Source organism: Thermoactinomyces sp. CICC 10523, assembly GCF_016055105.1.
GTDB classification, from domain to species: Bacteria; Bacillota; Bacilli; order Thermoactinomycetales; family Thermoactinomycetaceae; genus Thermoactinomyces_A; species Thermoactinomyces_A daqus.
Genome location: NZ_JAECVX010000001.1, coordinates 288,358 through 346,028, shown reverse-complemented (window position 1 = coordinate 346,028; position 57,671 = coordinate 288,358). Strand labels below are relative to the sequence as shown.

The following is a 57,671-nucleotide window of genomic DNA, read 5'->3' as shown; positions in this document are numbered from 1 at the left end:
CATAGAAGGGATTTTGTCTCTTTTAAAGTGCGTGACTGGCCGCACTTTCTTTTTCTTTGGGAGTGGTTTACAACATGACCGGTTTTAAGAGAGTGGCAGGGGTAACGGGGGCTATGCTCGCCATGGTTTTGTTTGTGTCGGCTTGTGCCAAGAAGGAGAGTTCCCTGCCGAAAGACCGCGGACCATCTGAAGTTTCGCGGAAGTCTTCGCAAGAGGCGGGTCAGATGGCAGAGGAAAGCTGGCAAAATCAAGCGAAGGGATTTCCGCCGCCCGAACATCAGGTAAGTGAGGCGCAACCGGCCGTCGCCAAACCCGAGGAGGCGATGACCAAAGATCAGATGGCGGAATTGGATCGGATCAAAGAAAAGACCATGGTTTTTAAAGGCCCGAAATTCAAAAAACAGATTGCCCTGACTTTTGATGACGGACCGGATCGGGAATTTACACCGCAAATCTTGAAGATTCTTAAACAGAAGCAGGTTCCGGCCACATTTTTTGTCGTCGGGAATATGGTGAAGAAATATCCGGATATGTTGAGGGAAATCGATCGCGACGGGCACACGATCGGGAATCATTCTTTTAATCATCCTCAATTGACGAAGTTAAAACACCCGGAAACCGACAGGCAAATCGGCCAAACCAATCAGTTGATTTATCAAACGATCCATAAATCGCCATTATTGTTGCGCCCGCCTTACGGAGCCATTAATGATCAGCTGGAACAGCACTTCGGGCAGAAAAACTTTAAAATTATCCAGTGGAGTGTTGATACGCGCGATTGGGCCGGACAGTCTCCGGAGCAAATCATGGCCACCGTGAAACGGGAAGCGGACCCTGGCGGAATCATCCTGCAGCATTGCGCCGGGGGCAAGCAGCTGCAATCCACGGTTCAGGTGCTTCCCGGTTTGATCGATTACTTTCGGGGGCAGGGATATGAATTTGTGACAGTGGACAAATTGTTGAATATCCCTGCTTATGAAGAGTATACGAACAAGGTGAGTCAATGAGAACGACAAGTGAACATAAGAGAAATGGTTTGGTTCGCCAAAAGAGCGCCTGCCATTTCGAAGCGAATGATCGGAACATACCGGGCAGATGCGGACGGCAGGAGAGTGATCTTCTGCCGTCCGCTTTTTTTCCGTCAAAGCGCGTTGCTGGCCGGCTTTTGATCTGCCAAGGTTCTTAAGTCGGCCAGTGGTGGCCGGTCGAAATCAATAAACGATCGGGTCCGATCTTCAGTCCGGCCGATGCTTTGCCCGGCTTTATTCCATTTCATCCCCCGGCGCTCCCTGTTTTATGGTATAATCGTCCGAAGAGAATGAGTGTTCGCTTCAGGAGAGGGGAGAAACATGCGTATAATGGGGATCGACCCGGGGATTGCCATCGTCGGCTTCGGTATTCTCGATCAGAAGGGAAATCAGTTAAAACCGGTCGAATACGGAAGCATTCAAACAGAGGCGGGTTTAAGCACTGCCACACGGCTGAAGCAGATTTACGACGCCTGTACGAAGTTGTTTGCGGAGCATCGTCCTGACGTGGTGGCCATTGAAAAGCTGTTTTTTAACCGGAATGTCACCACCGCTTTTACAGTCGGCCAGGCGCGCGGGGTGATGATGCTGGCCGCGGAAGAAGCGAACATCCCGATTACCGAGTACACGCCGCTTCAGGTGAAAATGGCTGTCGTTGGCTACGGCCAGGCCGAGAAAAAGCAAGTGCAGGAAATGGTGAAGGTGCTGCTTGGACTTCCAAGAGTGCCGAAACCGGATGATGTGGCGGATGCATTGGCCATTGCCATCTGCGAAGCCCATTCGTCGTCTGTTATACATAAATGGAGCAAATGGGGAGCGAAACGATGATTGAGTTTGTCAAAGGAACGGTCGAATACCGGGAATCGGATTATGTCGCTATCAACGTGAACGGCCTGGGTTATCAGGTGTTTGTGCCCAACCCTTTCCGGTTTGAGGAAGGGGAGGAGGTTTATTTGTCGACGCATTTTGTCGTGCGTGAAGATGCCCAGTTGCTGTACGGTTTTCCAACGCGAAGCGAGCGGGATTTGTTCCGGCTGTTGCTGGAAGTGTCAGGCGTGGGCCCCAAGGCTGCGCTGGCGATGTTATCGGGGATGACACCGAAACAATTGATCAGCGCCATTCAACTGGAGGATCTTAAAACATTGACGAAGCTGCCCGGTGTCGGCAAAAAAACGGCGCAACGCCTGATATTGGACCTGAAGGATAAACTGAAAAAGCTGGCATGGGGGTATTCCGAAAGCACACTGCCCCTGCAAGAAAACAGTGAACCACCAAGTGACTTCAGCGCCCGTCTCGATGTGATTGCCGCCTTGTTGGCTCTCGGCTATAATGAGGAAGAAGCGGATTGGGCAGCGCAAGAAGCAGAAAAATCAGCGGAGTCAAGCCTGAGCACCGAAGAGTGGATTAAAAAAGCACTGCAGTTGATGATGAAAAAATGAGGAGGGTGAGACATGGAGGAACGGATCATCTCCGCGAAGATGACGGGTGAAGATGAGATGGTCGAATACAGCCTGCGCCCTCGTTATTTCAGCGAATACATAGGACAGTCCCGGGTGAAGGAAAATTTGAAGATCTATATTGAAGCAGCGAAAATGCGCGGGGAAGCCCTCGATCATGTGCTTTTATACGGCCCGCCCGGACTGGGGAAGACCACGTTGTCCAATATTATCGCCAATGAATTGGGCGTGTCCATTCGCATCACCTCGGGGCCCGCAATTGAACGGCCGGGGGATTTGGCGGCGATCCTGACCAATTTGGGTCCCCATGATCTGTTGTTTATCGATGAAATCCACCGGTTAAACCGGTCCGTGGAGGAAGTGTTATATGCGGCCATGGAGGATTTTGCCCTGGATATCATGATCGGCAAGGGACCGAGTGCACGCTCCGTCCGTCTGGATTTGCCGCCGTTTACGCTCGTCGGGGCGACCACGCGCGCCGGTTCGCTATCTTCTCCGTTGCGAGACCGGTTTGGAGTCGTCGCCCGATTGGAATACTATACGATAGATGAGCTGACGCTGATTGTGGAACGGGCAGCAGATCTGTTACAAGTAAAGATCATGGAAGACGGAGCGGTGGAAATCGCTTCCCGGGCCAGGGGGACACCGCGCATTGCCAACCGGCTGCTCAAGCGGGTGCGCGATTTTGTGCAGGTGGCCGGTGACGGAGTCATTACCGGTGACAGCGCCCGTGATGCTCTTGACCGGATTCAGGTTGACCGGATGGGGCTTGACCATGTGGACCATCGCCTGTTGATGTCCATCATTGAAAAGTTTCGCGGCGGCCCTGTCGGTCTGGATACGTTGGCGGCGACCATCGGAGAAGAAGCGCACACGATTGAAGATGTATACGAGCCTTATCTGATGCAGATCGGCTTTTTGCAGCGAACGCCGCGCGGGCGGATGGTAACAGAGCGTTGCCTGAAGCATTTTGGAATGGAGTGGCCAAAATGAATTCGGTGGCAAAAATGTTGATGCTGGCCGGCGTTATTTTGTTTTTGCTCGGTCTTCTCTGGCAGACCGGAGGCAAATTTTTTCCGTTGGGCCGCTTGCCAGGCGATATTGTGATTGAAAAGGAAAATGTGAAATTTTACTTTCCGATTGTCACTTGTATCGTCATCAGTGTGATCTTAACGTTGATCAGCTATTTTTTTCGCCTGTTTCGCTAAGCAAACGGGCGATTTCTTTTTGAGGCTCGGAAGGATGGGGATTTGACATGGATGTATCAATGTATGACTTTAAACTGCCGAAAGAAATGATTGCCCAAAAGCCTGCTCCCGAACGCACCGGCTCCCGCCTGATGGTAGTCAACCGGGCGACGGGAACATGGACGCATGCCCGTTTTCCCGATATCATCAACTATTTGCATCCTGGCGATGTTTTGGTGTTAAACGACAGCCGGGTGCGTCCCTCCCGCCTGATCGGGGAAAAAGAGGAGACCGGAGCCAAAATCGAATTGCTTCTTTTAAAACCGTTGGGGAATGACCGGTGGGAAGCATTGGTTCGGCCGAGCAAACGGGTGAAAGAAGGGACCCGGATCCGTTTTGGAAACGGCCGGTTGCAGGCCATCGCCGAAGAACAGACGGAAGTGGCAGGCGGCCGCATTTTCCGGTTGCAATATGAGGCGGAAGATGTGGAAAAATTGTTTGAGGAATTGGGGCAAATGCCGTTGCCTCCCTATATCCACGAGCAGTTGGATGACCCGGAACGCTACCAAACGGTGTTTTCAAAAGTGGTCGGTTCAGCCGCCGCGCCGACAGCCGGGCTTCATTTTACCGAAAGCTTGTTGGATGAAATTCGTGCCATGGGGGTCAAGGTGGTCTTTATCACCCTGCACGTCGGCCTGGGAACATTCCGCCCGGTTACGGTGGAGCGCATCGAGGATCACCACATGCACGCCGAGTATTATGAGATCAGCGAGGAAGCAGCCGGGGTGATCCGGGAAGCGAAGCAGCGGGGAAACAAAGTGGTGGCGGTCGGAACCACTTCCGTCCGCACGCTCGAAACGGTGGCGCGACGATTTGACGGAGAAGTGCGTGCTGACAGCGGCTGGACGGATATTTTTATTTATCCGGGATTTACATACAAAGTTGTGGATGCGCTGTTGACCAACTTTCACCTGCCCCAGTCCACTTTGTTGATGCTTGTCAGCGCTTTTGCTTCACGCGAACTGATTCTGGCCGCTTACGAGGAGGCCGTGAAGGAGCGTTATCGTTTCTTCAGTTTTGGGGATGCCATGTTGATCATTTAGCCTGCATTCCGGGTTGAAGCAATTTTTAAAGAAGCGAACTTGTTATTTGGGATCAGTCTTTTCTATAATGGGTAGCAGGAGAATGTGAATTAAGTTAGAATGGGATTTGTAACAGGAGGAAGCATCTTGGCCGTTCGATATGAATTAATCAAAGAATGTAAGCAGTCCGGTGCCCGGCTGGGACGTTTACATACTCCGCACGGGGTGATTGATACCCCGATTTTTATGCCGGTGGGAACGTTGGCGACGGTGAAGACAATGAGCCCGGAAGAATTGAAAGAGATGGGAGCGGGCATTATTTTGAGCAATACCTATCATCTCTTTTTGCGGCCGGGGCACGAGATCGTGAAAGAAGCAGGCGGGCTGCACTCGTTTATGAACTGGGATCGTGCCATTTTGACCGACAGCGGCGGTTTCCAAGTGTTCAGCCTGAGCAAATTGCGCGATATCACCGAAGAAGGCGTCACGTTCCGATCACACTTAAACGGCGAGAAACTGTTTATCGGGCCGGAAAAAGCAATGGAGATTCAAAATGCATTGGGTGCCGATATCATTATGGCATTTGACGAGTGTCCGCCTTATCCGGCCGACAGGGAGTACGTGAAAGCTTCGACCGAGCGGACTTACCGCTGGTTGAAACGCTGCATCAAGGCCCATCGCCGACCGGAGGAGCAAGCGCTGTTCGGGATCATCCAAGGGGGAATGCATCAGGATTTGCGCGAAGAGAGCGCACAGCAGCTGGCCGAACTCGATTTGCCCGGTTACGCGGTCGGTGGCCTTAGCGTAGGGGAGTCCAAGGAATTAATGTATGAAGTGCTGTCTTATACCACGCCGCTCATGCCAAAGGATAAACCGCGTTACCTGATGGGAGTCGGTTCTCCTGACGCGCTGATTCAGGGAGCTGTTTATGGAATTGACATGTTCGACTGCGTTTTGCCAACGCGAATTGCCCGCAACGGGACGGCGATGACCAGTCAGGGACGAGTCGTTGTGCGCAATGCCAAATATGCTCGCGATTTTACCCCGCTTGATCCCGAATGCGATTGCTATACCTGCCGCAACTACTCGCGCGCGTATCTACGGCATTTGATTAAAGCGGATGAGACGTTTGGACTGAGGCTTACCACCTATCACAACTTGTATTTCCTCCTGAGGCTGATGGAGAAAGTGCGACAGGCCATCAGGGAAGACCGGCTTCTCGATTTCCGTGATTCGTTTATGATGAAATATTATGGTTCACTCACTCCGGAGAGAGCCTTTTGATTCCAGCAAATGATTTGATGGAAGGAGTTTTGTAAATGAATATGCTCACTCAATTGGCCCCGCTCGTTTTGTTTCTGCTCATTTTCTATTTCCTGATCATCCGTCCCAACAACCGCCAGCGAAAAGCGAAGATGGAAATGCTGAACAATTTGCGCAAAGGGGACAAGGTGATCACGGCAGGCGGCATTCACGGCACCGTCGTGGATCTGAACGAAGAGAAAGTCACATTGAAAGTGAGCGACAATACACGCATTACCTTTGAACGTCACGCGATCGACCGTGTCACCAATGTCGAGGAGAAGCAGGAAACAAAGAAAGCGGAGGCAAAACCGCAAGAAGTGAAAGAAAGTTAAGCGTGAAAGAAAAAGCTCCGGCCCAAAACTGGGTCAGGAGCTTTTGCTGTTATTTACCCCCAAAATTCCCCCGAGCGAACTGAGGCCGATTGCGAAGGCGCTGAACATAAAAGGATGAAACGTTGTCAGGGAATCAAAGGCGAGAAATCCGATCAACAAAAGGATGGCTACATAGATGATGCCTTGGGCAGCGCCATAGTACAGCCCTCTTTTTCCCGACTTTTTGCCGGCGACAAAACCTCCGGCAAATAAGGCCAGCCCGTTTAATATGTAAGAGAGTATGGGGATGTCAGCGGATTCGAGCGAAGAGTAGCGCAAAAAGATGGCGACGATAAAGGAACCGATAAAGATGATGCCCCAAATGAACAATTGTCCGATAATCCACGGGGATTGCCACCCTTTTTTGGCGGAATCGAACCAGGCTTCTTTCATACAAGTTCACCTGCCGTCACTGTGGGTCCGGCCCTTTTGTGCCGAGAATTCCACGCAGCAGGCTGCACCTCCTTTTCCGCGAAAAGATCTTCCGCACTGGTACATGTTATGAAGGCTTGGATTAAAATATCACCTTTTGCGTCATTCATAAAACGGTTTTCGTTGGTGAAACCTATGGGGGAAAGGAGGTGCCGGGGTGATTGGTTCTATATTGCTGAGAACGGTTTTTATCTATCTGTTTCTTCTCATTATCATGCGTTTAATGGGGAAACGGGAAATCGGAAAATTAACCATTATCGATTTGATTGTTTCCTTCATGATTGCCGATATTTCAGCCATGGCGATTGAGCGATCCCATGAACCGCTGATCAATGGCATGATTGCCATCGTCACCTTGGCCGCTTTGCAAATCGTTCTTTCCTATTTGTCGCTCAAGAGCAGGAAAGTGAGACAGCTCGTTGACGGGAAGCCGCTCGTCCTGGTGAAAAACGGGAAAATCCTGGATGCCGAGATGGCCAAAGCCCGTTATAACATTGATGATTTGTTATTGCAGTTGCGTGAAAAGAATATCGCGGATGTTTCAGATGTAGAGTTTGCAATATTGGAAACTACAGGAAGATTAAGCGTTTTCCCCCGGGAGGAAAAGCGGCCGGTGATGAAGGAAGATGTTCTTCCGTTACTGCGGCCGTTTCAAATGCCGATCACATTGATTTTGGACGGAAAAGTGCAGGAACAGGGGCTCAGACAGATCGGGAAAACGCGGTTTTGGCTGAAAAACGAGATTCAAAAACAAGGGTACAGGGATTTTAAAGAAATCTATTATGCCAGCATCAACTATGAAGGGAAATTATTCATTGATGGAAAAGATAATCAAACCAGATAAAAAACGGGCGGTCATGAAAAACCGGCCCGTTTTGCTTATTGTGGCAGCAGGAACGCCATCCATTTTCCGATGACGGGAATCCGAAGCACATCTTCTTTGCGAATGAGGGATAAAAAGATTAAGCAGCAGAGGTAAACTCCCATGCTCATAGCCATGATGAGCAAAGTGCTTGAAAGCAAGGACATTTGCTTGGTTAATGCCATTCCCTGATAGGCGGCGAAACCCGTCACCACGACGGCCAGAATGAGTTTTCCGTACTCTTTGACGCGGATGCTGAAAGGGATGAGCCGGACGATATCAATAAAATGAAGAGAAGTCACAATCACGATGCCGCAGTTGATCGCCAGTGCCACTCCGTCGATCCCGAGTTCAGGTCTGGAAGCCAGCAATAAGATGAGAACGGTTTTGATCAAGGCCCCGATAATCGAGTTTCGCATGGGTAAGTTCGCCCGGTCCAATCCTTGCAGAACGGAGGCGAACGGGCCTTGCAAGGCGTGAATGATGGTAAAGGGGGCCATGATTTGAATCAGACGGGCGACATCGGCTTGACGAAAGAGTAAAACAGATAAGGGTTCGGCCAAGAGAAACAAGAGAAGGGCGCAGGGAGCCGTCACAATTAAGGAGAGCCGGATCGCCTGTTGCAGCCGGTGTTCCACCAGACGTTGATTGTTTTGCGCCTCTGCTTCACTGATCGCCGGAACGAGTGAAACGGACAAGGCATAAGTGATAAACGCCGGAAAAAAGGTAATCGGAATGGCCATTCCTTCCAGTTGTCCATAGAGAGCAGTCGCCGTGGCGGTTACATATCCGGCCAAAGCCAAACTCTGGGAGACGACAATCGGCTCAATGGCATAAGAAAACGAACCAACCAGGCGGCTGGCCGTGACGGGAATGGCCAAGCGCAAGAGAGCGCGAACAGTCCGGCCAAAAGCACTGAGATAAGAGCCCTTTTTCCCGCGTGTGCTGACCGAAGGCTGTCTGGAAAAGATCAGGCGCAACCGGGGGCGCGTCGGATCTTTCTTAAACGAGTAAAGAAGATAAACCATACCGGTAAACTCTCCGATCACCATCCCGATCATCGCACCGGCTGCGGCGAATTCGATTCCGTAGGGAAGCAGATATTTTGCCAGCAGGAGCACAGTGAAAATCCGAACCGATTGCTCCACGATGGTGGAAAAAGCATAAGGGCTCATATTTTGCCTGCCCTGAAAATACCCGCGAAATATGGACGAGACGGCGATGATCGGGATAATCGGCGCGATGCCCAGGAGCGCATAGATGGCCCGCTCATCCGTGAGCAATGTTTTGGCGATCCATGGGGCGCCCAGCAGGACAGAAGCGGTGATCACGGTACTGGTGATGATCACAATAAAGACCGATACGATTAAAATGGAGCGAATCCGTTCTTCTTCCCCTTTGGCTTCCGCTTCGGAAACCAGTTTAGAAATGGCCACGGGCAATCCTGCGGTGGTGACGACGATGGTAAAGACCAGAATCGGAAAGGCCATTTGAAACAGTCCCATTCCTTCGTCACCGATGATCCGGGAAAGAGCGATCCGGTAGACGAACCCGAGAACTTTGGTTATCAGACCTGCTCCGACGAGAATGAGTGTACCGCGTAGGAAACCCTTGTTCACCCTTCTGGCCCCTCCTTCACAAAAGGTTACTAAAATCTATGACTTGTCCGGGCCGCTCATACCTAAAAAATCAGGTAGAATGGAAAGTAGGATTTTTAATAGTCCAAAACGAAAACGATGTAAGAAAGAGAAGTCATAACAGGTGAGGAGGAACGCTATGGCCAAATATGGTGCACTAAAACCGGTAAGCCACCAAAAAACCCACTCGGTCGAGCTTCTGAGCGAAAAGGAACTGATGAGATGTATTGAAGATCTTTGTAACATCAAAGCGGAAGAGTTTCGAATGTACGGGTATGAAAATGTGACGGGTGAGCAAATCTGGGCCTGTGTGTCGGAAAACTACCGCAGGGGTTGGCCGCGCTTAAACCGTTTGGTTAACGATATCATGTCATTGAAAGCAAATCGGTTTATGAACTGGTTAATGCTCTCCGTATATAAAGACTGATCCGACTTGAATAAAGCGGCGCCCTATGGTTCGTTAGGGGAGCCGCTTCTTTTGATTTGAAATGGAATTAAGTCATCTCGGTCTTCTAAATTGACATTGCCCAGGCTAGAAAGGATAATTAGAATTATGGTGTTTTACATAAAGGAGGAGCTTTAAATGAGTGTGCGAAAGGGAAAATTGACCATTTTCATCCTCCTAGTGGTTGCGATTCTCGCTCTGGTCGCAACAACCACTAGCTACATATGGAACCATATTACCAAAGGGCTGGATCTGCAAGGCGGGTTTGAGGTGCTTTATCAAACTGAACAGAAAAACCCGGGCACGGAAGCGCTTAAAGATACTGCCGCTGCGCTTAACAATCGGGTAAACGTCCTGGGTGTGTCCGAGCCGGATATCACGGTTGAACCTCCGAACCGGATTCGGGTGCAACTGGCCGGGGTGAAAGACCAGGCCAAAGCGCGGGAGCTTCTGGGCAGACAAGCCAAACTGACATTCCGTTCTCCCGATGGGAAAGTGCTCTTGTCCGGCACCGATATCAAGCCGGGCAGCGCCAAATTGGAGTATGACCAGGCGGGTGCCCCCGTCGTCTCCATTCGATTCAAAAATCCGAGCAAGTTTGAGAATGTGACGCGCACTTACCTTGGGCAACCGGTCGGGATCTATCTGGATGACCAGAAGATCAGCGATCCGGTCGTGCAACAGGTGATCACCGCCGGAGAAGCGCAGATTACCGGCCAGAAGACGGTGAAAGAGGCGCAAACACTGGCCGACCTTTTGAATGCCGGTGCGATTCCGCTCAAACTGAAGGAAATTTCCAGTTATGCGGTCGACGCCAGTCTGGGTGCCGATTCGCTGAAGCAGAGTTTAATTGCCGGATTGTTGGCTGTGCTGGCGATCTTCATCTTCGTAATCGGTTTTTACCGTTTACCGGGGTTCATCGCGGTTATTACGCTCATCGCTTACAGCTACCTCGTTCTGCTGGCATTCATGCTGCTCCATGTTACATTGACACTGCCGGGAATTGCCGCGTTTATCCTGGGAATCGGGATGGCCGTCGATGCCAACATCATCATGAATGAACGGATTCGCGAAGAACTCCGTGCGGGCAAGAGCATCGCGGCTTCGGTTCGCTCCGGATCAAAGCGTTCGTTCCTCACCATTTTCGACTCCAACATCACGACGGTGATTGCCGGCGCCGTTTTGTTTATCTACGGTACGGCAGGGGTCAAAGGTTTTTCCGTTTCGCTCATCACCGGCATTGTGGTCAGCTTTATCACGGCCGTTGCCTTGTCCCGGATCTTGATTAACCTGCTCGTCCGTTCCAATGTGCTGAAAAGCCCGGGCCTGTTCAGGGTAAGAGAGGATGAGATCAGTGACCTATAAGTTGGATATCGTGAAACACCGGAACAAGTATTTCATCGTTACGATTGCGATCGTGCTGGTGTCGGTGCTATCTCTTCTCGTGCAAGGGTTAAACCTCGGGGTTGATTTTAAGAGCGGTACGCGGATTGATATTACCATCGCACCAAATGTCAGTTTGGAAAAATCGCGGACCGTTCTTGAAGATTTAGGGTATCAAAAGCCCAATATCCGCGTGGGCGGACCGCAAAAAGAGATTTTGATCTTCCGCACGGATAAGGTTTTGTCACCGGATGAAGTGAAAAAAATCCGCGATAATTTCAGTAAGGCCTTTAACAAAAATGTCAGCGTCCAGGAGCAAAAAGTCGATCCGATCATCGGATTGGAGACGGCCCGCAATGCGATGATTGCCGTTTTGATCGCTGCGGTTTGCATCATCATTTATGTTTCTTTACGATTTGAATATCGCTTTGCCGTGGCGGCCGTATTGTCCCTGTTATACGATGCACTCTTTATCATTGGGATGTTTTCACTGTTCCGCATCGAAGTGGATCTCGTCTTCGTGGCGGCCGTGTTGACCATCGTCGGTTATTCGATTAACGATACCATCGTAATTTTCGACCGTATCCGCGAAAACATGGATTTACACAAACCCAAAACGTGGGACGAGCTGGCGGAAGTGGTCAATACCAGTATCAATCAGACACTGGTGCGCTCGATCAACACCGTTTTGACTGTCGTCTTCGCCGCATTTGCACTCTGGCTCCTCGGTGGGGAAAGCATCAGCAATTTCTCGCTCGCTCTCTTGTTTGGATTGATCTCCGGCGCTTATTCTTCGATTTTTGTCGCTAGCCCGATCTGGATCGTGTGGAAATGGCATTCGCTGCAAAAGCAGAAACAGAAGCGTTTGGCAACCGAATAAAAATGTCAGGCCGTGGGAAACCACGGTTTTTTTTGTGATGGGAGAAAACTTCTTTGTGCTATAATTGAGTACGCAAAGTGAGGTGAACGGAACCGTGCTGTATGCAAAGGGGCGTTGGAAGGCAGAACAGGTGGATGATGCCCTGGCTGATAAAATGGCCCGTGATTGCCAAATTCATCCCCTGCTGGCCCGGATTTTGCTTCGACGGGGAATCCGGGATCATGATCAGGCAAAACGATTTTTGCAGCCCCGGCTGGAAGATTTGCACGATCCTTTTGCTCTTGACGGGATGAAAACCGCAGTGGAGGAAATCAGGCATGCGCTGGAACGGAAACAAAAAATTTTGATCTATGGTGATTATGATGCCGACGGAGTGAGCAGCACCAGTTTGATGATGCATGTTTTTCGAAAACTGGGGGCCAATGTCGATTATTATATTCCCAATCGCTTTCGAGAAGGATATGGATTAAACAAAGAAGCGTTACAATCGGCTAAAGAACAGGGGTTTGAACTGGTGGTTTCGGTGGATACGGGCATCAGTGCCGTTGAAGAGGCAGATTATGCCAAAGAACTCGGCCTTGGTTTAATCATTACCGATCATCATGAACCGCCGGAAATATTGCCGGATGCCCTGGCCGTGATCAATCCCAAAAAACCGGGATGTTCCTACCCGTTTAAAATGCTGGCCGGTGTCGGTGTTGCTTTTAAACTGGCTACTGCTTTGCTGAACCGGGTACCGGTGGAATGGCTCGATCTTGTCGCCCTGGGGACAATTGCCGATCTCGTCCCGCTGATCGAAGAAAATCGCATCCTTGCTTATCATGGTTTGCGGAAAATGAATGAAGAGACATCGGTGGGCCTTCGCGCTTTAATCGAAGCGGCAGATATCGGGCGCGAAGTGACAGCCGGGCATGTCGGATTTGCTCTGGGCCCGCGTATCAATGCCAGCGGCCGGCTGGATTCGGCGGATACAGCCGTTCGTTTGCTCATTTCCGGGGATGTGCGGGAAGCGGAAAGCCTGGCAAGGGAATTGGATGCGATGAACCGGGAGCGGCAACAGCTGGTGGAAGAGATGACGCTCGAAGCGATCAGCGAAGTCGAAAAAAATCCGGAACGCCATCGCCATGTGATTGTGGTTGCGAAACCGGGCTGGAATGTGGGCGTTGTGGGAATCGTGGCCTCCCGTTTGGTGGAGAAATATTACCGGCCGGTGCTCGTGCTGGGCATCGATGAGGAAAAGCAGACGGCAAAGGGCTCCGCGCGCAGCATCAAAGGTTTTCACCTGTTTCAGGCCCTGAGCGCTTGCCGGGATTTGCTGCCCCATTTTGGCGGACATGAGATGGCGGCCGGGATGACCTTGGCCGTTAAAGATTTGGATTTGCTTCACGAGCGGCTGTCGGAGCTGGCACAGGAATGGCTGACTCCGGAAGATTACATCCCGCTTTTGCACGCTGAGGGAGAGCTTGAACTGGAGCGGATCGAGCCGGCCCTGATCGAACAGATGGAAGCATTGGCTCCCTATGGAGTGGGAAATCCCACACCGCTGTTTATTCTCAAAGATGCTCCTGTCGCCCGGGTTCAATTGATGGGGAAAGATAAAGAACATATGAAGATTTATTTGCAAACGGACGGGGGAACCGTGGAAGCGGTCGGTTTTCGGATTGGTGAGGCAGCCAGGGAAATCGCACCCTTGTCCCGGATTCGCCTGCTCGGAGAATTGCAGATGAATGAATGGAACGGACAACGTTCGCCCCAATTTATTATCCGGGATTTAATGATTCCCCATTTGCAGGTTTTTGACTGGCGCAGCAACCGTCGCGATTGGGAAAGGCTGAAGGGATTGGATCATGACGGTGTCTGTTATGTTTGTTCCGGTATGATCAAACAGCCCTTGCTGGCGGTGGATTTGAAAGGGACCGTTGTCTATTGGGATCAGCTTGCGGAAAGGGATTGGCCCGCGGAGGTTCGTGCTGCCAAATTTGTAGTTTTGGTGGATGCGCCGCCTGATTTGGAAGTGTTCACAAAAGGATTGAATCAGGTAAAAGAAGCAGAGCGGCTCTATTTTTTGTTTGGCGATAAAGAATTTGACGATTTGCTGGCCAAAGTTCCCACCCGGGATGATTTTAAACGTTTGTACCGCATGCTTGCCGGCCGGGAGAAAATCTCCCTGTCCAAACATTTTTCCGCACTTATGCGCCATACGGGATTGCAAAAACGATCGCTTTCCTTTATCATTCAAGTGTTTGAGGAATTGGGCTTTTTAAGGGTTGAGCATGGAGAAATACGCATTCATCCAAACCCGGCTAAAAAACCGTTAACAGATTCCAAATTATACCAAAGGCAGCTCGCCGGACAACAAGTTCTGCAAACATTGGTCTACTCTTCATACACGGAATTGTGCAGGTATTTGTTTTCAACGATCGCTTTCAAACATTTAGGAGGACATGAACATGAACTTCAAAGAGAAAATTCGAGTGATCAACGATTTTCCGCAACCGGGGATTCGATTTAAAGATATTACCACCTTGCTCAAAGAGGGAAAAGCCTTCAAAGCAGCAATCGATGAGCTCGCTGCCAGGTTAAACGGCAAATCGATCGATTTGGTCGTCGGCCCGGAGGCGCGCGGGTTTGTGGTTGGAGCCCCGCTGGCCTATGCGCTTGGTGTGGGGTTTGTTCCCGTTCGCAAAGCGGGAAAACTTCCGGCCGAAACCGTTCAGGCCAATTACAGCCTCGAGTATGGAAAAGATTCATTGGCCATGCATAAGGATGCCATTAAGCCCGGACAAAAAGTGTTGATTGCCGATGACCTGCTGGCAACCGGCGGCACGATTTCCGCGACACTTGACCTTGTCAAACAGTTGGGAGGGGAGCCGGTCGGTGCGGCATTCCTGATTGAACTGGCTTATCTTCAAGGCAGGGAGAAGCTGAATGGACTTGAAGTTGTGTCCCTGGTGAAATACGAATAATGCAGGCTGAATGTCCACCCGTTACCTCCCGGGAGGCGGGTGGTATTCTTAAACCATTTTGTGATTGAATATTCATTCAATTTCGATTTGGAGGATGGTATGAGTCTTTTGATCGAGACAGAAAGATTGCGGTTCCGGCCGTATAAGGAAAAGGATTTGCCGTTTTTGATCTCGTTGTGCAGTGATCCGCAGGTGATGCGTTATATCGGAAAAGTAAAGACGCCGGAGGAAACGGAAGAGATGCTTCAGAAGTGGCTGAATGCGCAAAAAGGCGGAATGGGCATTTGCCTGGCCATTGACCGGAAAAGCGGGGAAAAGGTGGGGCATTCCGGTGTAATAGAACAGATTGTTGACGGACGGATCGAAGCGGAAATCGGTTATTGGCTGTTGCCGAAATATTGGGGCAAGGGATTGGGCACAGAGATGGCGGCAGCTTTTCGCGACTACGCATTTGAAACATTGAAATTGCAGAGGCTGATATCCATTATTCAGCCCGGGAATAAAGCGTCAATCAAGGTGGCACGTAAAATAGGAATGGAGAAAGAAAAGGAGACGGTGTTTCGTATGACCCTGGTTCATATTTATGCGATCAAAAGGTGAAATCCCTCCCTTTTCCAGCTTGTGCAATCCGGCTCCCGCCTTTTATATGAAAAGCAAGAGTTGTACTAATACAAACTGTTGCATAACAGGTGTTGTTATAATATAATGGTATTATAATAAAGAGGATGGGGTGGAGAGCGATGGATGGGCAGGTAAAGGAACATGAACCGAAATATTGTGAAATTTGCGGTGCCGAAGTAGGGAAAAAGTTGTCCGAAGTGGAGGAAAACCAGGAAATGAATGAAGTACGCGCGTGCATATTGAAATATTATGAATAAAGAGCGCTGCATGTGCGGGGACCAAATCGGGCCGGTTTTATCGCCGGTCTTTTTTTTTATGAGTGGAAAGGGACAGATCGTGACATATTGAAAAATAAGAAGGGGGAAAACAGGAAAGGTTGGTTGAACGGAAGTGTCGACAATTCGGGTATCACGCAGATGGTTTAGCAGGTATCGAACCATACAATCCGCTCTTGATCAGGCGCCTTCCGGCAGCGTGATTGAGGTTGAACCTGGAGTCTACCATGAAGATTTGTGGATCGACCGGATGATCGAAATCATTGGGACAGGAGCCAAAGAAGAAGTGGTCATCGTGGGAAAAAAATATGCCACCATCGAAATGAGCGCAGGTTATGCGGTACTTAAAAATCTCACTTTAAGCCAGGCGCGCACCAATGATTCACCGGTTGTGGCCGTTCACAGGGGAGCGCTGGTGCTGGACGGGTGCGATGTGCGGGCCGAAAAGGGGCCGGGAATTTCCATTGCCGTGGATGAAGCGGAACCGATCTTGCGCCGCTGTCGGATCAGCAGTCAAAAAAACGCCGCCATATTAAGCCGGAGCCGCGGCAAGGTATTATTTGAGGAATGCAGTCTGCACAGCGAAAGCGAGATGACGACCATTCTGGTATCCTCAGGAGACCCTGTATTTCGTCAGTGTACGATAACCGGCACGAAGGGTTACGGTGTGTTTGTGGAAGAAAATGGAAAAGGGCTTTTTGAGGAATGCAATTTGTTTGGTTTTGATCACAGTCCGGCGATCGGGATTGATGGAGGCAGTCCGGCGTTTATCCGCACCCTGATTCATGACGGAAAAACAAGCGGGATGGTGATGTCGGGGGGAAAGGCGAAATTTGAGGAATGCAAAATCTTTTCGGTAGGCGAAATCGAGCCGGCCATCCGGGTGCTGGCTCAGGCCGAACCCCGCTTTTTTGCCTGTACGATCAAAAATTGTCCGCAAGGTGCCTTTTTCTTTACCAATGGTGCTGGTGGCATGATAGACCAGTGTGACTTATACGGTTTCAGCCGTCAACCGGCCATTTGGATTCTGAACGAAGCTGCCCCACACATCTTGCAGACGCGAATTCATGATGGAAACAAAGAAGCGGTCTTCTGCGAAAAGGGCGGCAGGGGAATCATGGAGAATTGCGAGTTGTTCGGGTTTAACGGGGATCTCGTTTCCATTCGCTCGGAAGCCAATCTCGATCTGCTACGTTGTCGGATTTATCGCGGGCAACGACATGGAGTTTCACTGTCGTTAAAGGCGACGGGAACCATCCGGGATACAGAGATTTACGACTTTATGAATGCCGCCGCAGTACATGTTTCAAAAGCAGCGGATCCGGAGTTTATTCAGTGTTCGATTCATGACAGCCTCAACGGGGTCGAAGTGGTGGAAAACGGTCGCGGTTCCTTTGACAGGTGCCGTTTTGACAAGATCAGGGAAAGCAACTGGAATGTGGTGGAGAGCCGGCCGGTGATTCTTGATATCGAACACGGGACTTCCGCTGACCCCGACCGTCGGCCTGATCCGTTATCGCTCCTCTGGCAAAATTGGAGCGCGGGGATGATCGGACAAACGGAAATGAAGCGGAAGCTGCTGGATCTCATCCGATATTATGATTATTTGTCCGATCGAAAGCGCCTGGGAATCGAAAAACTGGAACCCGCTCCGCCACATGCCGTCTTTTGCGGTCCGCCGGGCATCGGTAAGCGGAAATGGGCAGAGTTTTACGGGTTGGCCATGAATCATCTTCATTTTTTGAGCAAAGGCCATCTGGTGTCCGTCGATGCGGCGGAATTGCTGGAAAGTCCGCCGGAGGAAGCGGAGGAGAGAAGGCGGGAAGTGACAGCCCGGACCGAGGGAGGGGTGTTGTATTTGCGCAACCCGCAATCCTGGGCAGCGGATGCCGTTTCTGCCGGCAAATGGCAATCATGGGTTGATTGGTTGATTCGATTGGTCAATGAAGAAGACGCCGACCGGATTGTGATTTTGTCAGGGCCTGAGCACCCACTGAAGAAGTGGTTGAATCATGTTCCCGAGTTGGCTCGAAAGTTTCAGCATTGGTTTGAATTTCGCGATTATACTCCGGAAGAACTGGTTCAATTGTTTGAGCGGATGGCGGAAGAAGAAAATTACAGGATTGATGAGTCGGCCCGGCGTCGGCTGTGGCAGGAGATGAACCGGATTTGCCGGGAAAATGCGGAAGCAGGCCGGGCGGAACGGGTTCGCCATTTTTTTCAAATGGTGAAATACCGTCACGGTCAGCGATGTGCAAAAATCGCGAAAGAAGAGCGCACCAGGGAACTGCTGACCCTCTTGCTGCCCGAAGATCTCGCCGTGAAGAAGGAAGAAGAAGTTTTGCCTCATGATCCGGAGTGGATTGAGACTTTGATGAAGGAGGAGAAACAAAGCCATCGGTCAAGGGAAGGGAAGACAAATTGACATTTGAAGTGATCCGGCCTTGGGGTCGGATTTTTTGTGGCGTGGTAATGCTTATTAATAAAAATTATTTTATTCTTGACAAATATAAAAATATCATCATATGATGCAGTCAGTCTATAAAGATGGATATAATCGGGGTGTTGCTTTTTTCCTGTGAGAGATCTGCTTTCATCCCCGGGTTGAGCCAGGTGATGAGCGATCTCTGTTTCATGCGGTGGCAGCCGTTCTTATGACAGGAGGTCTCCGCAACCCAGGGTTGTGGCTTTGGATTGAGACAATGACGAAAACTGGAGGTGTAAACATGGCAGCTGTCCTCTATGTAACCGCCAACCCCAAACCGGAGCATGAATCTGTTAGTTTGCAAGTAGGCCGGGCTTTTTTAAATGCATACGAATTAACCAATCCGCTTGATGAAATCATTGAATTAAATTTATATCGCGAATCAATCCCCTTATTGGATTATGATGTTTTTAACGGATGGAACAAAATGGTGGAGCACGTGCCGCTGACGATGGAGGAAAGAAAAAAATTGAACCGCATCAATGAAGTGGTTGAGCAGTTTGTTTCAGCCGATAAATATGTATTTGTCACCCCGATGTGGAATTTCGGTCTGCCGCCGATGTTTAAAGCTTATATCGATCTCGTCTGCATGGCGGGAAAAACGTTTCGATACACAAGCCGGGGGCCGGTGGGACTGTTGATCAACAAAAAAGCGATACATATTCAGGCCCGTGGCGGTATTTTTTCACAAGGACAGGGTCAGGCGATGGAGTTTGCTGACAGTTATGTCAAAATGATTCTTGGTTTCATGGGAATTACGGATGTGAAATCAATTATTGCCGAAGGAACGTCCAACGAAGAACAGTACGACCAGATTTTGCAGCAGGCGATTCATCTGGCGAAGCGAACCGCAGTGGAGTTTGCGAAAAATTAATGGTGGATAATCGGGAAAGAAGCAGTACAAACTAGGGATGATTGGCAGAATAGTTTTTCCAGGACACTGGGGTGTCATGAATTTCCAAACCGGTGCAATGGCTCCGGCTCAATGGTTTTTCTTGACTTTCGCAGTTCTTTATCATATTATACTTACGTATTTAAAGTTAGTTACTAAACTTGAGCAGAGGAGGATCATTTCATGGCCAAAGTCCTGTATATTACGGCGAATCCCAAACCGGTTGATGAATCTTTCAGTTTGCGGGTGGGCAAGGCTTTTTTGGAGCGTTATAAAGAGATTCGCCCGGAAGATGAAATTGTGGAATTGGATCTGTACAAAACAGAAATTCCTTACATTGATGAAGAAGTTTTCAGTGGATGGGGAAAATTGGCAAAAGGGGCGGATTTGACCCCCGAAGAAAAGAAAAAAGTGGATCGCATCAATGAATTGACCGAACAATTTGTGTCCGCGGATAAATATGTATTTGTGACTCCGTTTTGGAACTTTTTATTTCCGCCAAAGCTGAAAGCCTATATCGACACGATTTGTATTGCCGGTAAAACCTTTAAATACACCGAAAACGGCCCGGTGGGGCTTCTCAAAGGAAAAAAAGCGGTTCACATTCAGGCGCGCGGCGGCGTTTACTCGGAAGGTCCCGCCCGGGAAGTGGAATTCAGTGACCGCTACCTGCGCACCGTTTTGCAATTCATCGGCATTACGGACGTTGAATCGGTTATTGCTGAAGGAATGGCAGCATTTCCGGAGCAGGCCGATGCCATTTTGGAAAAAGCGATTGCACACGGCCAGGACGTTGCTGCTTCCTTCGCAAAATAAAAGAGCAAGACATTCTCTCTCCCATGGACAAAAGGCGCCGATTCCCAAAGGTCGGCGCTTTTTTTATGGCGCATTCTCCTGGATTGAAAATTGGCAGGTCGTTTCAACATCATCTTTAATGGATTGCCGGTTGATCCGTAAACCAGATCACGCAGCACGTGATAAAAAAGAGAAAAAAGAGTGACAAACCGGAAACGACGAGATCCTTATCCAATCATGACCCATCCTTTTGCCTGAAAAGTTGTTTGCTATATTAGACTCATCTTCGGTTGTCCAGGTTGCATAAAAAGAAAAAAAATTCTCCGGCATGAATCAGAATATTTTTACCCCGAGCACGTGATCGATCGGAACGCAGCCGATTTCCCGGCTGTCCATGCTGTAATTGCGATTGTCGCCCATGACGAAGATGCAATTATCGGGAACCGTGATCTTCATGTCAGGCGTATTGTTCATCTCTTCCTTGATATAGCTTTCCTTCAGCAACTGGTTGTTGCGATAGACCCGGTTATTTTTGATTTCAATGACATCCCGCGGGACTCCGATCACGCGTTTCACCCAAATATTATGGGGTGAAGTCCCGGTGATCCAGACGTAGAGGGGACTGTCCATCAAATCGTCGACCCAGGTGCGCTGATGGTGAATCCGGCTATCTATGATGACAATATCCCCGTGATGAGGGTGGTATTGCAGGACACAGGGGAGTTTGGACACAAAAATATGATGATCCGGCATGAGTGTCGGTTCCATGGAATGGCCGAGAACTTTGGTCGGTTGCAGAATAAAAATACTGATGATGAGCGCGATTGCCATCCCGGTAAACAAAGAACTGAACCAAGCCACTCCTTCTTTTAATAACCTCATTGAAAACTCGATCTCCTTTGTAGGATTTGGAAAATGGTTGGACAGATACCTATTAATTAGACTTTTTTCTCCTTTTTCCTGTCAACTGGGCCTTATGGTCATGTAGTTGTGCATTTCCGCGTTAAAGCAGCTATTGGCGCGAAAAATGATTATTTTGCTAAAATACAAAGAGAATCTGTTTTGGTTATTTAGAATGGAGGGGAAGGGCATGCCTTTTTATCATCGCTTGGGACAGATCCCCGCTAAAAGGCATATTCAGTTTTATCAGGAAGACGGGACGCTCTATCGGGAACAAGTGATGGGAACAAAAGGATTCTCCGGCATCCAGTCGATTTTATACCATATGAACCCCCCGACCGCCGTAAGCAAAGCAGAGTGGATTCGTGATTGGGAAATCCCTTTGGAAGAGGAAGGAGCCAACCGCCATCGGCACCTCCTCACATTTGCCGCCGGAAAGGGCGGTGATCCGATTGACGGGCGGATCCATTGGCTGGCCAATGAGGATGTCGCCTTGGCCACCGTGTGTCCGACCGAAGAGATGTCTTATTTTTTCCGCAACAGCGATGGCGATGAAATTATTTTTGTCCATGAAGGAGAAGGCGTGCTGGAGACCATTTTTGGCGATCTTCCGTACCGGGCGGGCGATTATCTGGTCATTCCGGTCGGAACCACTTACCGGATTTCATTGAAGACGAAGAATACGAGATTTTTTGTGATTGAATCAAGCGGTGAAATTACCGTTCCGCGAAAATACCGAAATGAATACGGTCAATTGATGGAGCACAGCCCGTTTTGCGAGCGGGATATCCGTGTGCCGCAAACCCTTCATCCGCATCGGGAGACAGGGGAGTTCGAGGTGCGGGTAAAGGCGCGCAACCGACTCCATCGCTATACGTATGCCTTCCATCCATTCGATGTCGTCGGCTGGGACGGGTACCTTTATCCATGGGCGTTTAACATCCATGATTTTGAACCGATAACGGGTTCGATCCATCAGCCCCCGCCCGTTCACCAAACTTTTGCCGGCCCCAATTTCGTCGTGTGTTCGTTCGTTCCGCGGATGTACGATTACCATCCACTGGCGATCCCTGCCCCTTACTATCACAGCAATGTCAACAGCGATGAGGTTCTTTATTATGTGAGGGGGAACTTCATGAGCCGCAAAGGGGTAAAAGAAGGTTCAATCACGCTGCACCCCAGCGGTTTGCCCCATGGCCCCCATCCGGGAAAAGCAGAGGGGAGCATCGGGAAAAAGAGGACGGAGGAACTGGCGGTGATGGTGGATACATTCCGCCCCCTGAAGGTGGCCAAGGCGGCATTGAATATTGAAGATTCAGCTTATATGTACAGCTGGTTGGAAAATGAAAAAAGGTGATGCCTTATGCGTACAATTGATCCTGGCAAACAAAGCAAGAAAGAGAATTACAAGCTGTTGATTGGAAGCATTTTACCCCGGCCGATCGCGTTTGTCACTTCATTATCCCCGGAAGGAATCGTCAATGCTGCTCCGTTCAGTTTTTTTAATGTGATCGCCACCGACCCTCCTCTGATCGGGTTCAGTGTGTCGAGAAAACCGAACGGCGACCGGAAAGATACTGCCCGTAATATCGCTTGGAAAAAAGAATTTGTCGTCCATGTGGTTGATGAGGATAATGTATCGATGGTCAATGAGACGTCAGTCGATTTTCCGCCCGATGTGAGTGAAGCGGAAAAGATCGGTTTTCATGTCCTGCCGGGGAAGATTGTGCAGGTACCGCGTCTGGCAGAGGGGAAAATTCAAATGGAATGCCGTTTGCAGCAAATATTGGAACTGGGTGGAAGAGATACTCCGAACGCGGATTTTATCATCGGGGAAATCGTCCAGTTTCACGTGGATGATTCGCTTTATTTCGAAGGCAAGATTGATACCGATCGCCTGAGGCCGGTGGGACGGATGGCGGGAACGGAGTACGGAAAGATCGGCGAAACGTTTTCGCTGCCGCGTCTCACTTATGAAGAATGGCGGGCGCGGAACACATAAAGCAATGCAAAAAAAGAGGCAAGTGTTGATGCTTGCCTCCGAAATTTTTTATGTGAAAGCTTTTATCCACCCGGGTTGTGCCGGTCAGGACGCGAAGGTTTTATTTCTTTTGTTTCGCGTGGCGGGCTCGTTCATTTTTGGAAAGATATTTTTTGCGCAGACGGAATGTTTTCGGCGTTACTTCCAAAAGTTCATCGTCTTTCATCAATTCAAGGGCATCATCAATGGAGAGGCGGCGCGGAGCATCGAGGCGCAGCGCTTCTTCCGCGGTCGCCCTGCGAATGCTGGTCAAATGTTTTTTCTTGCAGACATTTACCTCAAGGTCATTTTCCCGGATATGCTGGCCGACGACCATTCCTTCATATACTTCGGTTCCAGGCGTGATATACAGCTGTCCGCGTTCCTGGGCCGAATGCAGGGCGTAAGTGGTGGCCGTGCCTGATTCCCAGGCGATCAGCGAGCCGAATTCATGTGTTTCAATCTCTCCGGCATAGGGTTCATATCCGGCAAATAACGTGTTCATGATCGCTTCTCCCCGGGTCGCGGTAAGCAGTTGCAGTCGAAATCCGAGTAATCCGCGCGACGGCACCTGATAGGTGAAACGGATATTGCCGCTGTCCAGAACGGTCATGTCCAGCAACCGGCCTTTCCGTTTCCCCAAGAGTTCAACTACGGTTCCCTGCTGCTCGCTGCTCACTTCAATTTCCACCTGCTCCACCGGCTCCATCAGTTGGCCGTCGACTTCCTTAAAGATTACTTCAGGTTTGCTCACCTGAAATTCATATCCTTCGCGCCGCATGTTTTCAATCAGGATGCCAAGGTGCAGCTCACCGCGCCCGGAAACCAGGAAATTGTCGGCTGAATCCGTATCTTCGACCCGAAGGGCGACATCTTTTTCAGATTCACGCATCAGCCGTTCCCGGATTTTACGGGAGGTGAGAAATTTTCCGTCCTGCCCTGCGAAGGGGCTGGTATTGATTCCGATCATCATCCGCAACGTAGGTTCTTCCACCTTGATCGGCGGCAGGCTTTCCGGGTGCGCGGGATCGGTGATCGTGTCGCCGATGCCCACTTTGCCAAGCCCGGTCAACGCGATGATATCCCCGGCATGCGCCTCTTCGACTTCCACCCTTTTTAAGCCTTCGTGGGTGAAGACCTGCCCGGCTTTGACTGCTTTTGGTTCACCCTCGGCAGGGATGAGGAGCAGGGATTGATTGCGACGGATTGTGCCGCGGTTCAGGCGGCCGATGACGATCTGACCTTTGTACTCGTCGTATCCCAGCAATGTGGCTTGCATCTGGGTATACCCCTGATCGTCCACATCCGGCGAAGGAAGGTAAGAGAGAATCGTTTCAAACAAAGGCTCCATCGTCGGTGTCAACTGATCCGGTTCAAAGCCGGAGGCACCGGTCAAGCCGCTCGCATATAAAATCGGAAAATCGCACTGCTCATCCGTGGCGCCCAAATCGACGAAGAGATCGAACGTTTTATTCACCACTTCTTCCGGGCGGGCATTTTCGCGGTCGATCTTGTTTACGACGACGATCGCCTTATGTCCGCGCTCCAGCGCTTGGCGGAGGACGAATTTCGTTTGCGGCATCGGCCCTTCCACTGCGTCAACCAGGAGCAGGACACCGTCCACCATGTTCATCACCCGTTCCACTTCGCCGCCAAAGTCCGCGTGTCCCGGAGTGTCAACAATATTGATTTTGACCCCTTTATATTGAATCGCCGTGTTTTTGGACAGGATCGTGATTCCCCGCTCGCGCTCCAAATCATTGGAATCCAGGATCCGTTCCTCCACTTGCTGGTTTTCGCGGAAGATCCGGCTCTGTTTTAACATCGCATCGACTAATGTTGTTTTACCGTGGTCTACGTGAGCGATAATCGCGATATTTCGTATGTTTTCTGGTGTGTACATCTCTGGTGAGGAGGTCTTTGACCCCCAACCTCCCTTTTCGTAATCTGATTCCAAATCGAATCGTACCATACCGAGATGGGGGAGCGCTAGAGGATGGAATCAGAATCACCCGGAAAAATCCCATGTTTGACCGGGGCGGTATGTTTTTTCCGCCACAGGAGGTAAAAAGTGACCAGAAAGGCGATGAAGAGCGGATAGAGCAGTGCCCAACCGACAAAAGGAAGGATGCATACTGTCAGCAGAAAGGAGAGCAAGCTGATCAGCTGCCGCCACTTGGAATCCTTCAATAATTTGATGGCCGCAGCGCATCCCCCGGCATAAGTCAGAATAAACGAAGCATTTGGGAGCAGGAGCAGATGGGCCAAGGAGATTACTCCCGTGGAGTAAAAAGTGAAAGAAAGCGTAAAGCCGACAGCCATCAGTGCCAGTCCGCCTGTCGGTGTCTGCCGTTTGGATAACCGGCTTAAAAAAACAGGTGCATTACCCGCCCGTGCCAAAGCAAAAGCCAAGCGCGACGCCGCACCCGTATAGGCGATGACGGTGGCGCTGCAGATGAGAAAACACAAGATGGCCGTCAGCAATTGTCCGCTTTTCCCAAACGTAAAGCGCATGAGAAAAGAGATGGCGGTATCCGCATGGGTGTAACTCCCGGTTCCGACGGTGACAAAAGCGGTGAAAAAGTAGATGGTGCCAACAATGATTGCCGCGCAGATCACCCCGATGATCGAATCGCGCTGCGGATTGGCAAACTCCTCCGATAAATGCGAGACGGCTTCCCATCCGATAAAACACCAGAACAGGATGGTGGTCGCCACTCCGACGGGAATCCATCCGTGTGGCAAAAACGGGCTAAAATTCGATGCCTGCACAAAAGGGACTGCCCCGAAGATGGCAAGAAGCAGGACGATTAAAATACTGCTGACGATCGCCACCTGTATTTTTCCTCCCAATTCCATCCCATGGCAGTTGAGAATTAAAGCTCCCAAAACCATTGCCACTCCTGCCAGGATTCGTCCGCTTTCCCCCCATCCCATCGCGGAACTCAGATAGCCTGCCCCGGTGAGGGCGGCAACCGGAGCCCCGATCATGACAGACATGATAAAAAACCATCCGATGTAAATGCCGGCTTGTTTTCCGTAAGCAAGGGTGACAAAATGAGAGACCCCGCCGGCATGAGGGTATTTGGCGGATAACCATCCCATGGTAATGGCCATGGGCAAAGTAAAGACGGCCATGACTGCCCAGGCGATCAGGCAGGAAGGGCCGGCGATCTGGGCGGATAACCCGGGGACGATAAGAATTCCGGAGCCCAAAACAGCTGCCGTGTATAAGGCGATGATCTGTGGCAAACTGATTGTTTTCTTCAGTTGTTTCAAATTTCTTCACTCTCCTGTGTTCGGTTGCTTTTATTTTAAAAAGGATGTTACTATCAGTAAAATAGATAAATTCTATAGAGATGATCGATCAAAACGATATAAAAGGGGAGGAAGATTGTTTGGAGTTCCGTCATTTAAAAACATTGAAAACGGTGGTGGAGGCAGGGGGCATCACCCGGGCCGCCGAACAGCTCGGCTATGCGCAATCCAGTGTGACGATGCAGATCCATGCGTTGGAAGAAGAGCTGGGAATCCCTTTATTTGACCGCCTGGGCAAAAAGCTCGTTTTGACGGCGGCGGGCGAAAAACTTTTGCATTATGCCGTCCGGTTATTGAACATCCATGATGAAGCTTTGGCGGAGATCCGTGCCCAGACGGAACCGGCGGGAACGCTGACAATTGGGACACCGGAATCGTTAGCCGCTTTTCGGCTGCCGGCGTTGCTCCAGGAATACAAACAGAGATTTCCGAAGGTGAAGTTAATCATCAATCCCGGATTGTGCACGGAGATGCGAAACCTTTTGCGACGGGGCGAACTGGATCTCGCATTTTTGCTGGAAGCGGAACATGAGGAAGAGGAAGATCTTGCGGTCGAGACGCTGGTATTTGAAGAGATGGCACTTGTGGCGGCCCCGGATCATCCGTTGGCAAGGGCAGAAGAAGTGAAGCCGAAGGATATTCAGAATGAAATTATTCTGCAAACAGAAAAAGGGTGCAGCTACCGAACTTTGTTTGAGCAATATTTGATGCGCAACGGGATTAACACAACCCAGGGGGAAGAATTCTGGAGTATCGAAGCGATCAAAAATTGCGTACAGGTCGGTCTGGGTTTGGCTTTTTTGCCGATGATCACAGTGAGGAAAGAGTTGCAGGAAGGACGATTGTCGAGACTGAACTGGCGGGATGAAACTTGCGGTGTGTTTACGAAAATGGCCTATCACAAGAAGAAATGGCTTTCTCCGGCCGTAAAAGAATGGATTGAGCTTGTCCGGAACCGGGCGGAACACTGGCGGAGCAATTGAAAGGAAGATTCGGGAACGAATGTTCTTGTTTTTGTTTTTTCAGCCTGTTATGATTGAAACAGGAGGCGATTGCACATGATGGGGCATCGGTCGGATCGAAGATTTTACGCGCCGGCCGGTGCCCTTCTCCGCGTTGATGCAATCATCTTTACGAGCATTTTACCACTTTGGTTTTGCGAGAATTTCCCCCATTCACGCGGAATCCCCCAGCAGTAAGAAATGAATAAGGTGAAATGAGAATGGAATGGATTTTACTTACTGAAGATCATGAAATTCCTGAGGAAGAAAACCCGAGTTGGAAAAGGATCTGTCAATGCATTTGTAGTTTGGATGGAAAAGAAGCGACAAATTTCACGTTGGAATTGGTTGATGCAGGGACGCTGTATTGTGGAGGCGGTAATTTAATTAAAGGGGAAAAAAGATATATTGTGAATTATGTTTCAGAAGACGGAGAAGTGAATTGCAGTCTGATTGATCCCGCTGAAAGTGAAGAAGAATATTATGAGTTGACGATACAAACCAGTGAACTGTATCCTGCCAAATGGTGTGTTACACAAGATAAGGCAGTCGAAGCAATCAGGTATTTTTATGAGAATGGATCACGGTGTCAAGATCATTCTTGGGAGTACCTTGCGGGTGGTCCTGACTTATAAAGCAAGGCTCAGGGATCTTGTTGAAATACATCAAGGACAAAATCTAATGCAGTTTAAATGTAGTTTCAACTTCCTTACATCGCCAAATCGGGCATGTGGGGGAAGAGATATATGGGAGGAGGCAACGTCGCACGGACAAGTGGAAGAGTTGGAGACGATCGTTATCCTGATTTTATAGATTAAGTAGGTGAAAAAATTGAGTAAGCAATTGGAATGGGAATATTCTCATGGAGAGATTCAGTTAGATGACATTAGAAAAGTTGAGAAACAATTAGGAATCCGATTTCCTAGCGAATATAATGATATTATTTTAAAGTATCATCCTATTACAGTATCTCCCGATGTTCTTTACCTACCAGGTGTTCGAGATATTGTATTGACCGACTTTGCTTCGTTCAATCCCGATGCGGAACACGATCTTTATATCCTACTGATTTATGAATATATAAAAGATCGATTAGTCGATCATGTTTATCCTTTTGTATACGAAGCATCTGGAGATTGTCTTTGCTTTGACTACCGCAATGAAAAAGAAGAGCCGAAAATTGTTTTATGGGATCATGAAGAAGCGGCCATTGACAAAGAGAAAGGACTTTTCCCGATTTGTGATTCCTTTGGGGAGTTTCTTGAGCTACTGAAAAAAGGTTAAAAGGCCAGATGTTACTTTTGCATCTGATTGACGAAGCGGGCTGAATGCAATAATTAAAAATATGATCGTCGAGCGGGGATGAGGAATGGAACCGGTTTTGCGTAAATGGCACAAAGTCATGACAAAGTGTGGTTTTACAGTCGGTTCAACAGATGAGCATGTGATTAGTGAGATTAAAAAATCCTTGCATCTTAGTGAGAAACTCGTAACTTGGTATAGAAAGTTTGCTCCGAGAATGGGGGAATTGGATTTTGGCGGGAATCCTATCCAATTGTATGAACCGGAAGAGTTGGTCGATTTACAGATGAATTTCAGCCACAATTTGCGGAATATGCAAAAGGACCCGGATTGGAAAGCGGATTGGATTGTAATCGCCGATAAAGGGTCAGACCCTTTCATTTTTGAGCAGAAAACGGAAAAGATTTACCATACGTGGCATGGACAAAGGAGTGTAAATTTAAGAAAAATTGCGCCTGATCTTGAAGGTTTTATTGAAACTTTGACTGTGCTTGGTGAGATTTGTCATTTAAAATACGGAGGTCATTTTCTGAACGATGAATGGGAGTTTGATAAAAAGATTTTGCAAGAAATCGGGATGAAGTTAGGTACGGTTCTGCCTGATGAGTGCGTGAAAAGCTGGATATTGATTTTAGAGTAACTTTTCAATTGAATGATGAGTTGGGGTCTTCCCGTCATAAGATGAATTAACGCTAAATGAAGCAAGGTAAAAATGATTTTGCAAAACGGCCGCTTTTTACAGTATCGGAACAGTGAAGTATTTTAAGGTGATCCCAATGTATCAAAGTAAATTATTCTAATTGGAAAGGGTTCAGTTTGATGAACATCAAAGTTCCTGATTTTCACCATTTTTACCGGGGAAATGTAAAGTTCAAGACATATAATGGAGAAGCGGTTACAAGAAATATTTATGCTGGTAATATAAGTTTACCTTCTGGCCAAATTGTCGCATGTGATCCTTTCGTTTACGAAAGTACCGAACCGTTTATAAATAAAGTAAATCCGGGAGAGTATCCAGTAGTATTAAACGTTGTTCATTATCTCGATGATGACGACGAACGCATTGGTGCGGCGATGATCAGGTTTAAAGAAAGTCAGGCAGTACGCTGGGAAATGGCTTTGAAGGAAGGTCAGGATTTAAGTGAATTGGAAGAGGGTGAGGCTTTTGGCTACTCTGTTGACTGTGGTGTTGGCTGTTTTATGGATGATGAAATTTACAAAAAATACAAAAGTATATTGGATGAAAATCCTGAATACGATGATTTCATAATAGAGGAAATGGAGAAAAATTACGTGGATACCAGAGATTGGGCCAATCTAAAAATAGACCCGTTAGGTAACATTGTAATTTTTTCAAGCGGATTAGGTGATGGATATTATGTATCGTATTGGGGTTATGATGAGAAAGATGAAATCTGCTGTTTAGTGACTGATTTCGGTCTGTATGAAGGGAATAAAAATCGAAAGGCTGCTTTGTTAAACCAAAACGCCGAACTGCTTGACCCGAAATAAGCGCGTTCGGCGTTTTTGTATTGCCGGCGGGGACATCACTTACCTTGACGCAAGGTGTGAACGTTTTTGTTGTCGTATCCAAATTCCGGTACAATGGGGTTAGAGGTGGAGCAAAATGATCATATATCGTCCCAAGCAAAATCGTTTATATGGCCCGGCTGACACGGAACGAAGAAAACCGTCTGCCGGACGATCCGCTAGCGACGCCCGTGATCCGTTTGAAAAGGATTATGGGCGGATTATTCACAGTGCCGCTTTTCGCCGGTTGCAGTCAAAGACACAAGTGATCGGCGGCTATGCGGGCGATATTCACCGCACGAGACTTACCCATTCAATGGAAGTGGCCCAGATTGCAAGGGGGATTGCCATTCATCTTAACACCAACCATCCCTTTTTTCATGAGCATGCGCTTCTTGACGGCTCATTGGTGGAAGCGGCTGCTCTGGCCCATGATCTGGGGCATCCACCCTTCGGGCATCGGGGAGAGGTGGCGTTGAATCAATGCATGCGCGCTTTTGGCGGATTTGAAGGAAACGCCCATACTTTCCGGATTTTGACCCGGCTGGAGGGGGAGAAAGGGGAGTACGGCCTCAATTTGACGCGCGGGTTGCTGCTCTCCATCCTCAAGTACCCGATCCTGTTGGACGAAGCAGTGAACGAAAAGCAGTATGACCGCGAAAAGAAGGCCATTCCCCCAAAAGCGAGTGTTTTCAGCTGTGATCAGGAAGCATTTGCCTGGGTTCTCGCTTCATTTACCGATGAGGAAAAAGCGTACCTGACAAAAGTTGCGCCTGACCCGGAACGTCACACGCAAACACTGCACAAAACACTGGAGTGTTCGATTATCGAATTGGCCGACGACATCGCCTACGGTACCCATGATGTCGAAGATGCGCTCAATTTGCGGCTGATTCGCTTAAACCACCTCAAAGAATTGCTCTATCCATTCAAAAAACGGCTGGAATACCCCGAACTGATGGAGGCATGGTGCGAATTGGACGGGCTTGACCCGGAGCATGATCAGCTGAAGTATCGGCTGAAAAAAGTGATCGCTGCTGTCATTTCCACTTTCATCACCCAGATCCGGGCAGAGAAGACGTATGATACTTTTTCTTCGCCACGCCTCTTATACCGTGTCGAACTGCCGAAGGAGCTGCGCGATCTTCTGGACAGCCTCAAACGCTGGGTATCCGATGAAGTGATCGAATCACAACGGGTGCAAACGATTGCCTGGCGCGGGGCTTATGTGATTGAAAAACTGTTTTCCGCCTTTATGAACGATGACCGGCTCCTGACCGAACACGACCGTCACATGTGGAAACAGGTGGAGACAGAGGTTGAAAGAGCGCGAATAGTCTGTGACTATATCGCCGGAATGACGGATTCTTTCGCCATGAAAATGTTTGCGCGCCTGTACGGACAAAGCCGAAACTTCTTTGATTATTAAATTCTTGCTCGGCAGACCCTGGGGTGATATAGTAATTGTAAATATATAGAAATATTGTGTTTTTTTGAACAGCAGCAAAAGCTGATCAGGGACTTGGCATCAACCGGGATTTCGTCCCGGAAAGTCCCCAGGCTTTCATAGTCTTAATCTTTCGTTTATTACGGCAACGTTTGCAAGTTTTCTTCCGGGGTGGTGTGTTCATGATTTGGGGAATGAACAATTGTTCCAACGAGTTGGGGGAGATTTTAAACGTGCTGGATGAGAGTGTGCAACTGTTGAATCATGTCTCCAAAGAAAATGAACTGGCCATGGCGCGGGCGGTAAGGCAAAAAGTGGAGTGGACCCTGGAAAAAGTGATTGGCCGTGAATGGGTCGAAATCCACTCCGAGTTGCGTGAACTGATTTACTACCTGGATTTGACCTGTTTCAGCCTGTTGAACATGCGTGGTGAATCTTTTCCTGTCTATTTGCAGGAAGTAAATCAGCGGTACAGTTCATTGTTGCGTTCACTCTACGAGCTTTACCAGCACCGGATGGAACGGTGTCGAACCAATTCAATGATGTGATTGCTTAAACTGCATTCTCTTATTGGATGTAGTTTTTTTATATTTTTGCGAGCGAGATATTCACCTGGCTTCGGCTGTGGAGATGAGAGCCGGCGTCAGGTGAGGGTGTGAGTTGACTTTCACCTCTTTCGCATGCTTGACCACCTTTTGCTCTCTTCTTTTGCACCAAAAGGATGGAGGAAACCTTTGTTTCCCTGCTGTGTGAATGGTGTGTTTCCGCCATAGACTTGCATGTCAGGTACATGGTGAAGAACCACAAGATGGAAAGATTCATCGCGGATGCGCCCTGATTTGAGCTTGCCGTCATGTTGGAGCAGCACAATCGGGACATCAGCATCGCCCAAAAACATTCTGCGAGGAAAGTTAAGACTGATCGCCGTGGAGCTCGCGGTTTGACTTGGTTTCCCGGTTGCAGGAGATGAAGAAAGGTTTTCCCTCCTCTGAGACTGGGGAATGGTCAATGTAAAAATGAGCATGCTAGAAGATGAATGACAGCGATCAAGGAAAAAAGGGCCTACGTTGGACACCATGTCCTAAGTGAGTCAGAGACAGGTTTTTAAGCCGGATAATGAAAAAATTTCCAGATTAATGAAAATCAATTCATTTGATATTGACAAGATTAACCGGCAAACTGTACCATAAATAATACTGCAAAAACATAAAAATAACCCTATTAACTAGGGATTGAATCGGGGTGAAATAGATGAAGAGAGCAAAAGCGCTGCTATCCATACTGATCGGTTTGGTTCTCGTTTTCTCATTTGCGACAGGTTGCAGTGTGCAAAATGGTGACCTGCTCACACAAATTAAAAAGCGCGGGACGATCCGAATCGGTACGGAGGGGACATATAAACCTTTCAGTTTTCACGATGAAAAAACGGAAAAACTGACGGGGTTTGATGTAGATGTCGCCACGGAAGTGGCCAAGCGCATGGGGGTGAAGGCCCAGTTTGTCGAAATCCCCTGGGATGGTATGCTGACCAGCTTAAAAACGGGGAAAATCGATATGGTTGCCAACCAGGTCGGCATTAAGCCGGAGCGCAAAACAAAATTCGATTTCTCCGAGCCGTATACCGTTTCTTACGCCCAGATCGTCGTCCGCAAGGATAATGATTCGATCAAGAGCGTAAAAGATCTCAAAGGAAAAAAAGCAGGGCAAACGCCTACCAGTAACTACGGGAAAATGGCGAAAGATGCCGGGGCGACCATCGTCGCTTATGAAGACATGATGAGCGCGATGAAAGATGTGGCTGCCGGACGCATCGATTTCAGCATGAACGATCGCCTGGCAGTGGCCGAAATGATGAAAACGACGAATTTGCCCTTGAAAACGGTCGGCGAACAGATGGAACGCTCTGAAAGTGCCTTCCCGGTGCCGAAAGGAAATCCTGAGCTTGTGAAAGCGATTAACCAAGCGTTAGACAGTATGAAAAAAGATGGTACGTTGAAGAAGATTTCAGAAAAATGGTTTGGTGTGGACGTAACTCAATAGAATTGCACTAAGATCTTGTTGTTGTCCTCTCTTATGGAAAGGAAGAACAAGATCTTATTTTTCTTCCATAATAAACTATTTTCTCTTTCCTTTTGTTACTATATTGTATGAGCATGGCTGGAATGAGCTAGTGCATCTGGATGCATATTAAGCAAAGAAATGTCGGTATGATTGAAGGAGTGTAACTAATGACTCAGTCTGCAATGGCAAAACCGTTTACGATGGTTTTATTTGGCGCGACGGGGGATTTGGCGAAACGGAAATTGTTCCCTGCCCTGTTCAGCTTATACAAAAATAAATTCCTTCCCGAACACTTTCGTTTGATCGGGGTTGGCCGCTCCACACGAGATCATGAAGCCTTTCGCCAGTCAGTCAGGGAATCGATTGATTCGTTCGGACGCCTGAAAGTGGCGGATGAAAATGAATGGCAGCAATTTATCCAGCATTTCTATTACGCCGTGGCGGATGTGACGAATCCGGAAGGATATAAGGGGATCAAGGACCTTGTCGAGGAATATGAAAACAAATATCAAGTGCCGCCGAACCGCCTGTTTTATTTATCACTTGCCCCGGATTTGTTTGCGACTGTTTCCACCAACCTGAGATTGTCCGGTTTAACGGAAACGGGAGGCTGGAAACGCCTGATCATCGAGAAGCCGATTGGCCATGATTATGACTCGGCCAAAAAACTGAATGAACAAATCAAGCAGACGTTTACGGAGCAAGAGATTTACCGGATCGACCATTATCTCGGCAAAGAAATGGTGCAAAATATTGAGGTTATGCGCTTTGCCAACTCGCTGTTCGAGCCGATTTGGAACAATCATTACATCGAAAGCGTACAGATTACGGCCAGTGAAACGGTCGGTGTCGAAGATCGGGCCAGTTATTATGATCATGCGGGAGCATTGCGGGACATGGTGCAAAACCATATGTTGCAAATGCTGATGATGGTTTGCATGGAACCGCCGAGCCGCCTGAAAACCGAAGCGATTCATGACGAAAAAATCAAGGTTCTTCGTTCGCTTCGCAGGTATACGGAGGAAGAGGCGGGAAAATATATGATACGGGGCCAATACGTTGACGGGGAAATCAATGGAAAACCGGTTCCGGCATATCGGAATGAGAAAAATGTCGATCCCGGGTCCATGACGGAAACCTTTGTCGCCGGCAAGTTGTTCGTAGACAATTTGCGATGGGCCGGAGTACCGTTTTATATCCGCACAGGAAAACGCATGCCGGAAAAAATGACACAGATCATCATTGAATTCAAGGAAATGCCTAAAAATCTCTATTTCAACAAAGATAACAATCTCGGCCCCAATCTGTTGGTCATCAGCATTCAGCCGCAGGAAGGCGTCAATCTGATCCTCAACGCCAAAAAACCGGGTTCCGACAACCAGGTGATGCCGATTTCGATGGAATTCTGCAACAACTGTGAGCAAGGTTCGCCGGAAGCGTATGAATCGTTAATCTATGATGCGATTGTTGGTGATCAAACATTCTTCACGCATTGGGAGGAGGTCTCGCTCGCCTGGAAGTTTATCGATCCGATTCGCAGAGCCTGGGATGAAAATAGGCATCCGCTGACTTTCTACCGGAGCGGTTCGTGGGGACCGCAAGAAGCACATGATCTGTTGGCGGCGAATGGACATGTCTGGCGGCCTGCCATCGCCAAAGATATTTCCCGGATTGTCAAAGCCAATGAGGTTGTAACCAGATAAAAAGGGAGAGTTGAGTTGACCATGAAAATTTATGACGTTTCCATGCCGATCACAGAGGAGATGCCCGTATATAAAAATAAGGAAACAAAGAAACCAAGCATTCGCGTTGTTCAGGACTTTGATACGGCCACCGCGCGCGAATCCCGCATCGAAATGGATGTGCACTGTGGAACTCACGTCGATTCCCCGCTCCATATGCTTCCGGAAGGCGGGACCATGTCAACCATTCCAATTGAGCGATTGGTTGGGCAATGCCGGGTGCTTGACTTGACGGATGTCAAAGAAAGCATTACTCGTGCTGATTTGGAAAAACATGAAATCAAAGAAGGCGAGTTTCTTCTCTTTAAAACGCGGAATTCCTGGGAAGATGTATTTGATTTTGAATTTGTGTTTTTAGCCGAAGACGGAGCCAAGTACTTAATTGAAAAAGGGGTCAGAGGGGTTGGAACCGATGCGCTGGGTATCGAACGGGCCCAGCCTGGTCATCCGACGCATAAAAGCCTGTTCCGTGCAGATATTTTAATCATGGAAGGGCTTCGGTTGAAAGAGGTTCCAGCCGGAACCTATTTTATGGTTGCTGCCCCGATCAAGTTGGTTCATACAGAAGCAGCACCGGCACGCGTTTTGCTTTTTGAAGGAATCGGTGCATAAGAATGTTGGCGGCCCTATTCACCATAGTGGCCGTCATTTTTATTGACAAGAACATGTTTTGAATTTAAGATGATAACATTATTAAATAGAAGAAAACCGATTAAAAAAGATTGAATTAGGTGAAACCAACATGGACTTTTTGGGAACGATACAGTGGCAGAATTTGTTTGATATTGATTTGGCTGAGCGAAATGCTTCGTTTATTTTAAATGGCATCGTGGCAACGGTTTGGATCAGCATCACTGCGATGGCAATCGGCTTGTTGATCGGTCTCTTCACCGCCATGGCCAGGATGTCAAAACGATGGATTTTGCAAGGAATTGCCCGTATTTATATTTCGATCATCCGCGGAACACCGTTGTTGGTTCAACTCTTTATTCTTTATTTTGGCCTTCCGGTCATCGGAGTTACCCTGACACCGACAGCAGCGGGGCTGATTGGCCTTTCTGTGAACGTGGGGGCTTATGCGGCTGAAACGATTCGCGGTTCGCTTGCTTCCATTCCCAAAGGGCAGTGGGAAGCGGCTGCTTCGCTGAACATGACCTATTGGCAGACGATGCGCCGCGTCATTATTCCGCAAGCGGCACGCGTCGCCTTGCCCTCGTTGATGAACAGTTTTTTGAGCCTGGTGAAAGATACCTCGCTGTTGGCGATGATTACAGTGAACGAGATGTTTTATCGCGCCAAAATCGTGGGTGGACGGGAATTTGATTATATGACGCCTTATATTCTCGTCGCCGTCTATTATTGGATCGTCTGCACGGTGTTAAATTATGCACAGCAAAAATTGGAAAAACGTTATGGCCGATATGCGGGATAGAAGGGAGGTACGGCGATGATTCAAGTGAAGAATCTGCAAAAATCATTTGGCAACCTTCAAGTTTTGACCGGGATTGACCTGGAGATCGAAAAAGGTTCAGTGGTCTGCATCATCGGGCCCAGCGGTTCGGGGAAGTCGACCTTCTTGCGCTGCCTCAATCTGCTTGAGATTCCCGATCAGGGTGAACTCTCCATCGGCGGGGAAACGATCTCGATTGCCGGCGGAAAAGTATCGCCGAAAGAGATTAAAAAACTGCGCGCCAAAACGGGAATGGTGTTTCAAAGTTTTAACCTCTTTCCACACCGTACCGTTTTGGAAAACGTGGTGGAAGGCCCGGTTGTTGTAAAAGGGGAGGACAAGGCCGAAGCCCGCAAAAAGGCGGAACGACTTTTGGAAAAAGTGGGATTGGCAGAGAAAAAAGATGTATTTCCGGGACAGCTTTCCGGCGGCCAGCAGCAACGTGTGGCCATTGCCCGCGCTCTGGCGATGGAGCCGGAAGTGTTGCTTTTTGATGAGCCTACCTCTGCGCTTGATCCCGAATTGGTGGGCGAAGTGTTGAAGACGATGAAAGAACTGGCCAAGGAGAAACAGACGATGGTGATTGTGACGCATGAGATGTCCTTTGCACGTGATGTCGCCGATCTTGTCGTCTTTATGGATCACGGGAAAATTGTGGAGATGGGCAGGCCGGAAGAAGTGTTTACCTCTCCGCGGGAACAGCGGACCCGGCAATTTCTGGCCAAACTCCTGGAACGTTGAAGATAACGATTGGTTTGCACAGCCCAAGTGGAGATTACTTTTCCGAGAGCGATTCAGGAAAAGGTTAAAAAAGGGGGTGCTTGCCAATCGTTTTTTATTTCGGATTTGAGAGAGCGGTGAGCCCTCTCCCGTCCGAATATCGCTTTCATTCCGGCTTGAGAAACTGGCGGCGTTTTCAGCAAAAAGTCCCTTTTATTTGTCCGGTATGTTAACATATAAGTAAAGGTGTGCAGGAGAGTTTTCCTTGATTCATGAATAAGATAGACAACAGGAGGATACCCTTACGGATGAGGTTTAATGAATACGGGTTATTGGATCCAGGGGATTATGTTATGACATTCGACAAGCTCCGGCAATCGATTCTGGTGAAAGGGGAAGAAAATTCGCTTTTGCCATGGGATGCATATTGGCGAAACCGGCTGGTTGATAATTTGGAGTTTTGTGTCCGTCAGCTGTGGGCATGCGGAATTGAAGAGATTTACATTGACGGTTCCTTTGTCACGGATAAGTATCAGCCGGAAGACATTGACGGTTATTTTGTCCCGCGAAATGAACAGGAAATTTTTGACGGAACGCTGCTCGCAAAGTTAAACCAGCTTGATCCTTACAAATGCTGGGGATGGAATCGCCACCGGTTTGATGAATACGGCAACTTGCAACTGGAGATGTGGTATCGCTACCGGGTGGAACTGTTTCCGCACTGTACGGGGGTATATTCCGGGATTACCAATGAAGAGGGGAAAAACATGAAGTTTGACGAGTTTTTTCGCAAGGACAGGGATTTTGGAATTGAAAAGGGCATTGTAAAATTGATGAAAGGATGAAGACTGTGATTAAGACGGAAATGGAATACAAGCGTAGTTTGGAGAGGATTCGCGAACAGGAGCGGCTGTTGGAAGAACAGAGGCGGGAATTGGAACAGATGGGGTTGAGCGAGGAACAGATCGAAAGAGGGTTGGCCCCGTCCCGCTTTTTTGGCGAACGGCTGAAACAGGAGATCAGGGAATACGAACGGCATAAGGCGGGCGATTTCGATATGACTTGCACCTTTGACAATATCGGGCGCAAGCTGATCGCTTTTCGGATCTACAAGGGATTGTCACAGGCGGAACTGGCCAAGCGCCTGGGGGTCACGCCGCCGCAGGTTTCGCGGGATGAGCGGAATGAGTATGGCGGAGCCAGCATGGAAAAGATCAAGCAGGTGTTGAAGGCCTTGGAGATGGATGTTTTGATTGTGCCAAACAATTATGAACGCGCTCTGGGGTAAATATGAATAAAGAAAACGCGGCTGCAGGCAAGCTGTTTGGGTTGTTTTTCTATCGGCGTGGAGGGTGCAATTCTCAAGGGGGAAGCACCCGAACCGGACGAAACCTGTTCGGGAATGTTGTCAACAATCTGAGCGGCTCTGGCAAGCCGTTTTTTTATTCGTTATAACCAGATTTTTTGATTCGTGAGGTTTTGCTGCGGGGTGTCGACATAAAAGAGTCCCGCATTGATTACGCTGATTTCAACCCGGGGATGAAACTGCCAGACGATTTCTTCCCGACGTCGTTTCTTCTCTTTCTGGATTTCATCCGGCATGGAAGGTTCATCAGGGTAAAAAACGTCCAGCCGCTCAAGCTCGGATTGCAGCCGTTTTTCAGCTTCTTCCGCCCAGGTCAGGTCTTCGCACCGGATCGTTTCCTCCAGATAATATTCCAGTTCACCGACCGCCTCAACCACCTGCAGTCGCGGTTCAACCGTATAGCGTTTGGCGGGGAGTCTGTTCGACCAGCGCCGGTCTTTGATCACCTCATAAAAGCCTTCCCGGATGGTTCCGTCATTCAAATTGATTCCCAGAGAGCAGAGCCGGTCCCGTTTTTGATCACAAACATAAGAAACCTTATAGTTGACGGCGAGCCATGGGCTGTAGGGTTTGGTCAAATCGGTATAAGCCGGTTCATATCGCGGTTCCTCATACAACCGCACAAATTTGCCGTGCTTTTGCGCGGATTGGAGAATCTTCGCAAAGCGCGGAGTGCCGTAAAAAAGATGTTCACCGCGAATTTCTTCAGGATGGTTCTCGGGATCAAAGACGAACGAGAGCCGAACTGGCTGTGGCGGCAGGTTCATCCGTTCCACATACATCCAGTAAAAGGGGCGATTGAGCAAATCCTTGTCGGCATGAATGGACAGCTGCGTGAGCAGATAGGTTGGGCCGGATTCAAGGATGTGGCAATCATTCAATTTCAGATACCGTTCCGTAAATTCCCTAACCTTCTTCTGATCCATAGAGAAGCAGTTCCTCCTCTTCTTTCTGCTTTTCCACCTCTTGTTTCTTCTGATGGAATTGATCTCCCCATTTGCTCAATTCCTGCCTGATGCGGTCATCGTCGGCAGATTCCAACACCAGCTTCATCAGATTTTGTTCAATGGTTGACGCTCCGTCCACTTTTTCCAGAATGGTTTCCAACTCTCCGATCACCGATTCAAACAGCCGGATTTTTTCATGCAACAGCCAGATAATATGTTCTTCGATCGTATTGATGGTGGAGAAATTGTAAATGTGTACATCTTTCGTTTGCCCCAGGCGGTGGATCCTCCCGATTCGCTGTTCGACGCGCATTGGGTTCCAGGGCATGTCAAAATTGATCATGTGATGGCAAAATTGCAGGTTAATCCCTTCCCCGCCTGCTTCCGTGGCAATCATGACCTGAGCCCGTTTTTGAAAAATCTCCATCATCCAGTCTTTTTTGTTGCGATTAAAACCGCCGCGAAACGGAACGGCATGAATTCCCGCTTTGGCCAGTTCGCGGATCAGCATCTCTTGGGTGGCGCGATACTCGGTAAATAAAATCACTTTTTCCGGAGCGATCTGTTTGATCAGTTCCACTGCGGCATTCACTTTGGAGGAACGGGTCACTTTTCGTAACAGTTCAATGAGATGGGCCACTTCCGGGGACAGATTCTCTTTTCCCTGCTCCCCTTTTTGAAATAGCTTGAATAAAGTATGAAAAACAGCGTCCCGGCTTGAGCAGACCTCTTTTTGCAGAACGAACAGCGCCAGCATGCTTTTCAAGTCGGTTCCGCGACGGTAGCGATCGCGCACGAACTCGGTGATGCCTTCATAAAGAAGGCGTTCTTCTTCTGAGAGTTCGATGGGGATCGTCTGCACCAGACGCCGCGTCAGGTGAAGGTTGCTGTCGCGGCGGCGGTTGCGAATCAGAACGCGCCTGATTTCTTCACGCAACTGTGCTTCATTTTTCGCTTTCCGTTTGCCGGCGACGTAATCACTTTGGAATTGGGACTGTTTCCCCAGTTGTCCCGGTTTTAGCAGGGTGACGAGATTATAAAGCTCTTCTATTTCGTTTTGCACCGGGGTGGCGGTGAGAAGCAGGCAATATTTTTTTTTCAGGTCATTGATGAATTGCCAGTTTTTCGTGCGGCGATTTTTTAATTTGTGGGCTTCGTCAACGATCACCATATCATAGTGCTGATTCAGCACATAGTCGCGGTGAGGTTCTCTCTTGGCCGTATCGAGGGAAGCGACGATAATCTCGTATTTGTCCCACATCCAGGCTTTTTTCTGGGCGACGGCGGGAATTTGAAATTTTTGATTTAATTCCCTCGTCCACTGCAGGACAAGCGAAGAGGGAACAAGGATTAATGCCCGTTTCACCAGGCCGCGCAGCAGATATTCTTTCAGGATGAGACCGGCCTCGATTGTTTTGCCCAGTCCCACTTCATCTGCGAGGATCGCGCGTCCGCGCATCTCATTGATCACGCGTTCCACCACATCGATTTGATGAGGGAGTGGACGAAACCCTTGTATTTGTTTTAAACTTTGGATAGATTCAAACGAGGGAATCATTTCAGTTTCGGCCGCTTCCAGCGCCAATTGAAAACGTTCCCAAGTTGCCCAGTCACTGTCTGTCTCGATTCTTTTCAGGAATTGGTGAAGCCACTCTCGATCCATCCGTATCGGGAGTGTATACATGAGATTCTCCACCTTTCTTTTACGATCAATGGAAGTTCCGTAATAGTATGTCTCAGTTTAAAAAAATGCATACGGAACAAAAACGAACAATATCATCATTTTTTCTCGTATTTGATCGTATTTTCTGGTACAATACAAATATCATAATGGGATATTGTTCAGCGGTTGAAGGCGGGAGGAGAGACCACATCTTGTGGCGCCGAAGGAGCAAACCGATGAGGTGAATCTCTCAGGCAAAAGGAGGCCCGCTGGACGCATCTCTGGAGAGCGCTCGCTTTGATGCCGAGCCACCTACGGGGCAACTCTGCTTAATGCAGCAGGGAAACTCTCTGGTAATAAGGACAGAGGAATCACCAACCAACAGCGGTGGTGAATCTCTCTGTCTTTTTTATATATGGAAACAAGTGAGGTGCATGGTATGGCAGAACTGAAAAAGACACCGCTTCATTCGGTTTACTGCGAAGAAGCCAAAATGGTACCTTTTGGCGGATGGGAAATGCCGGTTCAATTTTCGGGAATCAAGCAGGAACACGAAACCGTCCGCACGCGCGCCGGTTTGTTCGACGTGTCCCATATGGGGGAAGTACTGGTGAAGGGACCGGACGCGCTCGAGCTGATCCAGCGTCTGACGACGAACGATGCGGCGAAATTGAACGTGGGCGATGCCCAGTACTCGATCATGTGTTACGAAAACGGGGGAACGGTGGACGATTTGCTGGTTTACCGTATCGGAGAGCAGGAGTACTGGCTGGTCATCAATGCGGCCAATATCGAAAAAGATGTCAAGTGGATTTTGAAACACCGTCAGGGCGATGTAACGGTGGAAAACATTTCGGATCAGATTGCCCAATTGGCTTTGCAGGGGCCGTCGGCAGAGACCGTATTGCAAAAGCTGACCGATACGGATTTGTCGGAGATCAAGTTTTTTAAATTTAAAAATGACGTCGCACTGGCCGGGGTAAAAGGGCTTGTATCCCGTACCGGATACACCGGGGAAGATGGATTTGAAATCTATTTGCCGGCAAGCGACGCCCCTAAACTGTGGCAGGCTATTCTCGAAGCAGGAAAGGAAGCGGGAGTTCTGCCGTGTGGCCTGGGTGCGCGCGATACACTGCGGTTTGAAGCGCGGCTCCCCCTGTACGGACAGGAATTGAGCGAAACGATTACCCCGATCGAAGCGGGACTCGGTTTTGCCGTAAAACCGGAAAAAGGAGATTTTATCGGCCGTGAGGTGCTGGCCGTGCAAAAAGCGGAAGGAGCTCCGCGCAAGCTGGTCGGTTTGGAAATGATCGACCGCGGCATTCCGCGAACCCATTATCCCGTCTATCACGGTGAGGAAAAAATCGGCGAAGTGACGACGGGAACACAATCACCGACCTTAAAGAAAAACGTGGGACTTGCGTTGATCAATGCGGAATATGCCAATCCCGGTGAAGAGGTTGAGGTGGAAATCCGCGGCAAACGCCTGAAAGCAATCGTGGTGAAAACCCCTTTCTATAAGCGCGCCAAATAACCGAAGTGGTGGTAGGAGGATGAACTTGCATGAAATTTCGTTACTTGCCCGCAACTGAACAGGATAAACAGGAAATGCTTCGTACCATCGGCGTGGAATCGGTCGAGGAACTGTTTGCGGAAATACCGGAAAGTGTTCGTTACCGGGGGAAGCTCAAGTTGCCCGAACCGATGTCAGAGATGACGCTTGTCAAGCATATGAGCCGCCTCGCCGAGAAAAATGCATCCTTTGATCACTATGTTTCCTTTTTGGGTGCCGGTGTCTATGAACATTATATTCCCAGTGTCGTCAATCACGTGATTTCCCGTTCGGAGTTTTATACGGCTTATACCCCTTATCAGCCGGAAATCAGCCAGGGTGAATTGCAGGCGATTTTCGAGTTCCAAACGATGATTTGCGAATTGACAGGGATGGATGTGGCCAACTCGTCCATGTATGACGGGCCGACAGCACTGGCGGAAGCCGCTGCGATGGCCGCCGGCGTGACACGCAAGCAGAAGATTGTCATCTCCCGTGCCGTTCATCCCGAAGCGCGGCAAATTTTGAAAACAAGCGCAAAAGGGCAGGGGTATCAAATCGTGGAAGTTCCCCTGGCCGACGGGGTGACGGATCTGAATCAGTTAAAAGAGCTGGCAGATGAAGAGACAGCAGCAGTGATTGTCATGTCCCCCAACTTTTTGGGCAATCTTGAAAATTTGGCGGAAATCGAGAAAATTGCCCATGCCCATAAAGGGCTGCTGGTGGTCAGCAGCAATCCGCTGTCGCTGGGGCTGTTGAAACCGCCGGGCGAATACGGTGCCGATATCGTGGTCGGGGATGCGCAGCCGTTTGGAATTCCCGCCTCTTATGGCGGTCCGCATTGCGGTTATCTGGCCACCAAAAAAGCATTGATGCGCCGCGTGCCGGGAAGAATCGTCGGCCAGACCGTTGACGAAAACGGCACACGCGGATTTGTGCTCACATTGCAGGCGCGTGAACAGCATATCCGCCGCGACAAAGCGACTTCAAACATTTGCTCCAACCAGGCACTTCTGGCCCTGGCGGCATCTGTATACATGTCCGCGCTCGGCAAGCAGGGAATTCAGGATGTGGCCCGCCTCAATCTCCAAAAAGCGCATTATGCCAGCAAACGCCTGAGCGAAATTAACGGGATTGAGCTTGCTTTCTCCGGGCATTTCTTCAATGAATTTGTCATCCGGCTGCGGCGTCCGGTCGGAGAAATCAATCAGGAATTATTGAAGAAAGGAATCATCGGCGGTTTTGATCTCGGCCGCTTCTATCCTGAACTGGACAATCACATGCTCGTTGCCGTCACCGAAGTTCGGACCAAAGAAGAAATCGATCAGTTGGCTGAGAGTTTGGAGGGGCTGTTGTCATGAATAACAAGGAAAAAGAACTCATTTTTGAGATGAGCAAACCAGGTCGCACCGCTTACAGCTTGCCCGAATCCGATGTGCCGGAAACGGACGTTTTGCCGGAGGAATATCTTCGCGAAAAACCGGCCGAACTCCCTGAGGTATCCGAGCTGGATCTCATGCGGCACTACACGGAATTGTCCCGTCGTAACCACGGGGTGGACAACGGTTTTTATCCGCTGGGTTCCTGCACCATGAAATACAACCCCAAAGTGCATGAAGATGTGGCTCGATTGCCCGGATTTGCCAAAATCCATCCCTATCAGCCCGAAGAAACCGTACAAGGGGCTTTGGAGCTTTTATATGAATTGCAGCAGTATTTGGCAGAAATCACCGGAATGGATCAGGTGACGCTTCAATCAGCGGCCGGCGCGCAAGGCGAGTGGACCGGATTGATGATGATCCGCGCTTATCATGAAGCCAAAGGGCAAACCGGGCGGGACAAAGTGATTGTGCCGGATTCCGCACACGGGACAAACCCGGCCAGCGCCACCGTTGCCGGATTCAAGACGATCACCATTCCCTCCAATGAGAAGGGATTGGTCGATGTGGAGGCCTTGAAGCAGATGCTCGGAGACGATACCGCCGCCCTGATGCTGACCAACCCGAACACGCTGGGGCTGTTTGAAGAAGAGATCAGAGTGATTGCCGATCTCGTGCACGAAGCGGGCGGTCTTCTCTATTATGACGGAGCCAATGCCAACGCCATTCTGGGAATTGCCCGTCCGGGAGACATGGGCTTTGATGTGGTTCATCTGAATCTGCACAAAACCTTTACTACTCCCCATGGCGGCGGCGGACCCGGAGCCGGACCGGTTGGAGTGAAAAAGGAGCTTGTGCCGTTCCTGCCTGCGCCGATGGTGGCAAAAGATGCATCCGGCCGTTATTATCTCGATCATGACATTCCCAATTCCATCGGCCGGGTCAAAGGGTTTTACGGAAACTTCGGCATTTTGGTTCGCGCCTATGCTTATATTCGGACGATGGGACCGGAAGGTCTGCGCCTGGTTTCCGAAAATGCGGTGTTAAATGCCAACTACATGATGCGCCGGTTGGAGCCGTATTATGAACTGCCGTACAAACAGCATTGCAAACACGAATTTGTCCTGTCCGGCAAACGTCAGAAACAACAGGGCGTGCGTACGCTGGACATCGCCAAACGCCTGCTCGACTTCGGTTTCCATCCGCCGACCATCTATTTCCCGCTCATCGTCGATGAATGCCTGATGATTGAGCCGACGGAAACGGAAAGCAAGGAGACGCTCGACAGCTTTATCGACGCGATGATTCAAATTGCCAAAGAAGCGGAAGAAAATCCGGAAATCGTGCAGGATGCGCCCCATCATACCGTAATCAAACGTTTGGACGAAGTGACGGCGGCGCGCAAACCGATCTTGCGCTGGGAAAAAAGCGAGTAAAAACCATCGTGAGTTACTGACTGGAAACCCGGCCAGCAACAACTTTCCCAGAATAGGAATGGCGGGCAAGGGATGCATCCTTGTCCGCTTTTTTGATCTGTTTCACGTTTGCGTGGCGGCGCTGGGGATGATTTCCGTTCCCTGGATTGGCTTACGATGGAATACGTCGGATCACGACCGGTCAGATGCTGTACGACGGACTTTGAAGGGGAGTTCCATCTCCATGCGGTCAGTTTATTGGCGTCCGGCTCTGGTCATTTTTTTGTCCGGTGTGATTGGTATCTGGTTTTAGCGTTGAACCCCCATCTTTCAGCCGAAAAGAAGTAAAGGATTTTTTGTTGCGAAGTTTTTATATATTTATTGACAGAATCCTATTTTAAGAGATAATTTTTTGAGGAAACACTAAAATCAAAAAAAGAGAGGGAGCATATCATTGCAAGGACAAACAGTGATTGTGACAGGCGGGTCGAGCGGCATTGGAAAAGCGATTGCCAGGCGGTTGTGCCAGGAAGGGGCCAATGTGGTCATCACCGGACGCAATGCAGATCGGCTTGAAGCGGCCAAAGTGGAATTGGAGGAATTGCCGGGCAAAGTATTTCCTTTTCAAATGGATGTCCGCGAAGTTGATCAGGTCAAGGCGATGGTTCAAAAGACGGTGGAACAGTTTGGCGGAATCGATCATCTCGTCAACAATGCGGCAGGCAATTTTGTTGTGCCGGCGGAAGATTTAACGTATAATGGTTGGCATTCGGTGATTAACATCGTTTTAAACGGAACCTGGTATTGCTCACAGGCCGTGGCCAAAGAATGGATTGAGAAAAAACGGAAAGGATCGATCCTCAATATCGTGGCCACCTATGCCTGGACAGGGGCGCCGGGTGTGGTTCATTCCGCTGCGGCCAAAGCTGGTGTACTGGCGATGAGCCGGACACTGGCCGTTGAATGGGGGGACAAATACGGCATCCGAGTCAATTGCATTGCACCCGGACCGATTGAAGAAACAGGCGGGGCGGCAAAACTGGTCGCCAATGAAAAAATGGCGAAAAAGGTCGCCAATATGGTTCCGCTGAAGCGTTATGGCCGCCCGGAGGAGATCGCGGCATTGGCGAAGTTTCTGCTGTCAGCGGAAGCGGAATATATCAATGGCGAGTGCGTTACCATGGATGGCGGTTTATGGATGGCGAATTTTCGGTTTCTCTGATAAGTCGCCCCGTTCCGATCAGGGATGGGGCTGTTCATTTTTTGGAATCGATTTGCAGGGGACGATGTAGAAAAAACGAGTGGAATTTTGTATACTGTGATCGGTTTTGCTGTTTCTGTAAAACGAACGGGGGCAAGGAGGTTGATATTTGAGATGAACCGGACATTTACCATAAAAAAAATACTGAATAACAATGTAGTCATCGCTGAGCATCCATCCTATGGGGAAGTTGTTTTGATCGGAAAAGGAATCGGTTTCAAGAAGAAAGCAGGAGAACTGATTTCCGAGCCCGCGGTCGAAAAGTTTTTTGTATTGGAGAATAAAAAGGAGCAGGAGCAGTATCGGCAGTTGCTCTCGCAAGTGGACGAATCGCTCGTGGAACTGATGAATGATATTATTTACCATATTCAAAAGCGGTTTGATGTTCCGCTGAATGAACATATTCATGTAGCTTTGACCGATCATATCAGCTTTGCGATCAAACGCTTGGAGCAAGGGCTGGAGTTTAATAATCCTTTCCTGATCGAAACGAGAGCGCTTTATGAAAGAGAGTATGCAGTGGCAGAAGAAATTGTGGCAATGATTAATGAAAAAAAGGGGATCCAGTTGCCCGAAAGCGAAGCCGGATTTATCGCCATGCATATCCACAGTGCGCTGACACAGCGCCATCTGACGGAGATTCGTCAACATTCCGAACTCATCATGAAATTGATCCAGCTCGTCGAGGCGGTCACCGGTTTGAAAATCGATCGCAAAAGCATTTCATACATGCGGCTGATTACGCATCTTCGGTATGCGATTGAACGCACAATCCGCCAGGAAGAAATTTCTGAGCCGGATGGTTTTGCAGACATGTTGCGCAAACAATTCCCGATATGTTACAATATCGCTTGGAAAATGGCAAAAGTGATGGAACGGACACTGCAGAAACCGGTTCATCCTGCCGAAGTCAGTTATCTGACATTGCATTTGCAACGCATTATTCCCAACTGAACAGGTCCTTTACCTTTCACGTGTTACTGATTCGATCAGGCATGAGTGAAAAAAGGCGAAGTGGACGTTTGATTCAAAAGGGATTTTCCTTTTGCAAACGGTTCCATTTGTCTTTTTTTGCTCATGCCTTTTTGTTCGAAGAAGAAGCATGAGTGAAAGGTTTTGGATCCTGTTGGGCATGATAAGACAGCACAGGAGGTTCAGCAATGTTCAAAAATATCTTTGGCGTCTTGCAACGAATCGGAAGAGCGTTGATGCTCCCGGTTGCGATCTTGCCGGCAGCCGGTTTGTTGCTCGCATTTGGTAACAAGTTGCATATCCCGATCCTCGAACAATCGGGACAAATTGTTTTCTCCAACCTGGCCTTAATCTTTGCGATCGGTGTTGCCATTGGTCTGGCAGAAGGAGAGGGAACAGCCGGATTGGCTGCTGTCATCGGGTATCTCGTGATGAATACCGCCCTCGGACAAATGGCTATACATTACCATGTGCAAACGATTGAGGTATTGGGGATTCCCACTTTGGAAATGGGCGTTTTCGGGGGAATCATCATCGGTATTGTTGCCGCCCTGCTGTATAAGCGCTTTTATAATATCGAACTTCCTTCTTTTCTCGGCTTCTTTGGCGGGAAACGGTTTGTTCCGATTGTGATGGCGGTTACTTCTTTCCTGTTGGGACTGATCTTTTTCTACATCTGGCCGCCGATCCAACACGGGATTGATGCCTTTTCCCATATCATTACGACGAAAAATGTTGCCTTGTCCGCCTTTATTTTCGGTTTGGTCGAGCGTTCCTTGATTCCGTTCGGTCTCCATCATATCTGGTATTCACCATTCTGGTTTGAATTCGGATCATACAATGCGCATGGACATATTGTTCATGGGGACCTCAATCGCTTCTTTGCTGGTGACCCGACGGCCGGTACGTTTATGACCGGGAAATTCCCGTTCATGATTTTCGGTCTGCCGGCAGCAGCCTTGGCGATGTATCAGGAGGCGCGGCCGGAGAAAAAGAAAGTGGTCGGCGGTATTATGCTGTCAGCTGCGCTTACCTCGTTCCTGACCGGTATTACCGAACCGATCGAGTTTTCGTTCCTGTTTGTCGCACCGGTTCTTTATGCGATTCACTGTGTTTTTGCCGGTTTGTCGTTTATGGTCATGGCGATTCTCGGAGTGAAAGCGGGCATGACATTCTCCGGTGGAATTATCGACCTGGCGATGTTCTGGGATCAAGACACCAAGCCGTGGCTGATTATTCCGGTTGGATTGGTCTTCTCCGTCATCTATTATTTCGGTTTCCGCTTCGCGATTCGTAAGTTTAACCTGAAAACACCGGGCCGCGAAGACGAAACGGAAGAGGAGAATGCCGTCGAAACCACTTCGGACGATCTGGCGGCAAACGTGTTGGAAGCCCTTGGCGGCAAAGAAAACCTGACTCATTTGGATGCATGCATTACCCGCTTGCGCCTGTCGGTCAAAGATGTCGACCAAGTGAACAAAGATCGTTTGAAACAGCTCGGCGCATCCGGCGTATTGGAAATGGGCAATAACTTGCAAGTGATCTTTGGGCCGAAATCCGATCTGATCAAAGAACAAATGAAACAGATCATGATGGGCAAAAAGGTGACTGCTGCAAAACAGGAGCCGGAAAAAGAGGCGCCGAAAACGGTGGAAACAGGTGACGCGGTGTCGGACGGCAAAGCGTTCTCCGCTCCTTTGACCGGGAAGTTGCTTCCGATTTCCGAAGTGCCTGATCAAGTGTTCTCGCAAAAAATGATGGGAGACGGATTTGCCATTGAACCGTCAGAAGGAATTGTTGTCGCTCCTGTTGACGGAGAGATTGTGAACCTCTTCCCGACGAAGCACGCAATCGGCATTCGTTCCACGACGGGGCAGGAACTGCTGATCCATGTGGGCATCGATACAGTCAACCTGGAAGGAAACGGATTTGAAACGTTTGTCAGCGAAGGAGATCAAGTGAAAAAAGGGCAAAAACTGCTCGAATTTGATCTGAGCTTCATCAAGGAAAAAGCAACTTCCACGATTACGCCTGTAGTCTTTACCAATTTGCCGGCGGGAACGACGGTAAAACTGGAGTCAGAAGAGGTTAAAGCCGGAGATTCGAACATCATTCGTTTTGAAAAATAATGGTTGATTAAAAGCCGTGCCTTGACAGGTGCGGCTTTTTTGTTCTGAGTTGTTGCGATCTTGCCGATTGCCGCTCCGCTGAGATGCAAGAACTTCATTTGACCAATACGGATATCGGGCTGATGGGACTCCTTTTCCGGACCTGTGCGATCATGCGGTTACCTTTCGATGCGGTTTAATCAAGTGGGCTGGTTGATGAGCCGGCTTGTCTTCTCTGCCATTATTTCCGGCAGGATAAAAAATTTCTCCCGTCACACATTAAAGATGAGACAGAATGTGAAGGTTGGGGTTGAGAACATGGATTCCTATTTGCAAGAATTGTCAACGGTTACAAGGGAGAAATTGCAGACCATCTTGGAGCAGATGAAGCAGGAGATCGGTCGCCTGCTGGACGAACTGGAACACAACCGCTGTTGTATCCTGAGTGATTTTTCCAGAGTAAGCGAGCAGTTTGCGAATATCCAAAAGGTGGCTTCGTCCTATTATTTTGAAACCTATTTGGCTCCATACACCTGCCGTTACCCGGCGCTGGCGATCGCTGCCCAACGCTTGTCCAAGAAGCGGCACGGAGCTTTGATTGTGGTGGAAAGGGAAGATCCGATTGAGAGCTGGATACAGGAAGGGATTCCGATTCGTGCACAATTATCGGCTCCCTTGCTGGAAACGATTTTCTATCCGGGGAATCCGCTGCATGATGGTGCAGTTGTGGTAAAAGAAGATTTTATCTTGTCTGCTGCCAATGTTTTGCCTCTTTCCCAAAAGACCTCCGGTCATAAGATGAAGATCGGCACCCGTCATCGTGCTGCATTGGGACTGACGGAAAAAACGGATGCATTTGTCCTTGTCGTGTCCGAGGAGACGGGGCGAATCTCTTTTGCCCTAGATGGAAAACTGTATCCGCTGACCCATGAGGGAATGCAGAGTCAGATGGGGCATTGATATTTTTGTTTTGCAACCGGCGGGATTTTCAATGATAATACAGGGAGAAAGGGAGTTTTGGGAAAAAGGAGTGGGTGAAAATGGAAACATGGCGCTTTCTGCCTTATCAGCGATATTCCGGTGCCGAAAACATGGCCATCGATGAAGCGGTCATGCATCTGCACAGAGAAGGAAAAGTGCCTCCCACTGTCCGTTTTTATGGTTGGAATCCTGCCACGCTGTCAATCGGGTATTTTCAAAAAGGGAGAAAAGAAATCCGGCTGGATGAATTGGAAAGACGCGGACTCGGGTTTGTCCGGCGCATGACCGGTGGCAGAGCGGTGCTGCATGATCAGGAATTAACATACAGTGTCATCATTTCCGAAGACCATCCGCTCATGCCGAAAACGGTGAGTGAGTCGTATCGGGTGATCAGTCAGGGATTGTTGCAAGGATTTCGCCGATTGGGATTAAACGCCCGTCTGTCCCCGCCGGTGCGCACGCACAAAGACCACTTGTCGGCGGCATGTTTTGATTCGCCTTCTGATTATGAGCTGGTAATCGAGGGGAAAAAAGCGGCAGGGAGTGCACAGATCCGTCAACGCGGTGTTATTTTGCAACATGGCTCCATCTTGTTGGATTTTGATGAAGAAACCTTATTTGCTGTTTTGGAATTTCCTTCTGAGCGGGTCAGGGAACGGCTGAAAGCGGCATTTTGTGAAAAAGCGGTTGCCATTAACCGGCTGCGGACACAACCGGTCACAATCGATGAAGTGATCACCGCCTTTTATGAAGGATTTCAGGAAGGGATGAACGTAAAGTTGGAGCAAGGGAGTCTCATCGATGAAGAGATCGAATTGGTACATTCTCTCGTCAGGGAGCGGTATGGCACAGAAGCGTGGAATTTGCGCCGCTGATGGGGGAACGACAGGAGACCGGGCCGGTTGCGGGTTTGGCTTGACTGTGTTTTATTAAATATGGATTGATTTATACAGACTTAGCGTTTAATATAGGGAACGTAGGGTATTTTCTGAATTTTTAAGAGTCCTATTTTATTGGGAAGGGGTATTTTATCAACAAATCGTCTTTAGGTGTTAAATATTATATAAATATCTAATTATAATTGATTTATTTAAATCGCACTTGATTTTTCAAGCGCTTATGATAGCATAATTTGTTGTGATGATATTATTTTCTTTTTATTTTATACTTATTCCATATAAGGTTAGGGGAAACGCCGTTGAAACAAGAACTACACACGAGGCGTCGTTATTATGAGAGGTTTCAGGTAGAAGATGTAATCAATTTCTTTTCCGGACAGCTTCTGCAGGCGAAATCTCCCGATGGGGCGCAAGTCTTTCTTCAGTCGATCAAAGTAACCCGCCGTCCTTTGCCTTCCGGGTACAAGGATGTTTTTCGCAGGATGCAGCACCCCCATCTGGCCCCGATTTTAGACGTGATGGAAGAAGATGAACAACTCATTTTAGTCCATCCTCCTTTTTCAGGAGACCCCTTGCCTTTAATTGTGAACAAAGAACGGGCAATGGATCCGGAAGCAGCTGTTCGCGTCGTTAGCAAATGCTTGAAAACATTGCGCGATTTGGATCGTTTACCGGTTTCGCTCAGCGCTACCCTTGATCCGAAGAATATTTTGTTGAATGGTCAGAAACCGCTGATCTTGTTTTATTATATGAAAGAGCCGGGAAAAAGCGGTCATGATGAAAAATGGCGCGAATTGCTCTTTTACCTCCTGACGGGACATGCACCAATGGGGGGGCTGAAGCAATCTGAACGTCAACTGGAAGCGAAAAAAATTCCGCCGAAAATTGTCAAGCTTGCCATGTTTGCCCTGGATCGAAAGAATGGGCTGGAAGATTTTTCGGTTCAGGTTGAGCGCCATGTAAATTCGGCTGAAGGCAGCCATTTGAGCCGAAGGGCAAGAAGAAGCCGAAAGAAAAAAGTGGTGACGACGGTTGTAGTTGCTGCAGCAGCGCTGGTGCTGGTCTCACTGACGGTGACGAAGTGGTACGCCGGCTACAGCGATGCGAAGGACAGCACGCTGGCGAATATGTTTGCTCCGATCACCCAGGACGATAAACAAAATGGAGCGGGGAATGGCCAACTGTTCCAGTCGATTACTTTCAATGATCAAAATAACTCTTTTAAGTACCCGTATCCGATCAAACCGAACAGTGCCATTCAGGGTTCATTTATTCTCAATCAGCTCAACGGGTTTACAGGTTATTTGGAAACCCCCGACAAATCCGATATTTTGGGGCTCGCCGTAGATAAAGAAGGGAAAATCAAGTTATATGACATCATGAAAGGACAGTATATTCCGATCGGCGATTCCGGTGACCAGTACCGCGTTGAGGCTGGCAAAAAATATAATTTTGAACTTTATTATTTCCCTAATGAACCGATTCGCCTTTCGATTGAAGAAGAAGGAAAATCGAAAAAATGGATGGCTGTTGGCGTGACCCGGCTGAGCGGGGATTATACGCTTCACTTCCGCGGTGGCAACGGGGTCAAGTTCTTTTATCCGGATGTGAACCAAGTGACAAATCAGAACATGTTTGAACAGATGTGGATGAACCAACAGCCCTGGCGAATCGATTTTGGCCAGGCACTTCTGGATGTGGATTCGCAAGGCCGCAACCAGCTGGGGGTTTATCCGCTGTCGCAAGTACGGTTGGATGCATCCGCTTCTTCTTCGTTCCTGTTTGTTCCGCCGCAGGAGAAAGGTTCGTACAGTGTGGAAATCGAAGCCGTGGATAACAGTCACTTCCGTCTCGTCTGGGACAAGAAGACGAACAAATTCGCTCTCTATAAAATCGGTGATCAGCCGCAAAAGGTTGCAGAGCAGGAAGTGCCCTGGAAGTCCATTGAGGATGGAGAACCACTCCAAGTTTCAATCACGTCCAACTTTAATCAATTGTCGGTAAACTTGACTTATGATTCTAATTCGGTTGCGTTGACCTATACGAATGATACACCCGTCATGATCAAGGATATTACTTTGCGGGATGCTGAAGGATTCCGGTTGGTCGAAAATAAAACAGAGCAGCAAGACGAAAAAGGAGACCGTGAAAGTTAACGGTCTCCTTTTTCATTGGCAAACGCGTTCAATCTCTTTTTCAAATGCTTTCTGCAACTGGCGGGTGATTGGTCCGGGTTTGCCATTTCCGACTGCTTTTCCGTCAATTTGCACAATCGGGCAAACTTCCATGGTCGTACTGGTCAAAAATACTTCATCCGCTTCGGCCAGATGTGACGGGGAGAATGGTTCAAGCTTTACAGATATACCCAAATCCTCCGCTAATTGTAAAGTGATCTTCCGGGTGATACCATGTAAAATAAAGTGGTTGGCGGGATGCGTCCACAAGGTTTGCCCTTTTACCATAAAGATGTTGGTGGAACTGCCCTCCGTGACCGTGCCATTACGGACGAGAATCGCTTCTTTTGCGCCATGATCAACCGCTTTTTGCTTAGCCAATACGGCTCCCAGCAGGTTGAGGCTTTTAATGTCACAGCGCAACCAGCGGATGTCTTCATCGGTAATGGCAGTGACACCGTTTTGCAAAGCGGTGAGCGGGCGGCTGTCCGGTTGTGTGTACCCGATGATCAGAGGTTTGGCATCTGAGGGAAAGGCGTGGGAGCGTGGAGAGGTTCCGCGGCTGAGTTGCAGATAGAGGTTTCCTTCCTCCAGTTGATTTTCGCGTGCCAGATCCAGCAGTTTCTGCGCGAGGGTTTCCACCGGATAGGGAAGGGAGAGACGAATCGCATCGGCGCTTTTTTGGAAACGTTCAAGATGCTCATTTAAGTAGAAAGGTATTCCGTGGTAGACGCGAATCACTTCGTAAATTCCGTCTCCAAACTGATATGCACGGTCTTCGATGTCGATATTCGCTTCTTCACGTTTGATCAGGCGGTCATCATAGAGAATGATCATTTGATTCATCCTTTCTTCCTATATTAAATATAGTTTGCCTGAAGTGAATGAAAACAACAAGTCTTGTTTTTTTTCTGTGAAAGTGTTGCAGAGCGGGTCAGTGGTGCAACATTTTTGCCCGATTTTGCTTCACTTTCATCCCCTGGTGCGCCGAAAAAGACATGAGATGCCTTCAGGAAAAAGGATGCTTCTTCTCCGATCGCCAATGGATCTTCCCAAAAATAACACTTGTATCAACATATAGTAGTGTTATACTGTTATTATCTCTATATATAGTATTTCTGACACATACTTATGCACCGGAGGAATGGCTTCATGAAGATACAGCGCTTTTTTACCCAACCTGGACAAGACCCGTTTGAAACAGTCCGCTATACAAAAAGGGATTGCCGCATTACCAATCCGGACGGTTCCGTCGTCTTTGAGATGACAGGGGCAGAGGTTCCCGAAGATTGGTCTCAAGTGGCGTCGGATATTTTAATCTCCAAATACTTCCGTAAAGCGGGGGTTCCACAATACGATGAAGCCGGGAACCCGCTTATGGATGATAACGGACAGCCCGTGACGGGGGCGGAAACGAGCGTCAAACAGGTGATCCACCGTCTGGCCGGTTGCTGGAAAGCATGGGGAGAAGAAAACGGATACTTTGATAGTAAAGAGGACGCCGAGGCGTTTTATGATGAATTGGTGTACATGCTCCTTCATCAGATGGCGGCTCCGAACTCTCCGCAATGGTTTAACACCGGACTTCATTTTGCCTATGGGATTACAGGCAAATCGCAGGGGCACTATTACGTCGATCCGAAAACGGAAGAAGTGAAAAAATCAAACAGCGCTTATGAACGGCCGCAGCCCCACGCTTGTTTTATTTTGTCAGTGGAAGACGATCTGGTAAATGAAAACGGCATTATGGATTTGTGGGTGAGAGAAGCCCGTCTGTTCAAATACGGGAGCGGAACGGGCAGCAACTTTTCCCTGATCCGCGGGAAGGGGGAATCGCTTTCCGGCGGTGGAACTTCGTCGGGGCTCCTTTCCTTCCTCAAGATCGGTGATCGGGCGGCAGGAGCAATCAAATCAGGAGGAACGACCCGCCGGGCGGCCAAAATGGTCTGCCTTGATCTGGATCACCCGGACATCGAGGAATTTATCAATTGGAAATCGGTTGAAGAGAAAAAAGTGAGGGCGCTGATTGCTGCCGGTTATGATCCGTCATTTAACGGCGAAGCATATGAAACCGTATCGGGTCAGAATTCCAACAACTCTGTGCGGGTTCCGCATTCTTTCTTTAAAAAATTGCAGGAAGGCGGAGACTGGGAACTGAAATACCGCACGACCGGCGAAGTCTGCAAACGGCTGCCCGCAAAGGAGCTGTGGCGGCAGATCGGAGAAGCTGCATGGGAATGTGCTGATCCCGGTGTGCAATATGACGGAACCATCAATGAATGGCATACTGTTCCCGCAGGAATGGACGGGAAACTGGGAGCACGGCATAACCGGATTAACGCCTCCAATCCGTGTTCTGAATACATGTTTCTAGATAATACGGCTTGCAACTTGGCCTCCCTCAACCTGGTGAAGTTTTTCGATGCGGAAACTTGCCATTTTGATATCGCAGCTTTCCGCCATGCCTGCCGTCTGTGGACAATGGTTCTGGAAATCTCGGTATTGATGGCGCAATATCCTTCAAAAGAGATTGCCGAGTTGTCCTATCAGTACCGGACACTGGGATTGGGGTATGCCAACATCGGAACGTTGCTGATGCTGTCGGGCATCCCTTATGACTCTGATGAAGCGCTGGCCATCACGGGGGCGATTACGGCGATCATGACCGGAACCGCCTATGCCACATCGGCAGAAATGGCGAAAGAACTGGGCCCGTTCAAGGCTTTTCCCATCAATCGCGAACATATGCTGCGCGTGATCCGCAATCATCGCCGGGCGGCATATGGGGCGCCGGAAGAGGAATATGAAGGTTTGCAAATCAAGCCCATGGGCATCAATCCGGATCATTGCCCCGATTTTCTGTTGAAAGCTGCGCGCGCGGCCTGGGATGAAGCGCTGGAGCTGGGAGAGAAATACGGTTACCGCAATGCGCAGACAACATTGCTCGCCCCGACGGGAACGATCGGTTTGCTGATGGATTGCGATACAACGGGGATCGAACCCGATTTCGCCCTGGTCAAATTTAAAAAGCTGGCTGGCGGGGGATATTTCAAGATCGCCAACCAGTCGATCCGTCCGGCTTTGCAAAATCTCGGTTACAGCAAAGAAGAGCAGGATGCCATTTTGCGATATGTGACCGGTACACTGTCGCTTTCCGGTGCTCCGCATATCAACCGGGACAGCCTGAAAGAAAAAGGGTTTAACGATGAAGACCTCGCAAAAATCGAAGCTGTGCTACCGACTGTATTTGAGTTGCCTTTTGCTTTCAACCGCCACACGCTCGGAGATGAATGTCTGAAACGGCTCGGGTTTACCGAGGAGCAGTATGCCAAAGCCGATTTCGATGTGCTTCGCAGTCTC

Annotated in this window: 55 protein-coding genes and 1 riboswitch (1 of these 56 running past the window's edge); of the genes, 45 read left to right on the top strand and 10 right to left on the bottom strand. The window is 49.0% G+C overall.

The window, feature by feature from the left end; genetic code table 11:
* The first annotated feature begins 74 nt into the window (after nt 1–74).
* Nucleotides 75–1,007 carry a polysaccharide deacetylase family protein gene (locus I8U19_RS01775; RefSeq protein ID WP_232337198.1) on the top strand — a complete coding sequence of 311 codons (933 nt, stop codon included), beginning with the start codon at nt 75–77 and terminating at the stop codon, nt 1,005–1,007.
* A gap of 134 nt (nt 1,008–1,141) precedes the next feature.
* On the opposite strand, the gene I8U19_RS17465 is transcribed toward I8U19_RS01775, so the two are convergent.
* Nucleotides 1,142–1,276, bottom strand: coding sequence for a hypothetical protein (locus I8U19_RS17465; protein WP_255517781.1), 135 nt, complete (start codon nt 1,274–1,276; stop codon nt 1,142–1,144).
* 73 nt (nt 1,277–1,349) lie between these two features.
* Between I8U19_RS17465 and ruvC the strand changes: the two genes are divergently transcribed.
* From ruvC to yajC, 7 genes are all read left to right on the top strand, one after another.
* Nucleotides 1,350–1,856: a crossover junction endodeoxyribonuclease RuvC gene (gene ruvC / locus I8U19_RS01770; protein ID WP_033099199.1), complete on the top strand. Its 507-nt coding sequence runs from the start codon at nt 1,350–1,352 to the stop codon at nt 1,854–1,856.
* Complete coding sequence (gene ruvA, locus I8U19_RS01765) at nt 1,853–2,467, top strand: Holliday junction branch migration protein RuvA (protein WP_198055013.1); 615 nt, start codon at nt 1,853–1,855, stop codon at nt 2,465–2,467. The genes ruvC and ruvA overlap by 4 nt, the downstream gene beginning before the upstream one ends.
* Nucleotides 2,468–2,479: 12 nt before the next feature.
* Nucleotides 2,480–3,478 carry a Holliday junction branch migration DNA helicase RuvB gene (gene ruvB, locus I8U19_RS01760; RefSeq protein WP_033099197.1) on the top strand — a complete coding sequence of 333 codons (999 nt, stop codon included), beginning with the start codon at nt 2,480–2,482 and terminating at the stop codon, nt 3,476–3,478.
* Entirely contained in the window at nt 3,475–3,693 is a 219-nt protein-coding gene (locus I8U19_RS01755; protein ID WP_033099196.1) for a DUF2905 domain-containing protein, read from the top strand. The genes ruvB and I8U19_RS01755 overlap by 4 nt, the downstream gene beginning before the upstream one ends.
* A gap of 47 nt (nt 3,694–3,740) precedes the next feature.
* A complete protein-coding gene (queA, locus tag I8U19_RS01750) occupies nt 3,741–4,775 on the top strand; it encodes a tRNA preQ1(34) S-adenosylmethionine ribosyltransferase-isomerase QueA (protein WP_198055012.1) in 1,035 nt (344 codons plus the stop codon).
* Between the two features lie 126 nt (nt 4,776–4,901).
* Nucleotides 4,902–6,038 (top strand): tRNA guanosine(34) transglycosylase Tgt, encoded by a 1,137-nt coding sequence (gene tgt / locus I8U19_RS01745; RefSeq protein ID WP_198055011.1) that lies wholly within the window; start codon nt 4,902–4,904, stop codon nt 6,036–6,038.
* Nucleotides 6,039–6,073: 35 nt separating this feature from the next.
* Entirely contained in the window at nt 6,074–6,391 is a 318-nt protein-coding gene (gene yajC / locus I8U19_RS01740; RefSeq protein ID WP_033099193.1) for a preprotein translocase subunit YajC, read from the top strand.
* A 33-nt stretch (nt 6,392–6,424) separates the two neighbouring features.
* On the opposite strand, the gene I8U19_RS01735 is transcribed toward yajC, so the two are convergent.
* Nucleotides 6,425–6,823 (bottom strand): TIGR04086 family membrane protein, encoded by a 399-nt coding sequence (locus I8U19_RS01735; protein ID WP_033099192.1) that lies wholly within the window; start codon nt 6,821–6,823, stop codon nt 6,425–6,427.
* Between the two features lie 196 nt (nt 6,824–7,019).
* Here I8U19_RS01735 and I8U19_RS01730 point away from each other — a divergent pair, with 196 nt between their 5' ends.
* On the top strand, nt 7,020–7,706 hold the full coding sequence (locus I8U19_RS01730; protein WP_033099191.1) for a DUF421 domain-containing protein: 687 nt from the start codon (nt 7,020–7,022) through the stop codon (nt 7,704–7,706).
* Nucleotides 7,707–7,741: 35 nt separating this feature from the next.
* Here I8U19_RS01730 and spoVB read toward each other — a convergent pair whose 3' ends face one another.
* A complete protein-coding gene (gene spoVB, locus I8U19_RS01725; protein ID WP_033099190.1) occupies nt 7,742–9,343 on the bottom strand; it encodes a stage V sporulation protein B in 1,602 nt (533 codons plus the stop codon).
* Nucleotides 9,344–9,500: 157 nt separating this feature from the next.
* Here spoVB and I8U19_RS01720 point away from each other — a divergent pair, with 157 nt between their 5' ends.
* The 10 genes from I8U19_RS01720 (at nt 9,501) to I8U19_RS01680 (ending at nt 20,124) form a co-directional block, all read left to right on the top strand.
* On the top strand, nt 9,501–9,788 hold the full coding sequence (locus tag I8U19_RS01720) for a post-transcriptional regulator (protein WP_309485150.1): 288 nt from the start codon (nt 9,501–9,503) through the stop codon (nt 9,786–9,788).
* 156 nt (nt 9,789–9,944) lie between these two features.
* Entirely contained in the window at nt 9,945–11,171 is a 1,227-nt protein-coding gene (secD, locus tag I8U19_RS17185; protein WP_232330884.1) for a protein translocase subunit SecD, read from the top strand.
* Nucleotides 11,161–12,069, top strand: a complete 909-nt coding sequence (gene secF / locus I8U19_RS17180) for a protein translocase subunit SecF (protein ID WP_235281571.1) — start codon at nt 11,161–11,163, stop codon at nt 12,067–12,069. Before secD ends, secF begins: the two co-directional genes overlap by 11 nt.
* A 94-nt stretch (nt 12,070–12,163) precedes the next feature.
* On the top strand, nt 12,164–14,581 hold the full coding sequence (gene recJ, locus I8U19_RS01710) for a single-stranded-DNA-specific exonuclease RecJ (protein WP_198055010.1): 2,418 nt from the start codon (nt 12,164–12,166) through the stop codon (nt 14,579–14,581).
* Complete coding sequence (locus I8U19_RS01705; RefSeq protein WP_033099189.1) at nt 14,520–15,035, top strand: adenine phosphoribosyltransferase; 516 nt, start codon at nt 14,520–14,522, stop codon at nt 15,033–15,035. Before recJ ends, I8U19_RS01705 begins: the two co-directional genes overlap by 62 nt.
* 99 nt (nt 15,036–15,134) lie before the next feature.
* Nucleotides 15,135–15,635 carry a GNAT family N-acetyltransferase gene (locus tag I8U19_RS01700; protein WP_033099348.1) on the top strand — a complete coding sequence of 167 codons (501 nt, stop codon included), beginning with the start codon at nt 15,135–15,137 and terminating at the stop codon, nt 15,633–15,635.
* A gap of 140 nt (nt 15,636–15,775) precedes the next feature.
* On the top strand, nt 15,776–15,913 hold the full coding sequence (locus I8U19_RS01695) for a hypothetical protein (RefSeq protein ID WP_160173774.1): 138 nt from the start codon (nt 15,776–15,778) through the stop codon (nt 15,911–15,913).
* Nucleotides 15,914–16,046: 133 nt separating this feature from the next.
* Nucleotides 16,047–18,356 (top strand): right-handed parallel beta-helix repeat-containing protein, encoded by a 2,310-nt coding sequence (locus I8U19_RS01690; protein ID WP_198055009.1) that lies wholly within the window; start codon nt 16,047–16,049, stop codon nt 18,354–18,356.
* Nucleotides 18,357–18,657: 301 nt separating this feature from the next.
* Nucleotides 18,658–19,290 carry an FMN-dependent NADH-azoreductase gene (locus I8U19_RS01685; RefSeq protein WP_033099187.1) on the top strand — a complete coding sequence of 211 codons (633 nt, stop codon included), beginning with the start codon at nt 18,658–18,660 and terminating at the stop codon, nt 19,288–19,290.
* A gap of 201 nt (nt 19,291–19,491) precedes the next feature.
* Nucleotides 19,492–20,124 (top strand): FMN-dependent NADH-azoreductase, encoded by a 633-nt coding sequence (locus I8U19_RS01680; RefSeq protein WP_198055008.1) that lies wholly within the window; start codon nt 19,492–19,494, stop codon nt 20,122–20,124.
* A gap of 312 nt (nt 20,125–20,436) precedes the next feature.
* Here the strand turns inward: I8U19_RS01680 and lepB are convergent, their stop codons facing one another.
* Entirely contained in the window at nt 20,437–20,985 is a 549-nt protein-coding gene (gene lepB / locus I8U19_RS01675; RefSeq protein ID WP_198055007.1) for a signal peptidase I, read from the bottom strand.
* A 208-nt stretch (nt 20,986–21,193) separates the two neighbouring features.
* Between lepB and I8U19_RS01670 the strand changes: the two genes are divergently transcribed.
* Together I8U19_RS01670 and I8U19_RS01665 are read left to right on the top strand one after the other, a co-directional pair.
* Nucleotides 21,194–22,360: a homogentisate 1,2-dioxygenase gene (locus tag I8U19_RS01670; protein WP_033099184.1), complete on the top strand. Its 1,167-nt coding sequence runs from the start codon at nt 21,194–21,196 to the stop codon at nt 22,358–22,360.
* Nucleotides 22,361–22,366: 6 nt separating this feature from the next.
* The gene (locus I8U19_RS01665) at nt 22,367–23,005 is read left to right on the top strand and encodes a flavin reductase family protein (protein WP_198055006.1); all 639 of its coding nucleotides are present in this window, start codon (nt 22,367–22,369) and stop codon (nt 23,003–23,005) included.
* Between the two features lie 100 nt (nt 23,006–23,105).
* Here I8U19_RS01665 and typA read toward each other — a convergent pair whose 3' ends face one another.
* Nucleotides 23,106–24,926 carry a translational GTPase TypA gene (gene typA / locus I8U19_RS01660; RefSeq protein ID WP_198055005.1) on the bottom strand — a complete coding sequence of 607 codons (1,821 nt, stop codon included), beginning with the start codon at nt 24,924–24,926 and terminating at the stop codon, nt 23,106–23,108.
* A gap of 86 nt (nt 24,927–25,012) precedes the next feature.
* Nucleotides 25,013–26,302 (bottom strand): amino acid permease, encoded by a 1,290-nt coding sequence (locus I8U19_RS01655; RefSeq protein WP_198055004.1) that lies wholly within the window; start codon nt 26,300–26,302, stop codon nt 25,013–25,015.
* A 119-nt stretch (nt 26,303–26,421) separates the two neighbouring features.
* On the opposite strand from I8U19_RS01655, the gene I8U19_RS01650 reads away from it, so the two are divergent.
* The 14 genes from I8U19_RS01650 (at nt 26,422) to I8U19_RS01585 (ending at nt 38,882) form a co-directional block, all read left to right on the top strand.
* Nucleotides 26,422–27,324, top strand: coding sequence for a LysR family transcriptional regulator (locus tag I8U19_RS01650; protein ID WP_033099346.1), 903 nt, complete (start codon nt 26,422–26,424; stop codon nt 27,322–27,324).
* Between the two features lie 239 nt (nt 27,325–27,563).
* Nucleotides 27,564–27,977: an Imm1 family immunity protein gene (locus I8U19_RS01645; protein WP_033099181.1), complete on the top strand. Its 414-nt coding sequence runs from the start codon at nt 27,564–27,566 to the stop codon at nt 27,975–27,977.
* A 196-nt stretch (nt 27,978–28,173) separates the two neighbouring features.
* Nucleotides 28,174–28,626 carry an SMI1/KNR4 family protein gene (locus I8U19_RS01640; protein WP_198055003.1) on the top strand — a complete coding sequence of 151 codons (453 nt, stop codon included), beginning with the start codon at nt 28,174–28,176 and terminating at the stop codon, nt 28,624–28,626.
* An 85-nt stretch (nt 28,627–28,711) separates the two neighbouring features.
* On the top strand, nt 28,712–29,284 hold the full coding sequence (locus I8U19_RS01635; protein WP_198055002.1) for an SMI1/KNR4 family protein: 573 nt from the start codon (nt 28,712–28,714) through the stop codon (nt 29,282–29,284).
* A gap of 179 nt (nt 29,285–29,463) precedes the next feature.
* Nucleotides 29,464–30,156 (top strand): DUF4241 domain-containing protein, encoded by a 693-nt coding sequence (locus I8U19_RS01630; protein ID WP_198055001.1) that lies wholly within the window; start codon nt 29,464–29,466, stop codon nt 30,154–30,156.
* Nucleotides 30,157–30,271: 115 nt separating this feature from the next.
* Nucleotides 30,272–31,603, top strand: coding sequence for an anti-phage deoxyguanosine triphosphatase (locus I8U19_RS01625; protein ID WP_052153854.1), 1,332 nt, complete (start codon nt 30,272–30,274; stop codon nt 31,601–31,603).
* A 200-nt stretch (nt 31,604–31,803) separates the two neighbouring features.
* Complete coding sequence (locus I8U19_RS01620) at nt 31,804–32,169, top strand: hypothetical protein (RefSeq protein ID WP_033099177.1); 366 nt, start codon at nt 31,804–31,806, stop codon at nt 32,167–32,169.
* 703 nt (nt 32,170–32,872) lie between these two features.
* Nucleotides 32,873–33,661: a transporter substrate-binding domain-containing protein gene (locus I8U19_RS01615; RefSeq protein ID WP_033099176.1), complete on the top strand. Its 789-nt coding sequence runs from the start codon at nt 32,873–32,875 to the stop codon at nt 33,659–33,661.
* 188 nt (nt 33,662–33,849) lie between these two features.
* Entirely contained in the window at nt 33,850–35,385 is a 1,536-nt protein-coding gene (zwf, locus tag I8U19_RS01610; RefSeq protein WP_081943627.1) for a glucose-6-phosphate dehydrogenase, read from the top strand.
* Nucleotides 35,386–35,406: 21 nt separating this feature from the next.
* The gene (locus I8U19_RS01605) at nt 35,407–36,036 is read left to right on the top strand and encodes a cyclase family protein (RefSeq protein ID WP_033099342.1); all 630 of its coding nucleotides are present in this window, start codon (nt 35,407–35,409) and stop codon (nt 36,034–36,036) included.
* A gap of 139 nt (nt 36,037–36,175) precedes the next feature.
* On the top strand, nt 36,176–36,856 hold the full coding sequence (locus I8U19_RS01600) for an amino acid ABC transporter permease (protein WP_198055139.1): 681 nt from the start codon (nt 36,176–36,178) through the stop codon (nt 36,854–36,856).
* A gap of 15 nt (nt 36,857–36,871) precedes the next feature.
* A complete protein-coding gene (locus tag I8U19_RS01595) occupies nt 36,872–37,615 on the top strand; it encodes an amino acid ABC transporter ATP-binding protein (protein WP_198055000.1) in 744 nt (247 codons plus the stop codon).
* A 251-nt stretch (nt 37,616–37,866) separates the two neighbouring features.
* On the top strand, nt 37,867–38,439 hold the full coding sequence (locus I8U19_RS01590) for a DUF6932 family protein (RefSeq protein ID WP_374057975.1): 573 nt from the start codon (nt 37,867–37,869) through the stop codon (nt 38,437–38,439).
* A 5-nt stretch (nt 38,440–38,444) separates the two neighbouring features.
* Nucleotides 38,445–38,882, top strand: a complete 438-nt coding sequence (locus I8U19_RS01585) for a helix-turn-helix domain-containing protein (RefSeq protein WP_052153853.1) — start codon at nt 38,445–38,447, stop codon at nt 38,880–38,882.
* 161 nt (nt 38,883–39,043) lie between these two features.
* Here I8U19_RS01585 and I8U19_RS01580 read toward each other — a convergent pair whose 3' ends face one another.
* The gene (locus tag I8U19_RS01580; protein WP_033099173.1) at nt 39,044–39,886 is read right to left on the bottom strand and encodes a YqhG family protein; all 843 of its coding nucleotides are present in this window, start codon (nt 39,884–39,886) and stop codon (nt 39,044–39,046) included.
* A complete protein-coding gene (locus I8U19_RS01575) occupies nt 39,867–41,591 on the bottom strand; it encodes a DEAD/DEAH box helicase (RefSeq protein ID WP_052153852.1) in 1,725 nt (574 codons plus the stop codon). The genes I8U19_RS01580 and I8U19_RS01575 overlap by 20 nt, the downstream gene beginning before the upstream one ends.
* Nucleotides 41,592–41,756: 165 nt before the next feature.
* Nucleotides 41,757–41,846, top strand: a riboswitch (glycine riboswitch).
* Nucleotides 41,847–42,009: 163 nt separating this feature from the next.
* Between I8U19_RS01575 and gcvT the strand changes: the two genes are divergently transcribed.
* The 9 genes from gcvT (at nt 42,010) to I8U19_RS01530 (ending at nt 54,293) form a co-directional block, all read left to right on the top strand.
* Entirely contained in the window at nt 42,010–43,104 is a 1,095-nt protein-coding gene (gene gcvT, locus I8U19_RS01570) for a glycine cleavage system aminomethyltransferase GcvT (RefSeq protein WP_033099172.1), read from the top strand.
* A 29-nt stretch (nt 43,105–43,133) separates the two neighbouring features.
* The gene (gcvPA, locus tag I8U19_RS01565) at nt 43,134–44,483 is read left to right on the top strand and encodes an aminomethyl-transferring glycine dehydrogenase subunit GcvPA (RefSeq protein ID WP_198054999.1); all 1,350 of its coding nucleotides are present in this window, start codon (nt 43,134–43,136) and stop codon (nt 44,481–44,483) included.
* Complete coding sequence (gcvPB, locus tag I8U19_RS01560) at nt 44,480–45,937, top strand: aminomethyl-transferring glycine dehydrogenase subunit GcvPB (protein WP_033099170.1); 1,458 nt, start codon at nt 44,480–44,482, stop codon at nt 45,935–45,937. The genes gcvPA and gcvPB overlap by 4 nt, the downstream gene beginning before the upstream one ends.
* Before the next feature lie 433 nt (nt 45,938–46,370).
* Nucleotides 46,371–47,138: a 2,4-dienoyl-CoA reductase gene (fadH, locus tag I8U19_RS01555; protein WP_232330881.1), complete on the top strand. Its 768-nt coding sequence runs from the start codon at nt 46,371–46,373 to the stop codon at nt 47,136–47,138.
* 153 nt (nt 47,139–47,291) lie between these two features.
* Nucleotides 47,292–48,131 carry a glucose PTS transporter transcription antiterminator GlcT gene (gene glcT, locus I8U19_RS01550; protein ID WP_198054998.1) on the top strand — a complete coding sequence of 280 codons (840 nt, stop codon included), beginning with the start codon at nt 47,292–47,294 and terminating at the stop codon, nt 48,129–48,131.
* Nucleotides 48,132–48,337: 206 nt separating this feature from the next.
* Entirely contained in the window at nt 48,338–50,278 is a 1,941-nt protein-coding gene (ptsG, locus tag I8U19_RS01545) for a glucose-specific PTS transporter subunit IIBC (RefSeq protein ID WP_198054997.1), read from the top strand.
* Between the two features lie 297 nt (nt 50,279–50,575).
* Complete coding sequence (cdaS, locus tag I8U19_RS01540) at nt 50,576–51,217, top strand: sporulation-specific diadenylate cyclase CdaS (protein WP_198054996.1); 642 nt, start codon at nt 50,576–50,578, stop codon at nt 51,215–51,217.
* Between the two features lie 80 nt (nt 51,218–51,297).
* Entirely contained in the window at nt 51,298–52,113 is an 816-nt protein-coding gene (locus I8U19_RS01535) for a lipoate--protein ligase family protein (protein WP_198054995.1), read from the top strand.
* Between the two features lie 323 nt (nt 52,114–52,436).
* Nucleotides 52,437–54,293 carry a hypothetical protein gene (locus I8U19_RS01530; protein ID WP_198054994.1) on the top strand — a complete coding sequence of 619 codons (1,857 nt, stop codon included), beginning with the start codon at nt 52,437–52,439 and terminating at the stop codon, nt 54,291–54,293.
* A 12-nt stretch (nt 54,294–54,305) separates the two neighbouring features.
* On the opposite strand, the gene dat is transcribed toward I8U19_RS01530, so the two are convergent.
* Together dat and I8U19_RS01520 are read right to left on the bottom strand one after the other, a co-directional pair.
* Nucleotides 54,306–55,148 carry a D-amino-acid transaminase gene (gene dat, locus I8U19_RS01525; RefSeq protein WP_198055137.1) on the bottom strand — a complete coding sequence of 281 codons (843 nt, stop codon included), beginning with the start codon at nt 55,146–55,148 and terminating at the stop codon, nt 54,306–54,308.
* A 23-nt stretch (nt 55,149–55,171) separates the two neighbouring features.
* Entirely contained in the window at nt 55,172–55,354 is a 183-nt protein-coding gene (locus tag I8U19_RS01520; protein ID WP_033099163.1) for a hypothetical protein, read from the bottom strand.
* Between the two features lie 109 nt (nt 55,355–55,463).
* On the opposite strand from I8U19_RS01520, the gene I8U19_RS01515 reads away from it, so the two are divergent.
* Nucleotides 55,464–57,671, top strand: partial view of a vitamin B12-dependent ribonucleotide reductase gene (locus tag I8U19_RS01515; RefSeq protein ID WP_232330880.1) — the 5' portion only. 1,065 nt of this gene lie beyond the right edge of the window; only the first 2,208 of its 3,273 coding nucleotides appear in the window; it begins with the start codon at nt 55,464–55,466; its stop codon lies off the right edge, out of view.

Bases quoted from the DNA above. Each gene is read 5' to 3' on its own strand.
- I8U19_RS01775 (WP_232337198.1), top strand. From the start codon at position 75: ATGACCGGTTTTAAGAGAGTGGCAGGGGTAACGGGGGCTATGCTCGCC.
- I8U19_RS17465 (WP_255517781.1), bottom strand. From the start codon at position 1,276: ATGAAATGGAATAAAGCCGGGCAAAGCATCGGCCGGACTGAAGATCGG.
- ruvC (WP_033099199.1), top strand. From the start codon at position 1,350: ATGCGTATAATGGGGATCGACCCGGGGATTGCCATCGTCGGCTTCGGT.
- ruvA (WP_198055013.1), top strand. From the start codon at position 1,853: ATGATTGAGTTTGTCAAAGGAACGGTCGAATACCGGGAATCGGATTAT.
- ruvB (WP_033099197.1), top strand. From the start codon at position 2,480: ATGGAGGAACGGATCATCTCCGCGAAGATGACGGGTGAAGATGAGATG.
- I8U19_RS01755 (WP_033099196.1), top strand. From the start codon at position 3,475: ATGAATTCGGTGGCAAAAATGTTGATGCTGGCCGGCGTTATTTTGTTT.
- queA (WP_198055012.1), top strand. From the start codon at position 3,741: ATGGATGTATCAATGTATGACTTTAAACTGCCGAAAGAAATGATTGCC.
- yajC (WP_033099193.1), top strand. From the start codon at position 6,074: ATGAATATGCTCACTCAATTGGCCCCGCTCGTTTTGTTTCTGCTCATT.
- I8U19_RS01735 (WP_033099192.1), bottom strand. From the start codon at position 6,823: ATGAAAGAAGCCTGGTTCGATTCCGCCAAAAAAGGGTGGCAATCCCCG.
- I8U19_RS01720 (WP_309485150.1), top strand. From the start codon at position 9,501: ATGGCCAAATATGGTGCACTAAAACCGGTAAGCCACCAAAAAACCCAC.
- secD (WP_232330884.1), top strand. From the start codon at position 9,945: ATGAGTGTGCGAAAGGGAAAATTGACCATTTTCATCCTCCTAGTGGTT.
- I8U19_RS01705 (WP_033099189.1), top strand. From the start codon at position 14,520: ATGAACTTCAAAGAGAAAATTCGAGTGATCAACGATTTTCCGCAACCG.
- I8U19_RS01700 (WP_033099348.1), top strand. From the start codon at position 15,135: ATGAGTCTTTTGATCGAGACAGAAAGATTGCGGTTCCGGCCGTATAAG.
- I8U19_RS01695 (WP_160173774.1), top strand. From the start codon at position 15,776: ATGGATGGGCAGGTAAAGGAACATGAACCGAAATATTGTGAAATTTGC.
- I8U19_RS01685 (WP_033099187.1), top strand. From the start codon at position 18,658: ATGGCAGCTGTCCTCTATGTAACCGCCAACCCCAAACCGGAGCATGAA.
- I8U19_RS01680 (WP_198055008.1), top strand. From the start codon at position 19,492: ATGGCCAAAGTCCTGTATATTACGGCGAATCCCAAACCGGTTGATGAA.
- lepB (WP_198055007.1), bottom strand. From the start codon at position 20,985: ATGAGGTTATTAAAAGAAGGAGTGGCTTGGTTCAGTTCTTTGTTTACC.
- I8U19_RS01670 (WP_033099184.1), top strand. From the start codon at position 21,194: ATGCCTTTTTATCATCGCTTGGGACAGATCCCCGCTAAAAGGCATATT.
- I8U19_RS01665 (WP_198055006.1), top strand. From the start codon at position 22,367: ATGCGTACAATTGATCCTGGCAAACAAAGCAAGAAAGAGAATTACAAG.
- typA (WP_198055005.1), bottom strand. From the start codon at position 24,926: ATGTACACACCAGAAAACATACGAAATATCGCGATTATCGCTCACGTA.
- I8U19_RS01645 (WP_033099181.1), top strand. From the start codon at position 27,564: ATGGAATGGATTTTACTTACTGAAGATCATGAAATTCCTGAGGAAGAA.
- I8U19_RS01635 (WP_198055002.1), top strand. From the start codon at position 28,712: ATGGAACCGGTTTTGCGTAAATGGCACAAAGTCATGACAAAGTGTGGT.
- I8U19_RS01630 (WP_198055001.1), top strand. From the start codon at position 29,464: ATGAACATCAAAGTTCCTGATTTTCACCATTTTTACCGGGGAAATGTA.
- I8U19_RS01625 (WP_052153854.1), top strand. From the start codon at position 30,272: ATGATCATATATCGTCCCAAGCAAAATCGTTTATATGGCCCGGCTGAC.
- I8U19_RS01620 (WP_033099177.1), top strand. From the start codon at position 31,804: ATGATTTGGGGAATGAACAATTGTTCCAACGAGTTGGGGGAGATTTTA.
- I8U19_RS01615 (WP_033099176.1), top strand. From the start codon at position 32,873: ATGAAGAGAGCAAAAGCGCTGCTATCCATACTGATCGGTTTGGTTCTC.
- zwf (WP_081943627.1), top strand. From the start codon at position 33,850: ATGACTCAGTCTGCAATGGCAAAACCGTTTACGATGGTTTTATTTGGC.
- I8U19_RS01605 (WP_033099342.1), top strand. From the start codon at position 35,407: ATGAAAATTTATGACGTTTCCATGCCGATCACAGAGGAGATGCCCGTA.
- I8U19_RS01595 (WP_198055000.1), top strand. From the start codon at position 36,872: ATGATTCAAGTGAAGAATCTGCAAAAATCATTTGGCAACCTTCAAGTT.
- I8U19_RS01590 (WP_374057975.1), top strand. From the start codon at position 37,867: ATGAATAAGATAGACAACAGGAGGATACCCTTACGGATGAGGTTTAAT.
- I8U19_RS01580 (WP_033099173.1), bottom strand. From the start codon at position 39,886: ATGGATCAGAAGAAGGTTAGGGAATTTACGGAACGGTATCTGAAATTG.
- I8U19_RS01575 (WP_052153852.1), bottom strand. From the start codon at position 41,591: ATGTATACACTCCCGATACGGATGGATCGAGAGTGGCTTCACCAATTC.
- gcvT (WP_033099172.1), top strand. From the start codon at position 42,010: ATGGCAGAACTGAAAAAGACACCGCTTCATTCGGTTTACTGCGAAGAA.
- gcvPA (WP_198054999.1), top strand. From the start codon at position 43,134: ATGAAATTTCGTTACTTGCCCGCAACTGAACAGGATAAACAGGAAATG.
- gcvPB (WP_033099170.1), top strand. From the start codon at position 44,480: ATGAATAACAAGGAAAAAGAACTCATTTTTGAGATGAGCAAACCAGGT.
- glcT (WP_198054998.1), top strand. From the start codon at position 47,292: ATGAACCGGACATTTACCATAAAAAAAATACTGAATAACAATGTAGTC.
- ptsG (WP_198054997.1), top strand. From the start codon at position 48,338: ATGTTCAAAAATATCTTTGGCGTCTTGCAACGAATCGGAAGAGCGTTG.
- cdaS (WP_198054996.1), top strand. From the start codon at position 50,576: ATGGATTCCTATTTGCAAGAATTGTCAACGGTTACAAGGGAGAAATTG.
- I8U19_RS01535 (WP_198054995.1), top strand. From the start codon at position 51,298: ATGGAAACATGGCGCTTTCTGCCTTATCAGCGATATTCCGGTGCCGAA.
- dat (WP_198055137.1), bottom strand. From the start codon at position 55,148: ATGATCATTCTCTATGATGACCGCCTGATCAAACGTGAAGAAGCGAAT.